The 57,671-nt window shown below is 59.9% G+C and carries 45 protein-coding genes (1 of these 45 running past the window's edge); 18 read left to right on the top strand and 27 right to left on the bottom strand.

All coding sequences use genetic code 11. The features are described 5' to 3' along the window. Positions 1-249: the 5' portion of an NYN domain-containing protein gene (locus PQQ86_RS15960; RefSeq protein ID WP_408268474.1), read on the bottom strand. Its footprint begins 1,188 nt before the window's first position; 249 of the gene's 1,437 nt are visible here — the first part of the coding sequence; the start codon lies at positions 247-249; its stop codon lies beyond the left edge, outside the window. 155 nt (positions 250-404) lie between these two features. Further along, positions 405-1,061 (bottom strand): ATP-dependent Clp endopeptidase proteolytic subunit ClpP, encoded by a 657-nt coding sequence (gene clpP / locus PQQ86_RS15955; protein ID WP_408268471.1) that lies wholly within the window; start codon positions 1,059-1,061, stop codon positions 405-407. A 203-nt stretch (positions 1,062-1,264) separates the two neighbouring features. Between clpP and PQQ86_RS15950 the strand changes: the two genes are divergently transcribed. Then, a complete protein-coding gene (locus PQQ86_RS15950) occupies positions 1,265-2,239 on the top strand; it encodes a sigma-70 family RNA polymerase sigma factor (protein WP_408268468.1) in 975 nt (324 codons plus the stop codon). On the opposite strand, the gene PQQ86_RS15945 is transcribed toward PQQ86_RS15950, so the two are convergent. From PQQ86_RS15945 to PQQ86_RS15935, 3 genes are all read right to left on the bottom strand, one after another. Beyond that, a complete protein-coding gene (locus PQQ86_RS15945; RefSeq protein WP_408270314.1) occupies positions 2,195-3,469 on the bottom strand; it encodes an EAL domain-containing protein in 1,275 nt (424 codons plus the stop codon). The two genes, PQQ86_RS15950 and PQQ86_RS15945, sit on opposite strands and share 45 nt — an antisense overlap. Before the next feature lie 271 nt (positions 3,470-3,740). Then, complete coding sequence (gene mdtD, locus PQQ86_RS15940; RefSeq protein WP_408268465.1) at positions 3,741-5,201, bottom strand: multidrug transporter subunit MdtD; 1,461 nt, start codon at positions 5,199-5,201, stop codon at positions 3,741-3,743. Between the two features lie 105 nt (positions 5,202-5,306). Continuing rightward, positions 5,307-6,725 carry an aminotransferase-like domain-containing protein gene (locus tag PQQ86_RS15935; protein WP_408268463.1) on the bottom strand — a complete coding sequence of 473 codons (1,419 nt, stop codon included), beginning with the start codon at positions 6,723-6,725 and terminating at the stop codon, positions 5,307-5,309. 214 nt (positions 6,726-6,939) lie between these two features. On the opposite strand from PQQ86_RS15935, the gene PQQ86_RS15930 reads away from it, so the two are divergent. Further along, entirely contained in the window at positions 6,940-7,245 is a 306-nt protein-coding gene (locus PQQ86_RS15930; protein ID WP_408268462.1) for a DUF2917 domain-containing protein, read from the top strand. Between the two features lie 105 nt (positions 7,246-7,350). On the opposite strand, the gene PQQ86_RS15925 is transcribed toward PQQ86_RS15930, so the two are convergent. Beyond that, on the bottom strand, positions 7,351-8,586 hold the full coding sequence (locus tag PQQ86_RS15925; protein ID WP_408268461.1) for a citrate/2-methylcitrate synthase: 1,236 nt from the start codon (positions 8,584-8,586) through the stop codon (positions 7,351-7,353). Between the two features lie 134 nt (positions 8,587-8,720). Between PQQ86_RS15925 and PQQ86_RS15920 the strand changes: the two genes are divergently transcribed. Next, entirely contained in the window at positions 8,721-10,112 is a 1,392-nt protein-coding gene (locus tag PQQ86_RS15920) for a CoA transferase (protein ID WP_408270311.1), read from the top strand. A 36-nt stretch (positions 10,113-10,148) separates the two neighbouring features. On the opposite strand, the gene PQQ86_RS15915 is transcribed toward PQQ86_RS15920, so the two are convergent. Further along, a complete protein-coding gene (locus PQQ86_RS15915) occupies positions 10,149-10,895 on the bottom strand; it encodes a GntR family transcriptional regulator (protein ID WP_093635740.1) in 747 nt (248 codons plus the stop codon). Between the two features lie 204 nt (positions 10,896-11,099). Between PQQ86_RS15915 and PQQ86_RS15910 the strand changes: the two genes are divergently transcribed. Further along, on the top strand, positions 11,100-11,945 hold the full coding sequence (locus PQQ86_RS15910) for an aldo/keto reductase (protein ID WP_408268458.1): 846 nt from the start codon (positions 11,100-11,102) through the stop codon (positions 11,943-11,945). A gap of 82 nt (positions 11,946-12,027) precedes the next feature. On the opposite strand, the gene PQQ86_RS15905 is transcribed toward PQQ86_RS15910, so the two are convergent. The 12 genes from PQQ86_RS15905 to PQQ86_RS15850 form a co-directional block, all read right to left on the bottom strand. Next, the gene (locus PQQ86_RS15905; RefSeq protein ID WP_408268457.1) at positions 12,028-12,510 is read right to left on the bottom strand and encodes a hypothetical protein; all 483 of its coding nucleotides are present in this window, start codon (positions 12,508-12,510) and stop codon (positions 12,028-12,030) included. A gap of 269 nt (positions 12,511-12,779) precedes the next feature. After that, positions 12,780-13,514 carry a hypothetical protein gene (locus tag PQQ86_RS15900; protein ID WP_408268454.1) on the bottom strand — a complete coding sequence of 245 codons (735 nt, stop codon included), beginning with the start codon at positions 13,512-13,514 and terminating at the stop codon, positions 12,780-12,782. 795 nt (positions 13,515-14,309) lie between these two features. After that, complete coding sequence (locus tag PQQ86_RS15895) at positions 14,310-16,481, bottom strand: ABC transporter ATP-binding protein (RefSeq protein ID WP_408268453.1); 2,172 nt, start codon at positions 16,479-16,481, stop codon at positions 14,310-14,312. Next, positions 16,478-17,356, bottom strand: a complete 879-nt coding sequence (locus tag PQQ86_RS15890) for an ABC transporter permease (RefSeq protein ID WP_154565861.1) — start codon at positions 17,354-17,356, stop codon at positions 16,478-16,480. Before PQQ86_RS15890 ends, PQQ86_RS15895 begins: the two co-directional genes overlap by 4 nt. Further along, positions 17,353-18,363 carry an ABC transporter permease gene (locus tag PQQ86_RS15885; RefSeq protein WP_408268449.1) on the bottom strand — a complete coding sequence of 337 codons (1,011 nt, stop codon included), beginning with the start codon at positions 18,361-18,363 and terminating at the stop codon, positions 17,353-17,355. The genes PQQ86_RS15890 and PQQ86_RS15885 overlap by 4 nt, the downstream gene beginning before the upstream one ends. A 77-nt stretch (positions 18,364-18,440) precedes the next feature. After that, positions 18,441-20,105 (bottom strand): ABC transporter substrate-binding protein, encoded by a 1,665-nt coding sequence (locus tag PQQ86_RS15880; protein WP_408268446.1) that lies wholly within the window; start codon positions 20,103-20,105, stop codon positions 18,441-18,443. 333 nt (positions 20,106-20,438) lie between these two features. Next, a complete protein-coding gene (locus PQQ86_RS15875; RefSeq protein ID WP_408268444.1) occupies positions 20,439-21,458 on the bottom strand; it encodes a HoxN/HupN/NixA family nickel/cobalt transporter in 1,020 nt (339 codons plus the stop codon). Positions 21,459-21,476: 18 nt separating this feature from the next. Then, complete coding sequence (locus PQQ86_RS15870) at positions 21,477-21,992, bottom strand: cupin domain-containing protein (RefSeq protein WP_097390236.1); 516 nt, start codon at positions 21,990-21,992, stop codon at positions 21,477-21,479. 203 nt (positions 21,993-22,195) lie between these two features. Next, a complete protein-coding gene (gene fusA, locus PQQ86_RS15865) occupies positions 22,196-24,301 on the bottom strand; it encodes an elongation factor G (protein WP_408268441.1) in 2,106 nt (701 codons plus the stop codon). 314 nt (positions 24,302-24,615) lie between these two features. After that, the gene (locus PQQ86_RS15860; protein WP_168435940.1) at positions 24,616-25,122 is read right to left on the bottom strand and encodes a DUF192 domain-containing protein; all 507 of its coding nucleotides are present in this window, start codon (positions 25,120-25,122) and stop codon (positions 24,616-24,618) included. A gap of 145 nt (positions 25,123-25,267) precedes the next feature. Then, positions 25,268-25,465 (bottom strand): hypothetical protein, encoded by a 198-nt coding sequence (locus PQQ86_RS15855; protein WP_074282411.1) that lies wholly within the window; start codon positions 25,463-25,465, stop codon positions 25,268-25,270. 465 nt (positions 25,466-25,930) lie between these two features. Continuing rightward, positions 25,931-26,500: a pseudouridine synthase gene (locus tag PQQ86_RS15850; protein ID WP_408268438.1), complete on the bottom strand. Its 570-nt coding sequence runs from the start codon at positions 26,498-26,500 to the stop codon at positions 25,931-25,933. A gap of 329 nt (positions 26,501-26,829) precedes the next feature. On the opposite strand from PQQ86_RS15850, the gene icd reads away from it, so the two are divergent. From icd to PQQ86_RS15820, 6 genes are all read left to right on the top strand, one after another. Next, positions 26,830-28,086, top strand: a complete 1,257-nt coding sequence (gene icd / locus PQQ86_RS15845; RefSeq protein WP_408268437.1) for an NADP-dependent isocitrate dehydrogenase — start codon at positions 26,830-26,832, stop codon at positions 28,084-28,086. 177 nt (positions 28,087-28,263) lie between these two features. Then, entirely contained in the window at positions 28,264-29,520 is a 1,257-nt protein-coding gene (locus tag PQQ86_RS15840) for a tyrosine-type recombinase/integrase (protein WP_408268434.1), read from the top strand. Between the two features lie 149 nt (positions 29,521-29,669). After that, positions 29,670-30,506 carry a DNA adenine methylase gene (locus PQQ86_RS15835; protein WP_408268432.1) on the top strand — a complete coding sequence of 279 codons (837 nt, stop codon included), beginning with the start codon at positions 29,670-29,672 and terminating at the stop codon, positions 30,504-30,506. Between the two features lie 65 nt (positions 30,507-30,571). Next, a complete protein-coding gene (locus PQQ86_RS15830; RefSeq protein WP_408268429.1) occupies positions 30,572-31,243 on the top strand; it encodes an HIT family protein in 672 nt (223 codons plus the stop codon). A 15-nt stretch (positions 31,244-31,258) separates the two neighbouring features. Then, the gene (locus PQQ86_RS15825) at positions 31,259-31,957 is read left to right on the top strand and encodes a hypothetical protein (protein ID WP_408268427.1); all 699 of its coding nucleotides are present in this window, start codon (positions 31,259-31,261) and stop codon (positions 31,955-31,957) included. After that, positions 31,944-34,595, top strand: a complete 2,652-nt coding sequence (locus tag PQQ86_RS15820) for a nucleoside triphosphate pyrophosphohydrolase (protein ID WP_408268426.1) — start codon at positions 31,944-31,946, stop codon at positions 34,593-34,595. The genes PQQ86_RS15825 and PQQ86_RS15820 overlap by 14 nt, the downstream gene beginning before the upstream one ends. Positions 34,596-34,604: 9 nt before the next feature. Here the strand turns inward: PQQ86_RS15820 and PQQ86_RS15815 are convergent, their stop codons facing one another. After that, the gene (locus tag PQQ86_RS15815; RefSeq protein WP_408268423.1) at positions 34,605-35,294 is read right to left on the bottom strand and encodes an AbiV family abortive infection protein; all 690 of its coding nucleotides are present in this window, start codon (positions 35,292-35,294) and stop codon (positions 34,605-34,607) included. Between the two features lie 301 nt (positions 35,295-35,595). Then, complete coding sequence (locus tag PQQ86_RS15810; RefSeq protein ID WP_408268420.1) at positions 35,596-36,195, bottom strand: recombinase family protein; 600 nt, start codon at positions 36,193-36,195, stop codon at positions 35,596-35,598. Between the two features lie 443 nt (positions 36,196-36,638). On the opposite strand from PQQ86_RS15810, the gene PQQ86_RS15805 reads away from it, so the two are divergent. Continuing rightward, entirely contained in the window at positions 36,639-40,268 is a 3,630-nt protein-coding gene (locus tag PQQ86_RS15805; protein ID WP_408268417.1) for an SIR2 family protein, read from the top strand. A 558-nt stretch (positions 40,269-40,826) separates the two neighbouring features. On the opposite strand, the gene PQQ86_RS15800 is transcribed toward PQQ86_RS15805, so the two are convergent. Both PQQ86_RS15800 and PQQ86_RS15795 read right to left on the bottom strand, forming a co-directional pair. After that, a complete protein-coding gene (locus tag PQQ86_RS15800) occupies positions 40,827-41,549 on the bottom strand; it encodes a restriction endonuclease (protein WP_408268414.1) in 723 nt (240 codons plus the stop codon). 184 nt (positions 41,550-41,733) lie between these two features. Continuing rightward, on the bottom strand, positions 41,734-42,087 hold the full coding sequence (locus PQQ86_RS15795; RefSeq protein ID WP_408268411.1) for a hypothetical protein: 354 nt from the start codon (positions 42,085-42,087) through the stop codon (positions 41,734-41,736). Positions 42,088-42,542: 455 nt separating this feature from the next. Here PQQ86_RS15795 and PQQ86_RS15790 point away from each other — a divergent pair, with 455 nt between their 5' ends. The 3 genes from PQQ86_RS15790 (at position 42,543) to PQQ86_RS15780 (ending at position 46,515) form a co-directional block, all read left to right on the top strand. Next, positions 42,543-44,129, top strand: coding sequence for a recombinase family protein (locus PQQ86_RS15790; protein WP_408268408.1), 1,587 nt, complete (start codon positions 42,543-42,545; stop codon positions 44,127-44,129). Positions 44,130-44,451: 322 nt separating this feature from the next. Then, a complete protein-coding gene (locus tag PQQ86_RS15785) occupies positions 44,452-45,036 on the top strand; it encodes a plasmid partitioning protein RepB C-terminal domain-containing protein (RefSeq protein WP_408268405.1) in 585 nt (194 codons plus the stop codon). A 429-nt stretch (positions 45,037-45,465) separates the two neighbouring features. Next, a complete protein-coding gene (locus PQQ86_RS15780) occupies positions 45,466-46,515 on the top strand; it encodes a winged helix-turn-helix domain-containing protein (protein WP_408268402.1) in 1,050 nt (349 codons plus the stop codon). Between the two features lie 455 nt (positions 46,516-46,970). Here PQQ86_RS15780 and PQQ86_RS15775 read toward each other — a convergent pair whose 3' ends face one another. From PQQ86_RS15775 to PQQ86_RS15765, 3 genes are read right to left on the bottom strand one after another with little or no spacing between them, the layout of a single operon-like run. Beyond that, positions 46,971-48,065: an adenosine deaminase family protein gene (locus PQQ86_RS15775; protein WP_408268399.1), complete on the bottom strand. Its 1,095-nt coding sequence runs from the start codon at positions 48,063-48,065 to the stop codon at positions 46,971-46,973. 46 nt (positions 48,066-48,111) lie between these two features. Continuing rightward, on the bottom strand, positions 48,112-49,416 hold the full coding sequence (locus PQQ86_RS15770) for an MFS transporter (protein ID WP_408268395.1): 1,305 nt from the start codon (positions 49,414-49,416) through the stop codon (positions 48,112-48,114). Positions 49,417-49,476: 60 nt separating this feature from the next. Next, on the bottom strand, positions 49,477-50,553 hold the full coding sequence (locus PQQ86_RS15765) for a porin (protein ID WP_408268392.1): 1,077 nt from the start codon (positions 50,551-50,553) through the stop codon (positions 49,477-49,479). A gap of 129 nt (positions 50,554-50,682) precedes the next feature. Between PQQ86_RS15765 and PQQ86_RS15760 the strand changes: the two genes are divergently transcribed. Together PQQ86_RS15760 and PQQ86_RS15755 are read left to right on the top strand one after the other, a co-directional pair. Beyond that, positions 50,683-51,636 (top strand): LysR family transcriptional regulator, encoded by a 954-nt coding sequence (locus tag PQQ86_RS15760; RefSeq protein ID WP_408268389.1) that lies wholly within the window; start codon positions 50,683-50,685, stop codon positions 51,634-51,636. Between the two features lie 237 nt (positions 51,637-51,873). Beyond that, complete coding sequence (locus PQQ86_RS15755) at positions 51,874-53,325, top strand: IS1182 family transposase (protein ID WP_093647944.1); 1,452 nt, start codon at positions 51,874-51,876, stop codon at positions 53,323-53,325. 386 nt (positions 53,326-53,711) lie between these two features. Here the strand turns inward: PQQ86_RS15755 and PQQ86_RS15750 are convergent, their stop codons facing one another. Beyond that, on the bottom strand, positions 53,712-55,151 hold the full coding sequence (locus PQQ86_RS15750; protein ID WP_171928456.1) for an IS1182 family transposase: 1,440 nt from the start codon (positions 55,149-55,151) through the stop codon (positions 53,712-53,714). 414 nt (positions 55,152-55,565) lie between these two features. Between PQQ86_RS15750 and PQQ86_RS15745 the strand changes: the two genes are divergently transcribed. Together PQQ86_RS15745 and PQQ86_RS15740 are read left to right on the top strand one after the other, a co-directional pair. Then, the gene (locus PQQ86_RS15745; protein ID WP_408268384.1) at positions 55,566-56,087 is read left to right on the top strand and encodes a hypothetical protein; all 522 of its coding nucleotides are present in this window, start codon (positions 55,566-55,568) and stop codon (positions 56,085-56,087) included. A gap of 51 nt (positions 56,088-56,138) precedes the next feature. After that, the gene (locus tag PQQ86_RS15740; protein ID WP_408268381.1) at positions 56,139-57,314 is read left to right on the top strand and encodes an HNH endonuclease; all 1,176 of its coding nucleotides are present in this window, start codon (positions 56,139-56,141) and stop codon (positions 57,312-57,314) included. Positions 57,315-57,671: the final 357 nt, after the last annotated feature.

The following is a 57,671-nucleotide window of genomic DNA, read 5'->3' as shown; positions in this document are numbered from 1 at the left end:
CTTGCCCGATTGGCGCACGTGCGGAATCTCGATCAACTCGAAATTGGCCTCGTGCATCGCGCCTTTGAAACTCTTGTAGCGGTCCCAGTCGCAATACGCTTTCTTCACGACAATGCTGCCCTTGAGCAGCAGACGTTCGAGCACCAGCTTGATGTCGAACTTGTCGTACTTCGCGTCGCGCACGCCGAGCGCAACGTTTTCGAAGTCGCAGAATAGCGCCATGCTGACGGTTTCGTTGGATGACGCCATGAATATCTCCATTGAAGCGATCGTCAAATTCGACGAATCGCGACCATGATAGCGATTCCAGCGGAGGTGATCAGCTTTTGTGTTTCCGGCGCACCGATAGGGCCGGCAAAAGCCGTCCGGGGCGAGGACGTTTCTGGCGGTGCGGCCTTGCCGCGCTACATGTCACGGTGACGAGTCGAATCGCCTGGATCGCCAAGCGCTGCCCGTGTTTCCAGCACCTCGTCGACGAGGCCGTACTCCTTCGCGCCTTGGGCCGACATGAAGTTGTCACGGTCGGTGTCGCGCACGATCTCCTCGATGCTGCGCCCGGTGCGCTCGGCCATCATCGCGTTGAGACGTTCGCGCTGGTAGAGCACCTCTTTCGCCTGGATCTCGACATCTGCAGCGGTGCCCTGGCTGCCGCCCGACGGCTGGTGAATCATGATGCGCGCGTTCGGCAGCGCATACCGTTTGCCGCGCTGGCCGGCGGTCAGCAAAAACGTGCCCATGCTGGCGGCAAAGCCGGTGCACAAGGTCGACACCTCGGGCTTGATGAACTGCATCGTGTCGTAGATGGCGAGGCCGTCATACACCGAGCCGCCCGGCGAATTGATGTAAAAAGAAATATCCTTGTCGGGATTCTCGGATTCCAGAAACAGCAATTGAGCGACGATCACACTGGCCGACTGTTCGTTCACCGGACCGACCAGAAAGACGATGCGCTCGCGCAGCAGGCGCGAATAGATGTCATAGGCGCGCTCGCCGCGGCCGGACTGTTCGATCACGGTGGGCACGAGGCCGAGGCCGGTGATGGACGGATAGCTGGAATGCATGTTTGCCTCGTTTCAGGTGGCGCGTTGCCGGTAGCCCCGGGAGCGGTGGCCGATTCGAACAACCACGCACCCATTGCGCTGGTTGTTGCTCGTATGACGAGGGGAAGGGTGGCGGCGTGACAGGAATATTTTTTCGTTGGGCTGTCACATCGGCGGGAGCCCGAGCGTCAAGGTAAAAAGGATGTAGATCAGGAGGTCCAGGCATGACGGAACAAGGAATCGACAAGGCATCCAGCTTCGAGGCCGTGCGTGCCCGCCTGCTCGCGCTGGCGTACCGCATGCTCGGCAGCCGCGCCGAAGCGGAAGACGTGGTGCAGGACGTTTGGCTCAAGTGGCATTTCGCCGATACGCAAGAGGTGCAGACACCGGCCGCCTGGCTCACTACGATCACCACGCGCGCGGCTATCGACCGGCTTCGTCACGTGCAGCGCGAACGCGCGTCGCAGGCCGCCGGCTGGCTGCCGGAGCCCTGGCTCGACGAGGTGGCGCCGTCGGCGGAGGAACTGGCCTTGCGCGCGGCGGAGATGTCGTACGGCGTGATGCTCCTGCTCGAACGTCTGAAGCCGGATGAGCGGGCGGCATTCGTGTTGCATGAAGCGTTCGATTGCGACTACGCGGAGATTGCGAAAATCCTCGACCGTACGCCGGCCAGTTGCCGGCAGATCGTCCATCGGGCCAAGGGGCGTTTGCAGCGTGCGGGCGCGCCGCTGGAGCGGTCGGATCCCGCCGCGCATGCACGGATCGTGGAACGCTTGCGCACCGCGCTGGAGACGCAGGATCGGGCGGGCTTGTTACGGCTCTTTAGCGATGCGCCGGAAGTCGTCAGCGACGCGTCGGTGTGTACACAGGAACTGGTGCCAGTGGCCTGGATGGAGACGGTGACAGCGCTCGCGCATCAGGCGAGCCATGCAGAGGTGGTGTCAGTCGAAGGCGCAATGTGTATTGCGTTGCTCTTCGAAGGCGAGGTTGTCGGGGTAATCGACGTGTCCACGCAAAGTCTGGCGGACGGGTCGACGAAGATTGTCGCGTTGCGCGCCGTCACCAGCGCGGCGCGTTTGCAGGCAGCCAACCGCTTGCTGGGCCGCGCGGCCGTCATGAAGCTGCTCGCGCGGATCCAGCGGAACGCCCTTGCCTCAATTACGATGCGCGGCGACTTCCCAGTTGATGTCGACGCATAGCACCTGAGTGCCGTGCGGCGTATGCGCGGCGATCGAGGCCGTCACGCACAGGTGAGCTTCGTTGATCGACAGGTAGGGCGGTGTGAGGTGCACCTGGCCGGGCATGCGCATGGCCTGAATGAAGTACGGCCGGCGTTCCCAGCTCGCGCCTTCCGAATGTAGCAATGGTCGGAAGCGCTTGGCGCGTTGCGAAGCGCGCCCCGCCGGCAGCACGTTGTCGCCGATCTGCCGGCCCGAACCGTCGAGTACGAAACAGCGCGCCGTCTCGCCGAGCGTGAGCAGCGTCGCGGTCGCCTGGGTCACCGATTCCCCGGCCACGAGTTGGGCCGCCGCCGTTTCCAGCGCCGTGACATAGGGCGCGAGCCGCGCGGACTGTGCGCGTTCGCGCGCGGCAACCCGTTCGCGTAGCGCCGCGGAGAGCGAGTCCATCAGGCCGGCCGCCGCTTGCGGTTTCACCGGCTCGACGCTCGGGCCCGCGAAGTATGCGCCCTGCACGAAGTCGACGTTGCATTCGAGTGCGATCAGCGCATCGCGCTCGGTGCTCAGGCCGCCCATCAGCACCAGTTGGCCGGATTCGTGCAGCAGGGAAACGAGGCCCGGCAGCACGCGTTCGATATGCGAGTGTTCGCTCGCTTGCGCGAGAATGCAGCGGTCGAGCGTGACGATGTCCGGACGCAGATTCCACACGCGGTCGATGTTCGAATGCTTGGCGCCAAAGCCGTCCAGCGCAATCAGGAAGCCGGACTTGCGCAGCGCGTCGATGATGTCGGCGAAGCGCGTGGTTTCACCGCCGGCCTGTTCGGATACTTCCAGCACCACCCGTTGCGGCGGCAGGCCCAGCGCCTTGAGGCCGGCGAGCAGTGCGTCGCCGTAACTGGTGTCCATCAGCGCCGCCGGGTGCAGGCTCAGGAAAAGCCATTCGTCGTGGCTGTCGAATGCGTTGAAGTTGCCCAGATGCAGCGATTCGGCGAGCCGTCCGAGCTCCAGCAGGTCGCCGCGCCGCGCCGCCTGCGTGAAAACCTCGTGCGAGGGCACCTGCAGCGCATGTTCGTCGTGTGCACGGAGGGAAGCGTGATAACCGATCGCGCGCCGGTGCGATACCGAAAAAACCGGCTGGAACACGCTGAAAACGGTGTAGCCGCCGTACAGGACGGTGCGCCGGGAGCCTTCGTCGCCGGCCATCGGGCGCGGCGGCTGGAAGCCGGGAGGATCGAGTTCGATCATGCTCATCATGTCAGTCGTGTGGAGGTGGCGGCGCGCTTGCATGCTCGACATGAGTGGGCACGCGCAAAATGTGAGTTTACAGGATAGGCGAGCAAGAACTATGCGCGTGCGGAAACACTCTGTGCGCGCCCGCTTACCGCTGTCGGTACGGCGATTGTGCGCCAGCGCGGGCGCGAAGGCGATGATTCGCACTTCGGTGGTGCGGCCCGCGCCCCGTTGCGGGTCGGCGGCGGGGCGCGGCGGGTAGCGGCAACGTCACCGCAGCCTGGCGCAAAACTCAGGTCCGCTCCGAAGGATCGGTCTTTTTCGCCGGCGTCCGGATGTCCGGCGACAGTTGCGCGAAGATCCACGACGAGCCGGCGGTGATGATGCCGACGCACAGGAACGTCGCATGGAACGCGGGCAGCGAGTTGACGGCCGTCACGCGCGGCAGGAGGCCGGTGAAGGTCGCGAGCAAGGCGCCGGCGACCGTCACGCCGAGGCTCATCGACAGCATCTGCACGAGTGAAAACAGGCTGTTGCCGCTGCTTGCGCCGCCGGTGCCGAGATCCTTGAGCGTCAGCGTGTTCATCGCGGTGAACTGCATCGAGTTGACCGCGCCGAAGAATGCCAGTTGCAGGAGCCGCAACCACAGCGGCTGGCTGGCTGAAGTGAGCGCGAAGCTCGCCATGGTCAGCCCCACCAGCACCGTATTGACGATCAGCACGCGCCGGTAGCTGTATTTGACGATCAGTGTGGTGACGAGGCGCTTGGCCGCCATGCCCGCAGCCGCCACCGGCAGCATCATCATGCCGGCTTCGAAGGCGCTATAGCCGAGACTCACCTGCAGGAGCAGAGGAATCAGATACGGCATCGCGCCGCTGCCAATCCGCGCGAACAGATTGCCGAGCAGGCCGACGCTGAAGGTGTGAATCTTGAACAGATCGAGCGGGAAGATTGGTGCGGGCTCGCGTACGGCATGCAAACCATAGGCGACGAAGCAGGCGAGGCTCAGGATCAGCAGCACCAGCACGGTGGCGTGCTGGATGCCAAATTCCGTGCGGCCGTCGAGCGCGAATGAGATCGCCACCATGCCGAAAATCAGTAGTAGATAGCCCTTCAGATCGAACTTGCCGGTGTGCTCGTTGCGGCTATCCGGCATGAAGATGAATGTGGCGACGCAACCCACGATCCCCACTGGCACGTTGATCAGAAAGATCCAGTGCCACGAAGCGATTTTCACGAGCCAGCCGCCGAGCGTCGGGCCGATCAGCGGTCCGATCAGTCCTGGAATCGCCACGAACGACAAAGCCGGCAAATAGCGCTCCGCCGGAAAGGTACGCAGCACTGCGAGCCGCCCGACCGGCAGCAGCATCGCGCCGCCCACGCCTTGCACAATGCGATAGATTACCAGTTGATTCAGGGTATGCGCGTTGGCGCACAGCAGCGAGCCGACCGCGAACACGAGGATCGCGCTGAAGAACACGCGCCGCGTGCCGAGTTTGTCGGCGAGCCAGCCGGACACCGGGATCATCACCGCCATCGTCAGCGAGTACGCGATCACCACCGATTGCATACGCAACGGCAACTCGCCGAGGCTCGTCGCCATCGCGGGGAGCGCGGTGTTGACGATCGTGGAGTCGAGTGTCTGCATGAAGAAGCCGGTGGCGACGAGCCACAGCATCACGGTGAGCGAGCGAGCCGATGGGCCAGAAGTGGCGGTGGGGGCGGAGGCGGGCAGGGTCGGCGGCGTGGACATGGAGGGCGGCTAGGCGCGCAGGGACGGGCTGGGACTCGCTATTCTAGGGAAAAGCGTGGCCCGGCGCAGCGGATATACGCCCAGCGCGAAGACAAGATGACGAGGTCAGTCCGAGGGAGGCAACGCCACAGCGGCTCGGAAAAATGCCTGCGCACGCGGGTCATTGCCGAACGCGGCGTGGATCCTGGTCCACGGGCTCACTTCCATGTTCGGCCGGAAATAGCTGCCTGGCGCCACGGTTACGCCGAGCGGTGCGCCGCATGCCACCAGCCGTTCGGCGTTGCCGACGTGCGGCACACGCGCCCATACGAATTTGCCGCCGACAGGTTTTTCGAATAGCTCCCAGCCGGCGTCTTCGAGTGTCTGGATGGTCGAGCCGAGTGCGTCGCGCATGCGGCGGCGCAGCCGTTCCAGATACTTGCGGTATGCACCGCGTTCCAGCAACGACGCGGCGACCGCCTCGGCAAAGCGCGAACCGCCGATGCTCGTCAGCATCTTGATGTCAACCAGATCCTTGATGATCGCGTGGCTCGCGACCACGCAGCCGATCCGCAACGACGACGACAGCGTCTTCGACAAGCCGCCCACGTAAATCACGTGTTCGAGCTGGTCGAGGGTGGCGAGACGGTCGGTGACGTCGGACTGGAAGTCGGCATAGATGTCGTCTTCAATGATCGTGAAACCGTGTTCGCGCGCCAGTTGCAGCAGCCGGAATGCCACCGGCGGCGCGACCGTGGTGCCGGTCGGATTGTGGAATACCGTGTTGATGAACATCAGCTTCGGCCGCTGCACTTGCAACTGCGCCTGCAGCACATCGAGATCGGGGCCGTTGCGGGTGCGCGGTATGCCAATCAGCTTCACGCCGTGCAGCTTCAGCAGACCGTTCAGGTTGTAGTAGCCGGGGTCCTCCACGAATATGGTGTCGCCGGCTTTGAGCATGTAGCGCATCAGCAGATCGAGCGCCTGGCTCGCGCCATTGGTGATCAGAATCTGCGAGGCGTCCGCCTGAATCCCCAGTTGAGCAATACGGCCCTGCAGATGTTCACGCAAGGTCAGATTGCCGAGCGGGAGCGCGTAATCGACCATGCTCGCGCTGTCGGTGCGCGACACATGGCGGATCGCCTGCGCGAGGCTCTCCGTGTCGCGCCACGCATCGGGAATGAAGCCGCTGCCGAGCTTGAGCGTCTCACTTTGGTAGTTGAATTGCTGGAGAATGTGCCCCGATTCGTCTTCGGCGCGGCGCGGGTCCGAGGTGCCCTGGCAATGGGTGCTTGGCGGCTGGCGGTCGGCGACATAGAAGCCCGAGCCATGACGCGAGTCGACGTAGCCGAGAGACACCAGCCGATCATAAGCCTCGATCACCGGAAAACGGCTTACACCATAGTCGGCGGCGAACTGGCGGATCGACGGCAGCTTGGAGCCGGGGTGAGCGGTGCGCGAGCGAATCCAGGCGGTGACGCCCGTGACGATCTGCTCGGTGAGCGGTACGCCGTTGTCCCGATCGAGTTGGATTTCGAGTTTCATGCGGTGCATTTCCTTCGCCGGGCAGCTGGGGCGCCGGAGCGCCGAGCCGTCGGTGCGGCGCGCGCTGCACGTGTCTATGAAGCGCGATTGCCGTCAACTGTCCGTTTTTTCGACTGAACAGTTCCGATGAAAGTGTTCGGAACTGTGCATGGGTATCTGATGATCGCACGTCAATAATCAATACAACAGGAAAGTTCTTTGAAGGAGAACAGCGATGCGTGAAGTCCGGATTTTCGAAATGGAACATGACGAGCCCGCGGCGGCCTGGCGTGTCGCGCGTCCGTCGGTCTTCAAGGTGATCTCGGGTGAGATCTGGTTGACTGTCGAAGGCGAAAACGGCGATCACTGGCTGGCAACGGGGCAATCGATCGAGTTGCCGCGCGGTGCGATGGCGTGGGTCAGCGCAGGGCGGGCCGGTGCGCGTTTCGCGCTGGCTAGCGGGTCGGAGCGCGCTGTAACGCGGCCGTTGAGCGGTTCGCCGATGTTGAACTGGCTGCCGCGCTGGTTGGGCGTGGCGTGACGGGGAGCGGTGGCTGCTGCAGTTGCTGTATTCGTTGTAACCGCTGCGGCTGATACGGGTATGGATGTGCACCGCGTCTGTTTCGCGGCCGGTCAAGGCCGTGCCTCATCCGGTCGCCTCAACCTCCCCGATATAGCGCGCGCGTGGCCGGATCAACCGGCCGTCGCGCGTCTGTTCCATTGCATGGGCGATCCAGCCGACCACCCGGCCCACCGCGAACAGCGTGAACGCGGCGCCGGCCGGCAGGCCGAACACCCGTTCGATGGCCACAAGTGCAAAGTCGACAGTCGGCTCCGCGCCGGTCGTGTCGCACACCGTGCGCGCGATCGCCTGGACTTCGCCTAGCGGCGAACGGGCCGGCGCGCAGTCGGCGAGCATCTCAAGCAGCAGACGCGCGCGCGGATCACCGTCCGGATAAAGCGGATGACCGAAGCCCGACAGCACCGGCCCATGCGCGCCGTGCTCGTGACGGGCGAGCCGGTTCGCCAGATAGCGGTCGAGATCGGGGGCGCGTGACGCTTCATCGAGCAGCGCGGCAATCCGTACCGTTTCGCCACCATGCCGCGGGCCGGCCAATGCGGCCAGACCGCCGGCCACGGCGCCGAACAGATGCGTCCCGGTCGACGTGATGCAACGAACCGTGAAGGTCGACGCATTCAGTTCATGATCCGCGCAGGCCACCAACGCCGCGCGCAGCAACCCCGATTGCTGACGGTTGCGTATGTTCCACGCCGAAGCCAACTGCTTGTGCAGCGGTTCGTTCGACGGCGCCGCCGAGACCATCGCGGCGGCCAGCAAACGCATGACCGCGCAGGCGGTATCGAGTTGCGCGTCGCGGCCGAGTGCCCATATCCGCGGCATTTGCGCGGCGGCGGCCGGCAGCAGCACGAGCGCGCGGTCGAGCGGCGTGCTGTCGCTCCAGAGCTTGAGCCACGCGGCCCACTGCGCGGCGGCGAAGGGGACGGCCGGTGCATCGGCGATACGCCTCGCACTGCATTCCCACAACAACGCCGCGACATCTTCCAGGGATGCCGTGCGCGCCAGTTCCATGGCGTCGTGCCCGCGATACAGCAGGCGGCCGTCGGCTACCAGCGTGATCGACGATTCGAGCACCGGCACGCCCCAGTCCAGCACCTTTTGCGCGACCTTGCCGGCGCGCTTGCCGTCTTCCTTGCGTCGGGCGAGCCGCCGTACTTCGCCAGCGTCGTAGAGCCGGTGCTTGCCTTGCGCATCCGGCGATGAGCTCAGCATGCCGCGGCTGACATACGCATACAGCGTAGGCAGGCTGATGCCGAGCGTGGCGGCGGCTTCGGCGGCGGTCAGGGAATGGGAAGGCGGCATGGAAACGCGTAGAAACCGAAGAAATCAATATATATTGATTATCATAATCAAGATTGATTGAAGCAAGGCGAAATTCTAGACTCGGTTCACTTTCTTCCTGTTCCAACTCGAATGAGATGAACGACATGAGCACCATGACGCCTGAACTCGCACTCAAACATATCTGGATGACCGCGCAATGCGACCCGGTTGCGTTGCGCTCCGTCTCGCTTCCCGGCACCGATCCAGGCTTGCCGTCGGTCTATCGGGTCGGCGCGTTGGCGCAGGCGACCATCGCCGCGAGCGGCCTGGCGGCTGCCGAATACCATCGCTTGCGCACGGGGCGCCGGCAACACGTCACCGTGGAGATGCGGCGCGCGCTGGCTTCGTTTCGCAGCGAGCGCTATCTGCGCATCGACGAGGGTCCGCCGCCCGCTTTGCGCGATCCGGTGATGGGCTTCTACGCGACGCGCGACGGCCGCTGGATTCAACTGCACACAAACTTTCCGCATCATCTCGAAGGCGTGCTGAAGGTGCTCGACTGCGCGAACGATCGCGCGGCGGTGGCGGAGGCGATTCGCGGCTGGGATGGCGCGACACTTGACCAGACGCTCGCGGATGCCGGTTTGTGCGCGGCATTGATTCGCACGCCCGACGAGTGGGCCGCGCTCGATCAGGCGAAAGCGATTGCGGCGTTGCCGTTGTTCGAGATCGAGCGCATCGGCGATGCACCAGTCGAGCCGCCGCGCGAGGCAGGCGCGGAGCGGCCGCTGGCGGGCGTGCGGGTGCTGGATTTGTCGCGGATCATTGCCGGGCCGGTGGCGGGGCGCGCGCTCGCGCAGCATGGCGCCGAGGTCTTGATGGTCAACGGTCCGCACTTGCCGAACATTGCGCCACTGGTGATCGACAACGGTCGCGGCAAGCGCTCGGCTGTGATCGATTTGCGCGATGCAACTGGCCGGGAAACGTTAATTGGCCTTGTTAGCGACGCGGATGTGTTTCTGCAGGCGTATCGGCCCGGGGCGCTCACAGCGCGCGGGTTTGGTCCCGAGGAATTGGCGCAAGTGCGGCCGGGGATCGTCTATGTCTCGGTTTGCGCTTATGGGCACACGGGACCTTGGGCCGGGCGGCGCGGCTTCGATAGCCTGGTGCAGTCCGCGAGTGGGATTGCTTTTACCGAGCGCGAGGCGGCAGGATGGGATGAGCCGAAGCATCTGCCTTGTCAGGCGTTGGATCACGCGACCGGATATCTGGCTGCTTTCGGCGCAATGGCCGCATTGGCGCGGCGAGCCACCGAAGGCGGCAGCTGGCACGTGAGGGTGTCGCTCGCGCAGACCGGGCGGTGGTTGCAATCCTTCGGATTGCTTCCCGACGGCTGGAAGGCGCCCGACGTTTCGATCGACGATGTGCGGGATTGTTTGGGAACCGTGCAGTCGGAGTTCGGGCGAGTGCTAGGCGTTCTGCCGGCTGAGCGTCTTGAGGAGACGCCTGCGCGCTTTGACTTGCCGCCGGCTCGGATAGGGGCGCATGAGGCGAAATGGGCGTAACAGCGTTGCGATTGCCCCGAAGGACAAACACCGCGCTTACTTCCTCAACTCCGCCACGAAATCATAGTAATCGTTCCGGCAGTAGGTATCGGTCAGTTCGATCGCCCGTTGATCCGCCGTGTACCCGACGCGCGTGATCAGCAACAGCGCCTCGTTAGGGGCAATGCTCATTTGCTGCGCGATCTCGTCGTTCGCGTTCACCGCGCGAAAATGCTGCAGCGCGCGGACAATCGTCAATCCGCGATTTTCCAGGTACGTGTACAACGAATCGCCAATTGCCTGAGGATCGGGAATCACCGCGGCAGGGAAGGTGGAGTTCTCCACCGCCATCACGATGCCGTCGGCGAGGCGCAAGCGGCGCAGCCGGGTTACCGCCGCCGCCGGTGACAAGCCCAGTTGAATCACCTCATCGCGGTTAGCCGGCGAAATTTCTCGCGACAACCATTTCGAACTCGGCGTAAAACCGCGTCGCCGCAGCATTTCGCTGAAACTCGACAGACGCGATAGCGGATCTTCATAGCGCGGCGTGATGAAACTGCCCGCGCCTTGAGTGCGGCGGATCAATCCCTGTTCGACCAGGAGGGCAATGGCTTTGCGCGAGGTGATCCGCGATACGCCGAGCGCTTCGGACAGTACGCGCTCGGAGGGCAGTGCCTCGCCCGCGTTCCAACGGTTTTCGTGAATCGCACTGCCGAGCTTGCGAGCGAGTTGCAGATACAGCGGCGTGTCGTTTTCCGGGTCCGGGCGCAGGTCGCGCCAGCGGTCTTCCGAGGCAGAGGTCATGGGGCTCACGCAAGAAGGGCAAGCGGCAATTCTAAGACATCGGCGCGCTCCGTTATAGCGGGCTTTTGCCTGGTGCCCGATCCGGTGCTCGTGCAACCGCTAAACTCGTCCCCATGATTTCCGTATCATGCGCCGTGGATTCGCCCGCGCCGCCGCATGGACATGGACGCGTTGCCCTATGTTTAGCCACTTCGAGGAGAAAGCATGACGACCGATATCGCAAGCGTGAGCCTGCCCGACGGCGAGCGTATTCCGAAACTGGGGCAGGGCACCTGGGAGATGGGTGAACAGCCGGCGCGGCGCGCCTCGGAACTCGCGGCGCTGCGCTGCGGCATCGAACTGGGCATGACGTTGATCGACACGGCGGAAATGTACGGCGACGGCGCCACCGAATCGCTTCTTGGTGAAGCGCTGGCGGGGCTGCGCGATCAGGTCTTTCTCGTGAGCAAGGTGTATCCGCATAACGCCAGCCGGCGCGGCGTGATCGCAGCCTGCGAGCAGAGCCTCAAGCGCCTGAAAACCGATCGACTCGATCTGTATCTGCTGCACTGGCGCGGCTCGGTGCCGCTCGCGGAAACCGTCCAGGCATTCGAGGCATTACGCAGCGCGGGCAAGATTCGCCACTGGGGCGTCAGCAACTTCGACACCGACGATATGGAAGAGCTCGTCGCCACACCGGGCGGCGAGGCGTGCGCGACCAATCAGATTCTCTACAACGTTGCGCGCCGTGGACCGGAATTCGACCTCTTGCCGTGGCTCGCCGCGCGCAACATGCCGGGGATGGCGTACAGTCCGGTCGATCACGCACGCCTGCCGAAACGCTCGCCGCTCGACGATATCGCCGACGCACGCGGCGTCTCGGTGTTTCAGGTGGCGCTTGCGTGGGTCCTGCAAAAGCCCGGCGTGTTCGCCATTCCGAAAGCGGGCAGCGTCGAGCATGTGCGCGACAACCATCGGGCGTCACAACTGAAACTCGACGCGCATGAACTCGCTGCCATCGACACTTACTTCAAACCGCCACGCAGCAAGCGGCCACTCGAAATGCTGTGAGCGCGGTAGCGGCCGTTAGCGGATTGCAGCCAGCCATGGTGCCGGCGCGCTTGTGGCGCTGCGGCTCGCTGCGCCGGCGTCATTAATTGCAACTGTGGTGCATGTGCACGGAACCCAGAACGGCGACTTCAGCGGGCGTGTGCTTGAGCGAATCTTCGTTGACCTGGGCGGCGTCGGCAACGAATTCGTCGACGATCGACGACACCTGCGTATTGCGCAAACACAGCGACACACGCTGCGTTTCGTTGGGCGGCAGCGACGCGCGCTGACCCAGGAACAGCACGCCGTACTGATAGCCGTGGATGATGCCGCGGATCGCGCCGACGCATTGACCTTGCGCGACGTTATCGTTTTTCAGCTTGCAGGTTTGCGCGAGCGAATAGGCAGAGAAGGTGGGATCGACCGACGGAGCGGCTTGCGACAGGGTTTGCGGCTGCGGCTGGGGCGATGTGGCCGGTGTTTGCGCCGCAGTTTGCGCATTAGCGAGCGATGCGAGGCCCAGAGCGGCGACCATCAGCAGGCCGGTGGCCGTGCGCGCCATGGAGTGGGGGACGTTTCGTTGCATGTTGTGGTGCCCTCATATCGAACGTTGAATCTGATATGAGGCAATCGCTTCGGTTTGGTTCCGGTCACGCACGACACGATCGATTGTTTTGGTTTTAAACGTGTGCAAGAGCAGGAACTGCCTGTCAGCATTTCGCGGCGGTGCGTGCCGTTTTGCCGGACCGCCTGCAGGTGCTGCCGACTTCGACCGGCTTCGGGCGGTGATGCTCGACCGGGGGATCGAGACATCACCGCCGCTGCCGGGGGACTGCGAACGGCATACGCATGTCGTTAGCGACGGGTAGGGCGCGGGGGCCCCCTACCCGGGAAACAGGGGCTGTCAGTGCCCGTTTCCTCCGCCGCCATTGCCACCACCATTGCCGCCACCACCCTTGCCTCCGTGACCGCCGCCGGAGCCTCCGCCAAAGCCGCCGCCGAACCCGCCACCGAAGCCTCCGCCAAAACCACCACCGGGGCCGCCTTTTCCACCGCCGAACCCGCCGCCGGGGCCGCCACCGCAACCGCAGCCGCCGCTCCCGCTACCACCGCCGCTGCTACCACCGCCGCTGCTACCACCGCCGCTGCTACCACCGCCGCTGCTACCACCGCCGCTGCTACCACCGCCGCTGCTACCACCGCCGCTGCTACCACCGCCGCTGCTACCACCGCCGCTGCTACCACCGCCGCTGCTACCACCGCCGCTGCTACCACCGCCGCTGCTACCACCGCCGCTGCTACCACCGCCGCTGCTACCACCGCCGCTGCTACCACCGCCGCTGCTACCACCGCCGCTGCTACCACCGCCGCTGCTACCACCGCCGCTGCTACCACCGCCGCTGCTACCACCGCCGCTGCTACCACCGCCGCTGCTACCACCGCCGCTGCTACCACCACCGCTGCTGCCACCACCGCTGCTGCCACCACCGCTGCTACCACCGCCGCTGCTTCCACCGCCGTTACCCTTGCCGCCGCCACTGCCCGAACCAGCTGCGCCGCCGGCGCCATTGCCGCTCGCAGCCGCGCCACCGCTGCCTGCGCTCGCGGCGCCGTTGCTGCCTCGATGCTGCGCGCACCCTCCAATACTGGTGCTTGTGCAGTCGCGCGGGCTGAACACAATGGCCGCGTCGTCCGCAGCGGTCGGTTCACCAGGCGCGGTGCCAGTCGCCGCTGCGCCCGCCGCCGACCCATCGTCCTGCGAGATTTGCGTCGCTGCGTGCGCGCCGCTCGCAGGCAGCGGTGCATCGGCAACCGTCATAAACTTGGGGACCGCATCCGTCGACGCCGAGTACGCGACCTGGGTGATCAGCAAAGCCACGCCCGCCGCGATTGCCGTACTCCGTAAGACCCCGAAGTAGTACTGATTGAATTTTCTGGTTTTCATCACGTCTCTCCCGAGGGGACGCCGACACCTCGCTGCCGCCATCTCCCACGCTGAATCGCCGACGCCGGGCCTGTCTGAACGCGAGCCTCGCCGCCCCCCGAGTCTGTTTTGCGGATGCAAGTCAAACACCATCACTGTCTTCCCGGCGCCGTAGCCGGGTTGCTGACAAACGCTTGCGTGCGTTTCAGCCGATACCGTCCGAACGCGCTGCGTCACGTATCGCGTCTTGCCATTGCGATTCGTCCAAGCGGCGCTTCCAGCTCTCTTCCGATCTCTTCTGGATTCGAATGTCTGGACAGTACTTAGCGATATCCATGCCACGGTCCGCAAAGCCTTGCGGCGACGGACGTCGAATAGGGGTGTGCGATGGCCGCGAGGAAAAAACGCAGGAAAATGTTTCGATGATGAAACGCGTGGCCGGAAAGCCGCCTTATTGCGCTTTATTCGTTGCGCGCGGCGTTTTCCGGCGCGTTTTCCGAGCCGCTGCCGGAGACCTTGCCGGCGTTGTCGCGCGCGGCGGATTGCAGTACACGCAAGTCGTCGACGGGGATATGGCAGCGGATGCGATGCGCGGACGGCTGACCAGCGTCACCGCTGCCGGCTTCGAGGAAGGGCGGGTCTTGCTGCTCGCAGATGACCCCGAGTTTGCGCGGGCAGCGCGTATGGAACACGCAACCGGAAGGCGGCGATGCGGCGCTCGGCAGATCACCGGACAGTCGTATGCGGGCGGTGTTGTCGTGGGCATCGAGTGTCGGCACCGAAGACAGAAGCGCTTCGGTGTAGGGATGGTGCGGTCCGCCGAAGACGGCGGCTGCCGGTCCGATCTCCAGAAGCCGGCCGAGATACAGCACCGCGATGCGATCCGACAGATAGCGCACCACGTGCAGATCATGCGAGATGAACACGTAGCTCACGCCACGCTCGCGTTGCAGATCGGCGAGCAGGTTGAGGATCGCGGCCTGCACGGAGACGTCGAGCGCGGACGTGGGTTCGTCGCAAACCACCACGCGTGGCTCACCGGCAAACGCGCGCGCGATCGCCACGCGCTGCTTGAGCCCGCCGGACAACTGACGCGTGCGCGAGCCGAGATAGCGTTCGGGTAAGCGCACCGCCGCTGTCAACGTAGCGAGCCGTTCGTCGATTGCGGCGCCGCGCAGCGCGGTGAGGCGCGACAACGCACGACCGATCAGCCGCTTCACCGAATGCGCGCGATTGAGCGCCGAGTCCGGATTCTGGAACACGATCTGCAGCGACTTGACCTGCTCGTCGTTGCGTCGCGTGACGCGCGCGGCGAGGGGCGTGCCATCGAGTTCGAGCACGCTGCCCGCATCCGGTGTGAGCAGGCCGAGCATCAATTTCGCGAGCGTCGTCTTGCCGCTGCCAGATTCGCCGACGAGGCCGAGTGTTTCGCCACTGGCGAGATCGATCGAGACGTTGTCGACTGCGCGCAGCGGAGTGCCGGATACGTGGAATGTTTTCGAGAGTTTTTCCGCGCGCAGCACGACAGCAGGGCGCGCGCCGTCACGCAACGCACCGTCATGCTGGGGCAATACATCCGCAGCCGCGCGCGGCAATTCGATTGCGCGTTCGTGGTAATGACAGCGTGACATCTGATCGCCGTGTGCGGCACTCACGCGATAGGGCGGCGGTGCTTCATGGCGGCAGCGGTCGTCGGCGAGACGGCAGCGGTCGGCGTAAATGCAGCCTTGCGTGACCGAGCCTGGCAATGGCAAATTGCCCGCGATGGTATCGAGCCGCTCGGTGTCCTTGCTGCGTCCCGTGGTCGGCAAACAGCGCAGCAGTCCAACTGTATAGGGATGACGTGGCCGCGCGAACACGTCCTGGGTGGCGCCTTCCTCGACCAGCTTGCCTGCGTACAGCACGCCGACGCGCTCGCACATCCGGCCGATCACCGCGAGGTTATGGCTGATGAACAGCACCGCAGTGCCGAGTTCTTCGCGCAGTTGCGCCACGAGATCGAGCACTTCGGCTTCGACGGTGGCGTCGAGTCCGGTGGTCGGTTCGTCGAGAATCAGCAAGGCCGGGTTCGAGGCGAGCGCCATGGCGATCACCACGCGCTGCTGCATGCCGCCCGACAACTGATGCGGATAGCTGTCCATCACGCGCTCGGGTGAAGCAATGCGCACACGTTGCAATATCTCGACCGTGCGCTGCACTGCTTCGTCAGGAGAGACGCCGGCGGCTTCGAAGGCTTCCGTGACTTGCCGTGCGATCGTCAGTGATGGATTCAACGCGCGCCCGGGATCCTGATAGACCATCGAAATCGCGTTCGCGCGCATCGTGCGTAAAGCGTCGGCGTCGAGCTTCTGCACGTCCTGGCCGGCGATGATGATCTTGCCGGCCTTCACCTTGCCGTTACGCGGCAGATAGCGCAGCGCCGCCATCGCGACTGTCGATTTACCGCAGCCCGATTCGCCGACGAGGCCGTATGCTTCGCCGCGCCGCACGCGAAACGATACGTCCTGCAGTACTTCACGATCACGTCCGCGCATCCGGTATGTGACCGTCAGGCCGACGACGGTCAGCGCATCCGTGCGATCGCTCTTCGAGACGTCGAAGGCGGGGAAGGAGGCGGGCGGCGGGCCGTTCATCGGTCGAGCACTCCTTGCACGCTATCGGCGATCAGATTTACGCCAACCACGAGAGAAGCGATGGCGCCGGCCGCGAACACCACGGTCCACCATGCGCCACCCGCCATCAGCGTGTAGGACTCGGACAACGCGAGGCCCCAATCGGCGGAAGGCGGCTGAATGCCGAAGCCGAGAAACGACAGCGTAGCGACCGCGAAAATGGCATACCCGAGCCGCACGGTCGCCTCGACGATGATCGGCGGCAGCACGTTCGGCAGAATCTCCGCGAACATGATGTACGGCGCGCGTTCGCCGCGCAGTTGCGCAGCGGCGACGTAGTCCAGATGCCGTTCGGCGAACACGGCAGCGCGTACCGTACGCGCGGTGATCGGCGTGAAGGTAATGCCGATCACTAAGATCACGGTGAAGTTCGATGCACCGACCGCGGCCAGCGCGAGCAATGCGACGATCACCAGCGGCAGCGCGAGTACAGCGTCGATCGCGCGGCCGACTACGTTGTCGACCCAGCCCTCGAAGTAGCCGACGATCAAGCCGAGGGCCGTTCCCGCGACCGTGCCGAGCAGGGTCGCCAAAGGCGCGATGGTCAGAATGTCGCGCGCACCGACAATGACTCGAGAGAACACGTCACGGCCGAGCTGATCGGTGCCGAACCAATGCGTGCCATCCGGCGGCGTGAGCGAGTTGAGCGGATCGGACGCATACGGGTCGATCCGCACGATCCATTGCCCGGCGATCGCACAGACGACCCACCATCCAACGATCAACACGCCGACCACAAACGTGGGCGAGCGCAGCAGCACGCGCAACTGGTCGAAGCGCGGTTCAGTAGCCGGGCGTGGCGCAGGCGGCGCGGCCGGCGGAACGATGGTGCTCATTCGGCGCTCCTCACTCGCAGTCGCGGATTGAGCAGGATATGCAGTGCATCGGCGACGAGGTTGGCGACGGTGTAGACCACGCCGATCGTCAGCACGCCCGCTTCGAGCATTGGAAAATCCTTGGCCTTGGCGGCGTTGTAGATCAGCGAGCCGATACCTTGATAGTGGAACAGCGTCTCGACCACCACGAGGCCGCCGATCATGTAGCCGAGCTGCGTGGCGGCGACGGTGATGGTCGGCAGCAGCGCGTTGCGCAACACATGCCGCCAGATCACGGTACGGCGCGGCAAGCCTTTGAGGATCGCGGTGCGGGTGTAGTCCGCGTCGAGCGCTTCGACTGTGCCCGCGCGCGCCATTCGCGCGATGTAGCCGAAGAAGACCAACACCAGCGGTAGCACCGGCAGAATCAGATACCGCAGTTGCTCGAGCGCGCTCGCTTCGGGAGGATATGACGCTTCGATCGGCAACCAGCGCAGCCACACGCCGAACACCAGAATCAGCACGATCGACGAGACGAACTCCGGCACCACGGTCGCCGACAAACCGGCGATGCTGATGGTGCGATCGAGCCAGCGTCCCGCGTGCATGGCCGACCACACACCGCCCGCAATGCCGAGCGGCACAACGACGATAAACGCCAGCAGACCGAGCTTGGCCGAATGCGCCAGGGCGTCGGCGATAAATGGCGCAACCGGTTCACGATACGCATAGGAGAGTCCCATGTTGCCGCGCACGAAATGCGAGATCCACTCGACGTATTGCGTCATGAGCGGCCGGTCCGCGCCGAGCTGATGATTGAGCGCGGCGACCGCGCGCGCATCGGCGAGCGGCCCGAGCACCGCGCGGCCGATATCGCCAGGCAGCAACTGGCCGCCCGCGAACACGATCACGGAGAGCAGCCACAGCGTAATCAACGACAAACCGACCCGCGTCGCCAGAAATCGCGCGACACGGCCGGCGTTGCCGTTGGGGGCTGGAGAGGCGGAAGGGGTCACCGTGGTCGACATTGTGATCTCCTGCCGAAGAAGTGCCGCGCGCTCATGCTTTCAACGGTTTTTGTGTTCACCGGCTTTCGCGTTCAACATCACGCGCTCAGCACCGCGCGGTCGAAATAGAGTTGCGCGAGCGCCGTGAAGCGCACGCCGTTCACACCCTTGCGCATCGCGATCAGTTGATCGTAAAAGAACGGAATGATCACGGGCGTCTCATCGAGCAGCAACGTCTGGATCTGTCCGGAGATTTTCTTCTGCGTGCCCAGGTCGACTGCTGCGACGAACTGCGCAACCAGTTGATCGTACTGAGGGTTCTTGAAGTGAGCGGCGTTCCACGTGCCGGTGCTGGTAAGCGGCGCGTTCAGAAACACGTTCGGCACGCCGCGATGACCGTAATCGGTAATGCCGAGCGGCGAGTCGAGCCAATCCGATTTGCCCGGTGTGCCCGCGCCGTAGTACAGCGCCTGACTCTCCACCTTCAGATTGATGCGCACGCCGATCGCTTTCGCTGCGTTCTGCACGACCACCGCGAGATCGGGAATCTCCATGTACTTCTCGGTAGTCAGCGTGACGTCGAAACCGTTCGGCACGCCTGCTTGTGCAAGCAGTTGCTTCGCTTTCGCAATGTCGATCTTGCGTTGCGCGACGCCCGCATCGGATGACGGAAACACCGGTGCGAACGGGCTATCGTTACCGATCTGCGCGCGGCCTTTGAACAGACCCCGCACCAGCACGTCGCGATCGAGCGACAACGCCAGCGCCTGGCGCACGCGCTTGTCCTTGAAGAGCGGATTGTCGTTGCGCATATGAATCTGGCGATGCGCACTCGACTTCACGCCGATTGCCTTGTAGTCCGGATTGTTCAGAATGCCGGCGCCGCCCTGCACGGTGAAGGTGCCCATCACGTCAGCCTGATGGCCTTGCAAGGCGAGCATTTGCGCCTGTTCGTCGGCGTAGAACGAGAACTGTACGCGTTGCGGTAACGCCTTGTCGCCCCAGTAGTCCGGATTGCGCACGAACGAGGCGCCGACCTTTGCCTGATACTTTTCGAGCTTGAACGGACCGGTGCCGATGAAACTCTTTTCATAACCACCCGCATAGTTCGCGGGTAGGATCACGGCGTTGAAATTGTCGGAGGAAACGTAGTACGGGAAGTTGCCGTTCGGTGCATCGAGATGGAAGGCGACCGTGTGCTCGTCGACGACCTTCGCACCGCCTTTCGACAGCACGCCCTTGAGCACCGAGAGCGCCGCCGAACCGCTCGCCGGATCGGCGAGGCGATCGAAAGTGGCGGCGACGTCTTTGGCGGTGAACGCCTGGCCGTCGTGGAATTTGACGTTCGGGCGCAGCGCGAAGGTCCACACGTCCCCCTTATCGTTCGCCTTCCACGACAAGGCAAGCGCCGGCTTCAGCACGAGCTTTTCGCCGTCGTCGTCGATCAGGAATTCGCCGGTCTGGTTCAGCAGCGCGAGGCTCGCGGCATCGTTCACGGTGAGCGGATCGACCGCGCCGGCCGGCGTCAGATGGGCCACGCGGATCGTCTGGTTAGACGGGCTCGGCGTGCCTTGCGCGCGGGCTCGCGGCGCATTCAGCACGCCGCCGCCAGCCAGTGACAAACCGATCACGCTCGCATAGCGCAGCAGATCGCGGCGCGTGATGCGGCCGGCGATGAATTCGTCGATGGCGTGGTTGCCATAGGCGTCGGCGGTGCGGCGGGCTAGGTCGAGTTCGGGAAATCGGTCCGCGGGAGTCTTCATCGATGGAGTGTCCAGTCCGTTCTGCTGCCGGTTCTGAAGGGCCGCGCCGGATGCGCGCGACAAGGCGACTTATTGCAATGACGAAAAGCTGCAGTGCGCTGCAGTGCTGAAAAGTGGTTTCAGTGTAAGCGATTGCCCGCTGGTTCGGCGCGCTTGCAGCGCGGTCCGGTCGCCGTTTGGCGTATAAAAGGGCCGGCGTGTGTCATCACGACAACGCTCGGCGGGCCGTCTCGCACGGCCTGCGCAAAGCGCAGGATGCCGCAGCGCGGGAATTGCCGTTGCGCCGTCGTCGCCGTGGAAACCTTACCGATCCTCTGCGTAGGCAAGCTGGATTTACCGCGCGACGGTGTCGGCGCGGCGCCAGCGATGGAACAGTACCGAGCCGATCCAGCACGCCATGAAGGTTGCGACGATGCCGTAGCCCAGCGCGCCGAAGTGCTCGTTAAGACTCGCCACTGCATCCCAAACACCGCCGTTCAGACCAAGTTTGTCCGATAGCAGTCCCAACGCTTCGACGCCGCCAATGACGATCGCCACCACCGCCGAAACGAACGTGATGCTCGCGTTGTAGTAGAGCTTGCGCTTCGGATCGTCCATGGCCCAGCCGTAGGCGTGGACCATCAGCACGTTGTCGGTCGAATCGACCAGCGTCATGCCCGCGGTGAAGAGCGCCGGGAACACGAGGATTGAATACAGCGGCAGACCTTTGCCGGCTTCGGAGGCGGCAATCGCCAGCAGGCCGATCTCGGTCGCGGTGTCGAAGCCGAGGCCGAACAGCACGCCGACCGGGTACATGTGCCAGCTTTTCGTTACGAGCCGGAACATCGGCCGCAATGCGCGCGACAGCAGACCGACGGGCGCGATGCTTGCCGTCGTTTCAGCAGCGAGTTCGCCGCCGCGTTGGACGTGGCGATAGCGGCGCCACACGTCGCGCAGAATCACGAGGTTCACGCACGCCAGCACCAGCAGAAACACCGCCGACACAACCGTGCCGATCGGACCACCGACCGCCTTGAAGGTCTCGAAGCGGCCGTGCAGCGAGTGCGCAGTCCACGCAATGCCGATCGTTGCCATGATCACGATCGTCGAATGGCCCAGCGAAAACGCCAGGCCGACGCCGAGCGGCTGCTTGCCCGCCTGCATCAGCTTGCGCGTGACGGCATCGATCGCTGCGATGTGGTCTGCATCCACTGCGTGGCGCAGACCGAAGCCATAGGCGAGCAGCGCGGTGCCGAGCAGCAGCGGATAGTGACGAAACGCGATTAGCGCCCACGCCCATGCGCCGAGATTAGCGGCGATCAATACGGCGTACAGCGTGATGAGGCGAGGGCGCAGCGAGGCGGTCGGCGTCATGAGGTACGTGAAAGAGGTTTAGTGATCGTGCGGATGCTTGTGAATCGGATCGACCCAGAAGACCGTTTCTGGCGCTTCCACCGCGTCGATGTTCAGATTCACCACCACCGCTTCATTGTCGCTGCGAACCAGCACGCATTCGAGCGGATCGTCGGTGCTTGCGTTGATTTCCTGATGCGGCACGTAGGGCGGCACGAAGATGAAGTCGCCCGGGCCCGCTTCGGCCGTGAACTCGAGATGCTCGCCCCAGCGCATGCGTGCCTGGCCTCGCACCACGTAGATCACGCTTTCGAGTGCACCGTGATGATGCGCGCCGGTTTTCGCGTTCGGATGGATCGTTACCGTGCCGGCCCAGATTTTCTGCGCGCCGACGCGTGCCGCGTTGATCGCCGCCGCGCGATTCATGCCCGGCGTTTGCGCGGTATTGCTGTCGAGCTGGTCGCCCTTGATGACCTTGACGCCGTGCTCGCGCCAGTCGATCGGCGCCGATGGTTGCTCGTCCTTGTAATGCGGGTGTTCGTGATCCTGGCTCATGGTGTGTCTCCTCGGGGGCGTTGGTCCGGGCGGTCGGCACGGCGCCGTTTGGCATTTTTGCACGTTCAAAAACGTGTGTGTTGCCGGCTGCCCCAGGCGGGGTCGTGGACGAAAAAAAGCCCATCCACCGAGGACGGGCCTTTTGCTGTTTGCCTTCGTTGCATTGCGGGTTGCAGCACATAGCGTGTTGCAACCCGCGGTGCTTACTTGTGCTTCGCGTTGATCACGGCTTCCGCGACGTTGTTCGGCGTTTCAGCGTAGTGCTTGAACTCCATCGTGTACGTCGCGCGGCCTTGCGTTGCCGAACGCAGCGACGTCGAATAGCCGAACATCTCCGCGAGCGGCACTTCGGCACGCACCAGCTTACCGCCACCGCCGGCAATGTCTTCCATGCCTTGCACCATGCCGCGACGGCTCGACAGATCGCCCATCACGTTGCCCATGAAGTCTTCCGGCGTTTCCACTTCGACCGCCATCATCGGTTCGAGCAGCACCGGCCTGGCCTTGCGCATCGCGTCCTTGAACGCCATCGAACCGGCCATGCGGAACGCGTTTTCGTTCGAGTCGACGTCGTGGTACGAACCGAAGGTCAGCGTCACCTTCACGTCGACCACCGGATAGCCCGCCAGCACGCCGGCCTTCAGTGTTTCCTGAATGCCCTTGTCGACTGCCGGAATGTATTCACGCGGAATCACGCCGCCCTTGATCGCGTCGACGAATTCGTAGCCCTTGCCTTGCGCCGACGGTTCGAGCGTGATCACCGCATGGCCGTACTGGCCGCGGCCGCCCGACTGCTTGACGAACTTACCTTCGACGTCTTCGACCTTGTTGCGCACCGTTTCGCGGTAAGCCACCTGCGGCTTGCCGACGGTCGCCTCGACGCCAAACTCGCGCTTCATCCGGTCGACCAGAATTTCCAGGTGCAATTCGCCCATCCCGGAGATGATAGTCTGGCCGGATTCTTCATCCGTCTGCACGCGGAACGAGGGGTCTTCCTGCGCCAGACGATTGAGCGCGATGCCCATTTTTTCCTGGTCGACCTTGGTCTTCGGCTCGACGGCCTGCGAAATCACCGGCTCCGGGAAGATCATCTTTTCAAGGATGATCACGTGTTGCGGATCGCACAGCGTGTCGCCCGTGGTCGCTTCTTTCAGGCCGACTGCCGCGGCAATGTCGCCGCAGTAGACTTCCTTGATTTCCTTGCGCTCGTTCGCATGCATCTGCAGGATCCGGCCAAGGCGTTCCTTCTTTTCCTTGGTCGCGTTGTAGACGGTATCGCCCGAATTCACCACGCCCGAATACACGCGGAAGAAAATCAGCTGGCCCACGAACGGGTCGGTCATGATCTTGAAGGCGAGCGCGGAGAACGGATCGTCATCTTTCGGATGCCGCTCGATTTCGTTGTCGTGCTCGTCGTGACCGGTAATCGCGGGGATGTCGAGCGGCGACGGCAGATAGTCGATCACCGCGTCGAGCATGGCCTGCACGCCCTTGTTCTTGAACGCGCTGCCGCACAGCATCGGCACGATCTCGTTGGCGATTGTGCGCACACGAATGCCGTGCTTGATTTCCTCTTCGGTTAGCGTTCCGCCATGCAGATATTTGTCGAGCAACTCCTCGCTCGCTTCAGCGGCGGCCTCGACCATCTTGTCGTGCCATTCCTTCGCGGTGTCCGCGAGTTCCGCCGGAATGTCCCGATACTCGAACTTGATCCCCTGGTTCTCTTCGTCCCAGTAGATCGCCTTCATCTTGACGAGGTCGACCACGCCCTGGAAGTGATCTTCCGCACCGACCGGAATCTGGATCGGCACCGCGACGCCCTTCAGGCGATCGCCGATCTGCCGCTGCACACGGAAGAAGTCCGCGCCGACGCGGTCCATCTTGTTGACGAACGCAATGCGCGGCACCTTGTACTTGTTCGCCTGACGCCACACGGTTTCGGATTGCGGCTGTACACCGCCGACCGAGTCGTACACCATGCAGGCGCCGTCGAGCACGCGCATCGAGCGCTCAACTTCAATCGTGAAGTCGACGTGACCCGGGGTGTCGATGATGTTGATCCGGTGTTCCGGATAGTTGCCGGCCATACCCTTCCAGAAAGCAGTGGTGGCAGCCGATGTGATCGTGATGCCGCGCTCCTGCTCCTGTTCCATCCAGTCCATCGTCGCAGCACCGTCGTGAACCTCGCCGATCTTGTGGGTCACGCCTGTGTAGAACAGGATGCGTTCAGTGGTGGTGGTTTTGCCGGCGTCGATGTGAGCGCTAATGCCGATATTCCGGTAGCGCTCGATGGGAGTCTTGCGGGGCACGTGAACCTCCTTGAAATGGCGCGCCTGAAACGCTTGCCGGGCGGCAGTCTGTGCTGCCCGGGGAGCCTTGGATGCTGCTTTGCCAAGAATACAAGGATAGCGCGTCGGCCTGTCTTTTGCAGGAATCTTGCCAGCCGCGTGTGAAGGCCTGCTGGTATGGGCTCGCGCGACGGCGCCGAGCCTCTGATGCGTGGTGCCGTGCATGGCCCGCTCCGCGCTGAACGCAAAAAGCCGGTGCCTCGCGAAAGGCACCGGCTTTTTCTGAAAAGCGGCCGCTGAAGAATCGGCAGGGCGTCGTTATGGTCGATGCGCTTTTATTGCGCGGCCGGCAAGCCCTGGATTTTCATGCCCGGTTTGATGCCTTTCGACGAGAACCAGCCCTTGCTCATTTCCAACGCGTACACGCCGTTGTTCTTCGGGCAGTGATTGTTGGTGGTCTCGGCCTGCATTTCGTCAATGTCGGTGACCGTGCCGTCGGCGCGAATGAAAGCGATCGACAGCGGGATCAACGTGTTCTTCATCCAGAAGCAATGCACGGCGTTTTCATTGAAGACGAACAGCATGCCTTCATTCGGCGCGAGGGTCGTGCGATACATCAGACCTTGTTCGCGATCGGCGTCGTTGGCGGCGACGGCTGCGTCGATCACGAACATGCCCGCGGTCAGCTTCGCGCGCGGAAAGTCGCCGGGCTGCTTCGCACCGGCCGGCATCTGTTGCGCATGAGCGGGGGCAGCGGTGGTCGCTGCGAACGACATTGCGGCGAGCGGCAGTGCAACGGCAACAGCGAAACGCGCAATCAACGAGCGCATGGGAAATCGCACGGCATGACTCCTTGCTGGAATTTAACTCGCGAATGTTACGCGAGCGCGTCAAAAACAAAAAGGCAGATCGCCTTGCGGTGATCTGCCTTTCAACGCCGTAAGAACGGCAATGAAGCTAGTTCTTGACTGCGTTTTTACAACAAACTTACTCCGAAGCGCCCGAAGCTGCAGCTGCTGCTGCTGCCTTCTTGTGCGACTTCTTGTGTGCTGCCTTCTTCGTGGTCTTCTTTGCCGACGAAGCTGCTGCTGCCGGAGCTGCCGATGCTGCCACCGGTGCCGAAGCTTGTGCGAATGCTGCCGTTGCGAAGAGGCCAGCGACCAGAGCGGCGATCAGTTTGTTCATTTTGTAAATCCTCAGCTTGAGTTAATTAACCAAATGACCCGGTTATATGTAGAGTCATGTCGGTAAACGTGCCATCCACCTTTCGGTTGACAGCCGCATCGACATTTTTTTCGACGCGTCTGCTTAGCGCTCAGACTCCCCGTACTCACCGCGAGTGCGGCGTGTGCAAAGGCCCTTAAGGCTGAATGCCGGATAGCTTCGGGCGGCATCTGCGTCGAATAACGCGTGAGCTCGCGCACCGGTTGACGTGAATTTTGTGGAAAATTTATATGCCAACGTGCTGAAGCAAATGAATAGCTGCGCAACGATCGTGAACGCAATTGTTTCACGCGTTTTTCACATTGGTTTCACGCGCTAATTTGTTTGCGGATACAACGAGTTAGCTTTTTCGCCGCGGGTCAAAATATCGGTTCGATGCGGGTTCAGTCCCGGTTCGCTGCAGACATGGCACGCAGGCAAACGCGTTCAGACGATCCCTTCCCATGGCGCCTTCAGCGGCAATTCGACACTCTCTCCCGGCTGCAGTCCGAGCGAAAAAATATCGAGTGCGCCGATACCGGCACGCACGAGACGCAACGTCGGGAAACCCACCGCCGCGGTCATGCGACGCACCTGGCGGTTCTTGCCTTCGGTGATCGACAATTCGATCCACGTGGTCGGAATCGCGGCGCGGTAGCGAATCGGCGGCGTGCGGGGCCACAGCGAATCGGCCGGTTCGACGTATTCGGCGCGGCAGGGCCGCGTCACATAATCGCCGAGATCGACACCGCGTGCGAGCTTCTCCAACGTGACATCATCGACTGCGCCTTCCACCTGTGCCCAATAACGTTTGACAAGTTTGTGACGCGGCTCGGCGATGCGCGCTTGCAGCGCGCCGTCGTCGGTGAGGAGGAGCAGCCCTTCGCTATCGGAGTCGAGCCGGCCCGCCGGATAGATGCCGGGCACTTTGACCCAGTCGGCCAGAGACGCCCGCGTTTCGTGCGGCGAAAACTGACAGATGGTGCCGAACGGTTTGTTCAGGGCGAGGAGTCGCATGGAGGAATCGATGAAGGTCGAGCGGCGGCGGGAGCGTGCCGCGAAGGCCAGGAGGGGCGCTGGCTCGGTAGTAAATGGCGGAATAATAATGCATAATGAGCCGCGGCGAGTCTTATGTCTTATATAAGACATAAGAGTGTGCCTCTTACTGATTTTGATTTTCGACAAGGTTGGAAAACCCCGAGCCGCATGCGGCCTCGTTGCCGCGTCGGCGTGGGCTAGAATAGGCGACCAGGCCGCTCGCAGGCGTCCGGCATTGCGTAGCGAGGAGCACCCAGTTTCCGCAGTCTCCCATCAGCTTTCAGCACAGCCTTCACTGGAGTCCGATCATGCCGTACCAGCACATCAAGGTTCCGACCGGTGGTGACAAGATCACCGTCAACGCAGATTTCTCGCTCAACATTTCCGACCAGCCGATCATTCCGTATATCGAAGGCGACGGAACGGGCCTCGACATCACGCCGGTGATGTTGAAAGTCGTGGATGCCGCAGTAGAAAAAGCCTATGCGGGCAAGAAGAAAATTCACTGGATGGAAATCTACGCCGGCGAAAAGTCGACCAAGGTGTACGGCCCGGACGTGTGGCTGCCGGAAGAAACGCTGCAGGTGCTGAAGGAATACGTCGTCTCGATCAAGGGGCCGCTCACCACGCCGGTCGGCGGCGGTATCCGTTCGCTGAACGTTGCGCTGCGTCAGGAACTCGATCTGTATGTCTGCCTGCGCCCGGTGCAGTACTTCAAGGGCGTGCCTTCTCCGGTGCGTGAACCTGAGAAGATCGACATGGTGATCTTCCGTGAGAACTCGGAAGACATCTATGCCGGCATCGAATGGCCCGCCGGGTCGGAAGACGCCAGGAAGGTCATCAAGTTCCTGCGCGAAGAAATGGGTGTGAAGAAGATCCGCTTCCCGGAAACCTCGGGGATCGGTGTCAAGCCGGTGTCGCGCGAAGGCACGGAGCGCCTGGTGCGCAAGGCGATCCAGTATGCGATCGACAACGAGCGCCGCTCGGTCACGCTGGTGCATAAGGGCAACATCATGAAGTTCACCGAAGGCGCGTTCCGCGACTACGGTTATGCGCTGGCGCAGAAGGAATTCGCCGCGGAGCTGATCGACGGCGGTCCGTGGATGAAGATCAAGAACCCGAAAACGGGTGGCGACATCGTGGTGAAAGACGTGATCGCCGACGCGTTTCTGCAGCAGATCCTGCTGCGTCCGGCGGAATACGACGTGATCGCCACGCTGAACCTGAACGGCGACTACATTTCAGACGCGCTGGCCGCGCAAGTCGGCGGTATCGGGATTGCGCCGGGGGCGAACATGTCGGATTCGGTCGCGATGTTCGAAGCCACGCACGGCACTGCGCCGAAGTACGCCGGCAAAGACTACGTGAACCCGGGTTCGGAAATTCTTTCGGCTGAAATGATGCTGCGTCACATGGGCTGGACCGAAGCGGCCGATCTCATCATCAAGTCGATGGAAAAGTCGATTCTGCAAAAGCGGGTCACCTATGACTTCGCGCGCTTGATGGAAGGCGCGACGCAGGTGTCCTGCTCGGGCTTTGGCCAGGTATTGATCGAAAACATGTAAGCTCGTCCAGCGTGTACCGGCGAAATCCGGTAAACCCCGGTGTACACTATGTGTCGCCGGGGTTTTTGTTTTTCTGTGTCCGGCGTGATTTGAGGAAATCCGAGATTTAGTGAGGGAAAATTTGAGGGGACTGAGGGTAGATTTTCCCTCGCTACCCTCATTTGTGAGGGGCCGGGAATGAGCAGGAAAAGACACTTCAACTACACATTGACGCCGACGCGCCTGAATAACGCCAAGCCGAAGGAAAAGTCGTACAAGCTGACAGACGGCGGTGGCCTATTCGTACAGATCATGCCCGGCGGTTCAAAGACTTGGTGCTATCAGTACTCGCTGGCTGGGAAGCGCCGGGAGGTAACGATCGGCCGGTACCCCGAAATTGGGGTGAAGGATGCACGCGACCGGCACAGCGAATATCGCGCAATGGTGGAGCAGGGCATTGATCCTGCGGCACAGAAGCGAGCAGATGAAGCGGAGCGGAAAGCGAGGGAGCTATTGAGGGCGGACGAAGGCCAGTTCAAAGCGTTTTCCCTCAAGTGGATCGACGAGCGTCTATCTGGCAAGTCGGAAGGATATCGAAAGCAAATCCGATCCCGCCTGGACCGATTCGTTTGGCCTTTCATTGGGCGCAAGGCCCTTGAGGACGTGAAGGCGTCTGACGTGCTGTCGATCATCGAGAGAGTCCGCGCGACGCCGAGCACAGCCGAGGGGGTGCGCGTCATCATCCAGCAGGTTTATAACTACGCGATCCAGAAGTTGTTGGTTGAAAATAACCCTGCATTGCCCTTGCGGGGCGTGATCGAGGTTCCTAAGGCCGAACATCATCGGCATCTGAGCGAGTCGGAGTTGGGCGCGTTCTGGCGTGCTGTGTGTAAGCAAGGAGCGCATCCATCCACCACGGCGGCGGCGAAGCTGTTGATGTATAGCATGTGCCGAAAAGCGGAAGTGCTGCGTGCGAAGTGGGCTGAGATTGACGTGGACAAGGCCCAATGGGACATTCCGGCTGAGCGGATGAAGTCGCGCCGTCTTCACCGAGTTTATCTCTCGCAGCAGGCGCTGGACGTTCTGAACGTACAGCGCGCGCTCACCGGCCGGGGCGAGTATGTGTTTCCATCTGCGTTCCGCAGCAACGTGCCGATGGCTGACGCGACGTTGAACCATCTGTTTAAGCGGATGGATTTCGGCGTACCAGAGTTCTCGCCGCACGGCACGCGCGGGACCGCAGCGACGCTGTTGCGTGAACACGGTTTCAGCCGGGACGTAGTGGAATTGCTGCTTGCGCACACCGAGAGAAGCCAAACTGCGGCAAGCTATCACCATCACGAATTGGAAGCCGATCGGCGGCGCGCACTGCAATATCTTGCTGACGAAATCGACCGTCAGGCGGTCATCTCGGTGGCGAACAAAGTCGTGAGTATCGCCGGCAAGGCAGCCTAGAAGCACCTCGCTGCATAGGATGTACACGAACCAAAACTCAGCTCGCGTGACCTATTTGCCGGGCCGCAGGTCGCCGCAGAGACTTAAGGTACACTCGGGTCGCATATTTGTATAGACGACATGAACAGAAACGAGAACCCAACAAACGAATGAAGACGGCATCGCCTCTTAGGTATCCTGGTGGGAAGTGGAGGGTCGCTCCCTTCTTCGGTCGTCTACTCGATGCGAACAGACTAGATGGGATTGATTATGCGGAACCGTATGCTGGCGGGGCATCGCTCGCGTTGAGCTTGCTAATGCAAGGCCGAGTCGGTTCGATACACTTGAACGATCTTGATGTCGCGATCTACTCGTTCTGGCACGCCGTCCTGGAAGACAACCAGCGATTCGTGGACCAACTAGCGCTTGTTGAGGTTACGCCGGACGAGTGGGCTCGACAGCGTCAGATATACATGCTCGGATCGCGTGCCGATACCTTTGCTCTGGGCTTTGCTACTTTTTTCTTGAATCGAACCAACCATTCCGGGATTATGAATGGTGGCATGATCGGAGGCAAAGCGCAGGCTGGCGAATGGCGGCTCGACGCCAGGTTCAATCGGCATGACCTGATGGCGCGCGTTGCCCGCGTGGGTCAACTCCGGTCTAGAATCCATATATCGAACCTCGATGCGCTAAAATTTTTAGCCAATCTAGGGCGGAGGCGGCGCGAAAAACTGATCTATCTCGATCCGCCGTATTTCAAGAAAGGTCCCGATTTATACTTGAACGCTTACAGCGCGGCAGACCATGCGAAGGTTAGACTCGCCGTCGGCCAAATTAAGGCACCTTGGGTCGTGTCATACGATGAGGTTCCCGAAATCCGATCGCTTTACCGAGGCGTCAAAGCGCGAAGCTTCGATTTGCTGCACAACGCAAGAACCAGTCGGACGGGGCGTGAGGTGCTGTTCTTTTCGGATTTGTTGCGCGTGCCTCGGTCGGTTAGCTGATAGCGATGCAACGCATCAGTAGGCCGCGAGTAGTAAAATCAGAATGTGTATAAGTGGAGGTCGCTATGACAGGCAACCGGATTGATTCGCCAGCGCTGGAGTGTCGGTTTTGCCGCATTGGCGCGGGGAAGACTCACGCCGGTTACGATCGGGTGCTGATGGAGTCTGACGACTACTTCGCGATTCCGTCTATCGGCGGGTTCGTGGAGGGCTGGACGCTTGTCTGCGCGAAGCGCCATACCCTCAATCTGTCACAAGACTACCGCGAAGCGGCTTTTCAAGAATTTGCGCGGGAAGTCGCGGAGGTTATATCGTCAGCTTACGGAGACGTCGTTGTATTTGAGCACGGCGTCAGCACGTCTGGTTCGCTCACCGGTTGCGGTACAGATCACGCGCATTTGCATTTGGTGCCCTTTCGCGGCTCCTTTGTGCAGCAGGTCCTTGCAAATGACGGCAAGCGAGCTTGGGTTCGTACACCGGCGCGCGATCTTGAGCGAGCAATTGACGGTCGCGAATACCTGCTGATGGCGGACACGGCGGATGAGCTTTCGGCGTCGGTTCATGTCTCCATCGTCGATCAGCCGCAATCACAATTTTTCCGAAAGATTTTGGCGGCCGGTATGGGAGTGGGGGGGCAATTCGACTATCGCCTTTTTCCGTTTACTGACAGCGCTGAACGAACTGCCGCCCGGTTAGGCGCTTTGGCCGGCGAGCGCCTCACAACAGCTGCGATTTAAGGTTGGCGCGCAGACATGACATCTGAACGGGCGAGCGGGGCGGAACCGATATTAGTAGATGCTGCATCTTTAGTGTCGTCCGCGCCGGACGACACCGTGTCCTCAACTGATACCGCTCCAGCCGATGACGCCGCGTTGCTCGCCGTTCCGGGAGTAATTCCCCACGACGAAGCGGATGGACGAACCGTTCATGATTGGCAGTCACGGTACCCCCCGGACGCGCGACGTCAGATAGGTTGGGAAGGTGCCGCGGTGGCCGCCATTTCTATCGGCTCGCTGCTGATGATTTTCTTGGTATGGAGCGGTCTTTTTGCGGATTGGACGGCATGTGCTGTTTGCAGTCGGCCAGTGTTTGCGCGTTATGGCTATTTCTTTTTGGGGGGCGTTCTTGGCGGAACGCTGTTTGGGATCAAATATTTGTATCACGTAGTCGCTAAAGGATTTTGGAATCAGGACCGTCGGCTGTGGCGTCTCCTGTCACCGCTGCTCGCGGGGTCACTGGCCTTCATTGTGGGCGCGCTCACGGACGCAGGATTTTTGGGCCTAACCATAAACGCGAACAAGGCATCTGCGTTTGTTTCGCTGGGTTTCATCACTGGCTACTTCGGCGATAAGGCTCTGGCTAAAATGACCGAGATGGCGGATGTAATTTTTGGTACACGAGAAGCATCGAAATCGAACGCCACTGCAACGAAGGGCGATGGCCAAAAATAAGAGCACACCGCAACGCTCAAGAGACGCTGCGCCATCACCAAAGAACCCGCTCAACATTGTCACGACTGACGGCCTGCGATTACTTGAACCCGACGATATCACGCACTCGGAAGTAGGCTGGAAAGCCTTTGGGTTGAGCACGTTGCCGGCGGAATGGGTTCCACCATATTTTGTTATCTCTGGCAATTGCCTAACGGGAGCGCACGACCAAGCGACCGAGGACAGTATTGTTCTAGCGATACGAACGGCGCTTTCGACAGTCGATCTGGCTGAGCACGCGTCGGTCTTTATCAGATCGAGCGGCGTGGCCGAAACACTCGACGCTCGAGGGCAGTTGGATTCTCTTGAATGTCCAGCGCGAGATACATGGCTTCGTGCGAAAGAGCTTATGGGAAGGCTCACGGAAACGGCGAAGGCAAAGGGGGACTCTGGCGCGATACATCTTGTTGTGCAGAAGAGCGTTGTCGTCGCAGAAAAGGGACACATGTCTAACGAGCGCCGTCTCAGCTACGAACCGCGAGATTGGGTCGCGGAGTTCGAACCAGTGAACGGCGAGGTTGGGCGGACGGAGCCCGTGGCTGTAAGGACATGGCGCAGTGGGAAGGCGCTGAACACAGCGCGGTTGATTTGTGATGCTCGGCCGGCGATTGGGATTGTCTTGAAGCGTGTCGGCAGTTGGTCGATGCAATTTTCCTCGCGCATGCATTTCGAATGGGTATGGGATGGCCGGGTTGTCTGGCTTGTTCAGGCCGATCGCGCAGCCGTAAGCGGTGGTATCGATCCGCGATCTGTTATCCCGAGGCACATACCTCAAATCAATACCGACCGGCTCCGCGCGTTTCGGCCCGTAAATGAGCAGGACTTTGCAACCTATGGGAAGCTTCGCAACGCAAAGTTATATGCTGATCTCGGTTATCGCATGCCGCCGTTTTACATTCTGAACGAACCTGCGGTTATTAGCGCGCTGCTAAGTGGGATAGTAACGGATGACCTCGCGGCCGACCTTGGCTTTCTGACGCAGCGGCCCTTCATCATTCGCACTGATGGGACGGACATCCCCGCAACGAAGCGAGAGATGTTACCTAGGAGCGATGAGTTGCGCTCGCTAGCAGATGCGAAAGGTTGGCTGACAACCACCTTCGCGCGGTTCGTGCTGGAGTCGGACCTCCAAGGTGCGGGGTTGTGTCTAATCGCACACCACTTTATTCCGTCGGTTGCCTCTGCTTGGGCGCGAGCTGAGCCCGGAAATCCTATCGTTCGAATCGAGTCATTGTGGGGAAATCCTGAGGGGCTCTATTGGCATTCGCACGATACATTTGAAGTCGACACAGGTGGCCGAAGCATTCAGGTTAGCGAAATCGGTGGTGACCTGCATTATGGTTTGCGCGAGAGATTGCGGTTCAAGGGCACTTTTATTGCGGCTGACGAGGCTGGGCGGTGGATCCCGCAAGTTACGGATTCTGCGCACGATTGGTCGCGTAGCATTACGCGGACCCAGTGGATATTTGAGATTGCGCAAACCACGCGCCGGATCGCTGAACGCCGCGAAGAAGCAATATGCGTGATGTGGTTTGTGGATAACCACCAAGATGCAACGTCACATCGTGTGCTGCCGTGGTTCCACAGTTCGTCCTCCATTAGTGGAGGTCCAAAGGCTGCGCCTCGAAGAAAACGGGTTTCTGCGCACGAGGTCGTTATTCGGCATCGCGAAGACTGGGAACAACTGAAAAAATCGGCCGATGCCGGCGAAAGTATCGAACGGGTAGTCATGGCACCGGTCGACGCCGAACTAATCCGAAACGCAAGTTTCGCTTCCGAGTTGGCGCAACTTGCGAGGAAAATTGGTTTCGTGGTGGAATTGTCCGGTGGCATTCTGTCACACGCCTATTACATGTTGAGTCGCGAGGGGTGCAGTGTCGAATGTGTGGATTTGTTTGGGACGGGCGAGGAGGTCGTTGAGTTTCACAAACTGGTTAGGGACGGAATTCCGGACTTGATTCGCGAGCGCGGGGAGCGGGTCGAGTCGATTGCGCTGAAAGGGGATGCGCTTGTTAGCGCCTTGCGGCAAAAGCTTGTCGAAGAGGCTTTCGAGGCATTGGATGCTCGCACAGGTGACGACCTGATGGGCGAACTCGCTGACGTCCAGGAAGTGTTACTAGCGCTCGCTGCTGCGCTAAACATTGATCATGCGAGCTTGGAGCAGGAACGGCTTAAAAAGCGAAAGAAAAGGGGCGGTTTTGACGCGGGCCTTATGTTGTTAAAGACGGCGACGCCGCAGTCTATTGCCAGGTTACCTGGTGAGCGGCGCACGTCCGACGGCGACCTTGCGATGGAAGATAGCTTGAACCAATCTGCGCCCGTCATTTCCGAGCCTATGGCTCTGCCACCTAAAACACCGTATCGGCGTCCTGACTTGCGCAACGTCGAAGGGGGTATGGAAAAGCTGTTTACTTTCAAGACTGATATCGAGTCATTGAATGATCATCAGCAACGACTTACGTTTGATATGCCAGTTCCGAAGGCAGGCAACAACTCGTTTGTGCTGACGGTGGAATTGGATCGCGTTAAGGCTGCTGTTCGCGGGAAAATTAGTCTTCAGCTTGGGCCGACGCAGTTGGAGTTGCCCTTCCAGCAATGAGCTGACCGATCAGTGCGCTTTCTTGGGAACGCCCCAGTGTTTGTTCAATTCGGTCAAGACTTCTTCTTTGCTTATCCCGGCGTCCCGAATGCGGGAAAGTATTGTCACCAGAACCTCTAGCCCTGTTGCCTGCTCAGAAACAGTTGGCGGTTTGCGAAGAGTCGTCACGATATCAGTAACCGTTTCGCCAAGCGTCCCGGCGACCCGCAGCGCCTGCGTTGCGACACCGGATAGAACGGGAAAAGGAATTCCAAAGTCAATTTCGCTCGGACTTCGGAATTCACCATCTGGACCAATATCTACGTATAGGGATGCATTCCTCGGCTGAAGACTGGCCATGAAAAGCGTTTCCGAAGCGGCTATAAGGTCTTGGTCGACGGTATGGTCCTCCAGTTGGAGATTGGCCAGTTGCACGCTTAGCTGGGTAATTTTGGAGTCGTGACTACGAAATCGACGCCAGAACCGTTTCCAGTCCGGTGCATTCGCTTGAACAATTCGCTTCCCAGCCAGTTGCAGTACAAAAAACTTTGCGAGTTCCTCACATGCCGTATGTGCAAGTGTGTAGGCTCGCGCATGACGACCTTTGTCGGCCAGCAATGCGGCATCGGTGAGAAGTTCCGAAGCGTTCCCCCGGCATTTCTGCATCCCGAATGCAACTTGTACGAGAGTCAGTTCCAGATGTTTTACTGTTGATCTCATCAGAGGCGGTGACTGATAGGTCGAATGTTTTTCTTTGTGCTGCGATTTTATGGGAACAACTCAACACCGATGTGGATTCTTCGCCCGACTGCCGTGCGAAGGCGTAGCCGCAACGCGAGCAGTCTGCTATGCGACTGAGAACGCGATGTCAGTTTGTGCGATTCGACATGCATCTTCTCGCTTCTGGTGGTAACCAATCGTCCGATAGATTGCCACGCCGTTGGCACCCCCGAACGCGGTAAACAACTGCGGCTGGGCTTGTTGATTACCGGCTGCATTGATTTCCGTGGTCGACTACCAGTTAGGATGACATGTCCTCGGCGCACGCCCGCTTGACCGTAGCTGTGCCGACGCCGAACTTCTCAGCAGTCACCCGGATACTTGCGCCGCGTTCCGCCCGCCATGCCTTGATTGCAGCGTAGTCATGTGATCGTGTACGCCCCTTGTATTTTCCTTCCGCCTTCGCGATCGCCACGCCGCGTCGCTGCATTTCGGCGCGGTTCAGATAATCGGCTTCGCCCTGCGCGGCCATGAACGCCAGTACTGCATCGCGCGTTGCTTTCTCGATGGCGTCTTTGGCCTTTCCATCAAAGACCATCCCGTTGAGCGTGCATTCGACCCGCACACCCAGTTCCATCAGTCGGCGCATGGTGGCGTGTAACTCGTCGTAACGGCGGCTGATCCGGTCGAGCCAGCGCACGATGAGAATGCCGCCGTGCCGCAGATCGTGCTCGGCTTTGCGCCACTGTTCCCGCGCGTCAGGAGCAACGTGGTAGCCGCTGACGCCCTCATCAATGAAAACATCCTTGTCCTGCACGCCGTGGGCTCTGGCGTCGCCGTACTGACTCGCGGACGACTGGCCGTCCGTGGTGGAAATCCGCCCGTAATAGAGTTTGCGCATGGTTTTTATGGATCATTTGAATTGATGGATCAATTATATCATGGCTCAAATATCCGGTTGATCCTGTTGATCCAGCGCGATATGCCCCGGCGCATAGTCCGTTACGGTGTACCCAAACGATCCATATTTTCTGTGGCCCATATTTATGGCCGCGTGACTTCGCTGTCGGTTTCAGACTCTCGCCGTTTGCAGTAGGCTAACGAGTCGAATATCAGATTCTGTGATCCGCTTTTTCCCCAATCCACTGGAGACTAAAACTGAGGTTCTTTCCTGACGGCCCAGCCATCCCTAATGAGCTGGTAAGCCTCCGAGATAAGGGAGAGGTTGTATTTTTTTGTGGCGCTGGCGTATCCATGCCAGTTGGATTGCCTAGTTTCTTCAAGCTTACGAAACGCGTCATTAAGCGTCTTGGAGTCTCGCCATCGTCAAAGGTGGGAGAATTGATGGTACGCGCAATCGCTCAGAACGATCCTGACCTGGCTCCGCCACTGGATCAAGTTTTTGGGCTTTTGCAAAGAGAGTATTCTCGGTCAAGGGTAGAGCGGGAGGTCAACCGAGAGCTGAAGAACCCAATTGGGGCAAATCCCGTCAATCATGAAGCTGTTCTACGCCTATCGGTCGACGCTTCCGGCAGTCCATTCATCGTCACAACGAATTTTGATTTGATGTTCGAGCGGGCGAATAGGCAATTGCAGCAATGGACACCCCCGCTCTTGCCTAGCATGACTACCGGTGAGGCGCCGACCGGCATCGTTTATCTTCATGGTCGTTTGCAGCATCAACGCGACGACGGTCAGAATCTAGTCCTTGGTTCTGGTGATTTCGGTCGAGCGTATCTAGCGGACGGTTGGGCGACTGTTTTTATGCGCGAACTACTCGAGCAACGCGTCGTTGTTCTGTTGGGCTATTCGGCGAGTGATCCGCCGATTCGCTATCTGCTCGAAGGTCTGTCTGCGAGCAATTCTCCGCGATTGCGCACCATCTACGCATTCGATCGCGGGGAACCCGACGAAGTACGCGCAAAATGGCATGAACTAGGCATAGTCGGCATAGCGTTCCACCAGTTCACTGACTTGTGGGCAACGCTTGAAGCTTGGGCGTCGCGAGCAGCTGACAAGGACTCTTGGACCTCGAGTGTCATATCGTATGCACAGATGTCGCCGCGCAAGTTGTTGCCATATCAAAGGGGACAAGTTGTCGCGCTAGTGGAAACGCAGGATGGGGCAAGAGCATTTGCCGATGCTGAGCCGCCTCCAGTGGCAGAGTGGCTTTGCGTTTTCGACAGACTTTCCAGATACCGTCCTCCTGAAAAAAACGGATGGGGGAGCGATGTCGAAGAGATCGACCCACACGTAGAGTACGGATTGGATGACGATCCGCCACGCCCTCCTTTGAATGAAAATGGCAGGTCTACGGACATTGGTGCGAAAGACCTTATTGGATCGCTGCCCACCGACGAGGACGGACGCAGTTACATGCGCCTGGCTGGCATGCGGTCCGTTTCAAGCAAGATAGACTCCAAGCGTCTCTGGTGGTTTGTCCGATGGTTTGAGCGGGTGGCGGAACAACCGGCCGCCGTGTGGTGGGTAGCTCGGCAAAATAACCTGCACCCCGCGGTCTTGGACGCTGTAGACCGAAGACTGAACGGTCGTAGCCCGGGCATTTTGCCGCTTAAAGGCGAAGCCAGGCGCGTTTGGGCTCTTTTGGCGGAATCGTTTGCTGAGTTACCCGACGACATCGGGGAATTTGCATGGTACACCCTTGTTGAGAGAATTCGCATCGAAGGCTGGTCATCGTCCGTGCTGCGTAAGTTTGCCAAAATCGCTCAGCCTCGATTGGCAATTGGAAAATCTATGTTACGTGCGCCCGTGCCTCCGTCAATAGATGAGTCGGCGGAGGTTGGCAATCTCGTGCAATTCGAAGTTACTACTGCGCAGCGACATGGTGTCGACATCAACGTACCAGACAACATGGTACGTCCTGTCTTCCAGATCATCCGTCAAGCACTGGTTAATTCGATAGGTTTACTAAGTGAGACTGTGCGGAAATCCAGGTTCTTTCGGCTTCCCGCAATCGAACCCGATTCGCGACCAGGAGTGCGCATCCATCATCGTGAGGGGATTGAAGCCGATTTTTTTTGGGCGGTCGAATTGTTTGAGCGCCTCTGCAAGCTATCTCCCAGCGACGCTCGAGAAGAGTTGGGCGCATGGCCCAAATCTGATGATTTTATTTTTGACAAACTAAAATTGCACTTTTGGAGAAATGACTCCGTATTTGACGGTGAGAACGTCGGCGTCGGAATTCTCGATCTTTCCGACGATACATTCTGGAACACATATCTCCGACGGGAGTTACTGATTTTGCTTAGGTCTCGGTGGACGGACCTTCGCACTTCAGTCAGAAGAAGTATCGAGCGCAGGATTATTCAGGGGCCGCAACCATATGAAGGCGAATCGCCGGATGATTTCGCGTCGAGAATCACATACAGCGCGGGTACTTCGTTAGGGTGGCTTGAGCAGAACGGCTGCACATTATCACAATCTGCTTTAAAGTTTCTAAAGGCGACGCGAAAGAAGCCGGATTGGAGCGGAGAAGCGGAGGCGACCGCTGATCACGACTACGACGGTCGGAGTGGCTGGATTGCGCGTAAGACGGACCCGCAAAATCTGATGCAACTGCCGATAAGCGAAATAGTTGCGCGTGCACTTGAGTTGTCGAAGCACGATCGGTTCGAATTTGTTGAGCACGCGCCGTTTGCCGGGCTTGTCCGCGAGCGACCAGCGCGCGCTCTCCGCGCGCTTTCCTCCCGCGCAAATGGCGAAGTTCGAGCACCGTTTTTGTGGCGACAACTACTTTCGAACTGGCCTGATTCGACCTCAAAAAGAACGCTTTTGGTTTGTGCATGCAAGATCGCCGATGCGCCTGATGATTTGTTTTTTGAACTTCGCTTTGATATCAGCGGCTGGTTCGAAAAACATCTGCCTTCGATATTCCTTCAGAAGCCAGACCTCTTTTGGTCCGTGTGGGATAAGATATTTCAAAGAATCGTCGTGATTGGAGAAAACGCTACGGAGAGCGCCCTCCACGAAGACAGAAATAAGAACGCGACGAAGTCGTTTTCGCGGTCGATTGATTTCGCCATCAATGCCCCAGTCGGGCATATGGTAGAGGCAGCATTCGCGATATTAACCAAGACGAACTACGAGAGAGACGAAGGACTTGATCCGGCATTGCTCGATCGGCTTGATCGAACTCTTACAGCGCCGGGAGATGGAGCGCGTCATGCGGCAACTCTAATCGGTCGCCGTTTGAACTTTTTGTACCATGTGGACGGCAGATGGGTGAAGAACCGACTAGCTCCGTTCTTTTCCCGACAGAATGCACTATCGGATGCTATTTGGGCAGGTGTGCTCTGGAGTGAGCAAGTGCCGCATCCCGGGACACTTTTCCGCTTGCTGAAGGTCGATTTCCTGAAACTCTTCTCCGAGCCATACGGTCCTGCATCAGACGCAGGGCTGGAAAACAATGCGGCACGTATGCTGATTGTTGCAAGGTTTTGGAGATTGGAGGACCGTCGATATGTCACCAATGAGGAATGTCGCCGCATTTTGCAGACGATCGGCGAGTCGGGTAGGCATGCGGCACTCTGGATGGTCGGTCAAATCATAGAAGAGCATTCGGTATGGGAAAGGTTCGGAAAACCCTTCTTCAGTTCGGTGTGGCCGCAGGAAGTTGTATTTCAGACTAGCACATCAACGGATGCAATAATTCGAATTGCCAATCAATTGCCGGATATCTTTGATAAGGTAACAGATGCGGTAAAGGACTACCTGACGTCCATCGAACACGCAGACGTCGCGCTTTATGGTTTGCAAGAGACGAAAGGTGACAATCTCTCGCTTGCTATGAGATGGCCCAAACATGTTCTTTTCATGCTGGATAAAATTGTTGAGACGACGCCGAACTATCCTCCCTTAGGGTTGCAGGGATTGCTTGATGAGATCGCGATGGCTGCCCCAACGCTGAGAACCACGAAATCGTGGAGGAGGTTGCACGACATAGTGTCAAGGTAGTGCTGGCACGTTATGCAGACATCGACTACAAAATCCGGTGCTATGGCGAGACGAAAATCCGATGTGTCGTCGATGAAAGCTTTGAAGCGTTCAACGACACCGACAGGCCATCCTGCGAAGTTCATTTCTAAATGGCTTGTAGAGGTCGTATATATTCACTGTGCCGAATCGTATCGAGAGTGACCTCAGCATCATACAGGCCGGGGAAGCGTCGGCCCCCGCTTGCGAACACTCTCTGTGGGCAATATCGTCCCCCGCTGCGTGGCCTCTGCGGACACCCACAGGGGGCCAGTGTGGGAAGCGCTACGGAACGGATATCGGTCGGCGGAGTCTGACGGAGGGCAACTGGTCGCGTCTGGTCCATCGCCGTCGGGCACTATGCGGCCCGGTTGCGGTCATCCGCTGCACGCCCGCTAAGCGGACACTCAATTCCCAGGTAGCTTCGCTTCCGATCGTTGGCGATGGTCCTTGGTTGATCTCTGCGGCAGACGAAAGGTTGAGCAGGGCACGCATTTACTGTCATGTTCCCTCCCTGTACCAAGGCGGAGCCTCCCTGCTTCATTGGGCGCCAGTCGCATCAGCGGGCGTCGCGCCATGTTTCCACGCTGCATCACAGCTTGCCAGCCGGCTCTCTAGGTCGGCGATCAGCGGTTCAAGATAGGCCAACACTTCTTCGGGGCTGGAAAGCACCAGCGGGGTCTTCAGATATTGAAACCGCACCAGGTCGGTGATCGGGTAAACGCCTCGGATAGCCTTTCCCATAACTTCATCTGCGGTGTGCAAAACAAAGAACGCTGAATAGCCGTCGCCCACCTCCTGGCGAAGGCCGTGGTCGATCCGTACACTCTTGGGGATGTCCCAGTACCGCTCTCTTGATGCCTCAATACGCTCCAGCAGCTCTCGAAAGCGCAGGTTGTAGACGTCTTTTTGAGCCGACTGCATGACATTGGCTAAGGAGGTCACCACGACATTTGTGAGCTGCGCGGCTTCAATAGCGCCGCTTTGGAAGCCGACTTCGCAGAGCAGAATTCCTCGATCTGCGCCGATCTCCTGGACGATGCTCCGCAGCCCCATAACATGCAGCTTCGACACCTTGCTCTTCCAATGTTTACATTCGATCGCCCACGTGATGTCGAATCCGACATGGTGCATCTTCACAAGCACGTCGATGTCATGTTGTGTCCTGACGCCATGCACCGTGACATTGGTTTGAGCGTCTAGGCCTAGGCTTTTAAAGAACGCCGCCGTTTCTTCCTGATATTCGTACCAATCAACTGCCATAGCCTCCCCCGTGCAACAGTTTAAGAGCCGGCTATCGTACTGGACTTCCATTTGACGAGGAAATGTGCCGCAGAGTTTTTTGCGACCGCCCGCCAAGTGACAACGTCCGCCATTCCAATTCGACGAGCGCGACACCCTCGTCAGCATCGATAGCTACACGGTCGAAGGCCGAGTGACTACCAGGTCATGCATCCCCGCTCAGCACGGCCACGCAAGCTGAGTAGATTCCACGCACAACAGGCGATCGATAGTCCAGTCTCCAGCCGTCGGTGAACAGTTTTGCCAGGTATTCCGTGTCGGCTAAACCCGACGGACCTGTCAAGTCGCGCGCGATCTTTTCTGACAGAGTGCCAAGTTGCACCCGCTCTGACCAGTCGGCCTTCGCGCCGTTTCCGGCAAGCCAGATGCGGGTCGACTCGACGAGGTGATCTGTGCGTAGCCAATCACCGCTGCGCGCCCTGGCGACAAGCTGCGCTATTGCAAGATAACAGAGCAGTTCGGCGCGTGCTTCCTTGTCCAATCCGGTAGGTTCGATCATTAGTTGTTCCGCATCCGGCCAGCATTGTGTCGTGCTGCTTTAGCTGCAGCGTGAAGACCTGGCGAAGAGTCCCGGATCTCACATAGTTGCCCGTAAGCGCCGTTCGTCTGGGCGACGTCCAGCATATTGACATAGACGATGAGCGTACGCCGACACCCGTCCTCGATAACAGTCGCCGCACGAAGGCGAACCCCGGTGCATTTGTTCGCCTTGGCTTCGTTCAATGAAACCTCCGTGCAGGATTGGAGCTGCGACCGGGCTTTAAGCGTTCGTAGCCCTGCGAATTGCCGGCCCCAGGTAATTCCACGCATAGCGTTGCCGCGAATGTTTCCGATGCCGGACTGGAGCGGGCGCAGGGCAATAACGTCGATCGCCTCTCGCGGCAAGCGTCATCGCCGATCTTGACTTCGTGGCAAAAAACACTAGCACTGAAGCTTACCGCCAGTCGAGCCTCCATGTCCCCCGCCCGGAAGCCTTCTACGCATCCGTCTGCGCCGCCTCGGGCCGCGCAGTACATTCGCATGTCCACGGATCACCAGGAGTACTCTCCGTTCTTCCAGCGCGAAGCGATTGCCCGGTATGCAGCCACACACAACATACGGATCGTGCGGGACTACGAAGACGCGGGCATCAGCGGTCTCACATTGCGTGACCGGCCAGCACTGATCCAACTGCTGCTCGATGTGGAAAATCCCGCTCGCAGGTTTTCCAGCGTCCTGGTGTACGACGTCAGCCGCTGGGGACGTTTCCAGGATGTCGATGAGAGCGCCTTCTATGAGTACACATGCCGCCGCGCCGGCGTGAACATTATTTATGTCGCTGAGCCTTTTGAGAACGACGGCAGTCCACTCTCATCGGTGTTGAAAGCGATGAAGCGGGCGATGGCCGGTGAATTCAGTCGTGAGATGTCGCGCAAGATATTTCTTGGCCACTGTCTGAACGTCCAGCGCGGATTTCACACTGCGGGGCCTGTGGGTTACGGTCTGCGCCGCGTGCTCGTCAACGCCCGTAGGGAAATCCGACAACCACTTGGCTGCCACGAATACAAGAACGTGCAGACCGACCGTGTCATCGTTGTTCCGGATACCTCGGGTGAGGCGGCTATCGTCCGTAAGATGTTCGAGTGGTATGCGACGCAACGGGTCACGGCGACTGGCATAGCGCGACGCCTGAACGACTTTGGGATCGTCAACGGGGGCGGGCGCCCCTGGCAGGGGCAGCACGTCATGCAGATCCTGCGCAATGAGAAATACATCGGTACCAATGTGTACAGTCGCACGACATCCAAACTCGATAGTCCCTGGCGACAGGTCCCCAATGACGAGTGGATAAGGGTACCGGGGGCGTTCGCCGCTGTGGTTGACAGGCGGCTCTTTGCGGCGGTTCAGGCAAGGCTCGCACATAGCCGGCGCGGACCGACGCGTGAAGAAATCATTGATGGCATGCGCAAGGTCATAAGCCGCACGGGGAAAATCAATCAGAAGTTACTGAGACACTACCGCAGCGCGCCCTCGGCGGAGCAGGTGGCGCGCGAGTTTGGCAGTCTCAACGAAGCGTATAAAGCCATCGGCTATGCGCCGAACCTCGATCCCGAGCGCTCCGAAAACCGATGTGTCGAACGCCGTATGGAACGACACGTCGTGGACAGTGTTACTGCAATGCTGTGCGAACTCGGACACGACGTTCGGTATGAAAAGCACACCACCACGCTGTGCGTAGACGGCGCGCTACGAATGCAACTGGTCGTGCGCCGTCCGTGGATGATCCAGGGGCATCTGCCTTACTGGACCGCACGTTGGCCGGACTGCTTCGCGATTGATTTTCTGGTTTATGGTCGTATCGAACGCGCGGTCACAGAACTGCTAGATTTTCATATCCTGCCGCGCGGCAGTCTCCGTGCAGGCGAATACACCGTGGTGTTCCGTCATGGCCTGTCCCATTTTGAAGCGTACCGACGTCTCGATCTGAAAGCACTGCTCGTGCTAGCGGACAATGTTTCGCTCGAAGTGTTGCCGGTAGTCTCCAGTTCGGCCCCGAGGTAGATGCCATGGCACGCGCGATTCCAATTGGCCTGAATCTGGCTGTCCCGGCAGACGACCAGGGTCAGGCCTCGTTAAGCGACGACCGGTGTCCCGCGAACCGGAAGTCAACGCCCGAAGCCCGGGCGCGAAAGGTCTTCATGCTCGAACGCGCGCGGCAGCAGACTCTTCTTGGACGGATGGAATCCGTCCGGGCGGAAATGGCCGTTCTGGAAAACGTACTGCGGGAGCTATTGTCCGATCCCGCGTTTGTGGCGCTGCTAAGACGTCAGGGGTTCGTTACGATGCCACGACTGCTTCGAGATCGCCTGAGCGGGAGGAATTCATGACCACCGCCCGTCCTGCCAGATTCGTCGCCCGGGCCGCGGAAACCTCCACAGGGCGGGTGGCACCGGCAGGCATCTGTCTGGAGGCACTCGCACTGCTGGCTGGATACCGCTTGCCGGACCGCACCGTGGCAGCGCTCAGGCGGATGGTCACAGTGCGTCAGCTGGCCGCAGTGTTGGTGATGGTCGGCGCGAACAACTGTTCGAGCGATCTGGCGCGCGCGTTACTTGCAGCCACTCCTGCATCGCAACGCGCCGACGATCCGCGTGGCCGGCAGTCTGACCGCCATCGCGCAAGGCTGCTTTCCGGGATGGAAAAGGGTCTTACGCAGATGCAGGAGACGGTGCAGTCCCTGACGCCGGGCTATCACGATGACCTTTGCTGTCTCGCCTTGGCCGCGAGCTTCGTCAGGGGCTGGATGCGTGATGACGTCGTCACAGCGTGGCTACAGTCCCGCACTCCGGGCGCCGCCGTGACACTTGGGTACCTTGTATCAGCTTCGGAGAGAGCTACTGCACCGAAGCGGCGGATGAAATTGCCATATGCACCCGCTACTCAGGCAGCTCATCGCAAGCGGCGCTGAACTGAATCCGGCGTGCAGGCTTTGGAAAAATCGTTCGCTGCGGTTTGTACTACAGGCAGAGGTGCTTGCAAAGTGGGAGGCTTCACATATCTGAAGACGGTTCGTTTCCACTTCAGCCGAAATGGGCTGGTCAAATCAATCGGACGAAGATTTTCGAGCTACCGCAGTCGGCCACGAACAGACACCCGCCTAACGATATCGAACGACCGAGAAACATTCGGCAAACAGCCATTCGAAAAATCCGGCGGTAAGGTGAGTTTGAGGCGCAGTTGGCCCGACGCCGTACTTTCCACAATATTTCAGCAAGCTTTCGACTGTATATCTGGCTGTCGGGATTTCAAGTCGACCTTCGCGAAATTTGTATTGAGTCGTGTATAAATACGGAGACCGCAATACGACATAACAACCGATTCATTTGTGCGCAGGACGATGGGCAAACCGATAGACTATATTCCTCTCGCAGAACGTAGGGCTCTTGCCGCCAAGCTTCTGTTGAACGGTGACGGTATTAGCGAAGTGTCCAGGAAGGCTCGGCTGAGCCTTCCGACCGCGAGCAAATACAAGGATCTGGTTGAACGGGGCGGGGCCGACGCCCTTGTTCGCCTTCGCATCCACGGTGGTCCCTCGCGACTGGACGATGCTTCGCAAAGCTGGCTCGTTAGCGCAATCAAGCACTCGCCTGGACTTCACGGCTATCCTGGACCGACCTGGACGATAAGCCAACTGAGCGAATTGATCTTTCGGCGTTTCGGCATCCGGTTTTCAGCTTCGCACGTTGGCTACCTTGTTCGTAGTTATGGCCTCGCATACCGTCTCACCTATTCAACGTCAGAAAAGGCGTCACCGGCTACTGCTGAGAAATCGCAGAGCGACGTCTATGCCGCCCGCCGAAAGGTCGCCGCGAAAATGTTGCTGAACGGGGACAGTGTCGAGCACGTCTCGAAAGCGCTCAACATCAGCGTGCGCACCGTTGCAAAATACAGATCAATGGTAGTAGCTGATGGCGTTGAGGCCGTTGAACAGATCAAGTCATCCGGGCGCAAGGCTACGCTTGGCCCCGAAGCTCTTGAGTGGTTACGGATGACATTGGAGGGTAGCCCCATGGCTCACGGCTACGAAACCGAACTCTGGCGAAACGGGGATGTTCAGAAACTGATCAAGGAAAAGTTCGGCGTTTACCATTCCGCTGGACACGTCAGAACTGTCGTCGGGAAGCTTGGAATGGATCACCGGATGCGATCGCCAAAGCAGCGCACGGACAAGAAGCCTTCCGCGATGAATGACGAAACGCTGGCATGGGTTGCCGCGACGCTCAGACAGTCGCCTCGAGCGCGCGGCATAGAGTCTGATCACTGGACCAACGCACGTTTGCGTACCGTGCTTCATCAGCGGGCAGGCGTCGATTATTCTCGCGGATATATCTGGGAAATTGCCGCCCGTGCCGGTGTAGCTGACCTTCTTACAAGGCGCAGGGGCTGACCAATTCATTGTGGCGCCGACCACGATCGCCCGCCTTGCTAGCCATCTGTTTTAGCGCGAATTCCCGCCCGTCGAAGCTTTACGATGAGCAGCAGTAGTGGGTCGCACTGAGACAAATAACCACCGCCCCACGACGTTGGCCATCGACCTTCACCGAACTTCCGTAGCCGACCCGCTTGAGCCGCACAGAGAGAACTTGCGAACGTCCGTTCCAGGGCACGAAATGAGACGACCATGGATGCCGCTTCGAGTTAGCCCGGCAAACTGACGCGAACAACAAGGGTGCCATGGGCAATGTCCGCGTCCGCGTTCGCGTTCGTCGACCATGCCTTCGCAGCCCGATCCTTCAGGAGCGGAAGTCCTGACGTCGTTTGCCGGGGCTCCAGCAAGCCCCGGCTGATGATTACCGCCCTTCTTTGTGACGCTGCCCCCGGGCAGCTCATACGGTTGCAGCGCTATGCCCGCTCATCCAGAAGCAATTCGGCGGCCAGCTCCTGGAATTCCACATCAAATTCGGCTCGCATGCGTCGTTTTTCCGCCTCGTCGGCCCAGCAGGCATCTATACCGTTGAGCATCAACTCACGCGCAACATCGGAGCCCCAGTTCAACATGTCGAAGAGTTGCACCCAAGCATCGGCGAGGTCGCAGCCATACAGCCACGGATCGTCGGTGCTGATCGTCAACCGCAACCCGGCATCACGCATCGCCGCAATCGTGAGGGCGCGCCGCTTGCGAAATGCCGGCACGGCAGTCGGCACGCAGGTGCAGAACGTCACGCCTCTTTCCCGCGCGAAGTCTATGGTTTCGGCGTCGGCGAGAATGTTGTAGCCGTGATCGAGACGGTCGCATTTCAATTCGTCGACGCATACGCGCACGTTATGGGGCGGCGCCGCCCACAGCGGCTGGTTCGACTCGCAAACGTGCGCGGTCCGCTTCAGGCCATGTTCGCGGGCGAGCCGATAGGCCGGTTCGAACGTCCCCGGCAGACCCTTGCCTTCAGCGAAGTCCATGCCGATGCCGGCGACGTAGCGCGACGGGTACCGGATCACATCCTTGACCATCTGCAGTGCAAGCCGGGGCGGCTTCTCGCGATCGATTGACGGGATCACCAGCGATGTGACGCCGAGGCGCTCGCGTGCCCGCTCGATGCCGTCGGTCAGGCCGTCGATCATCTGTTCATAAGACACGCCAAGCGCCTGAAACACCGTCGGATTGAAGAACATTTCGACGTGCCGGGCATTGCTGCGCGTCACCGAATCGTCGAGCGCCTCGTAGGCAATCCGCGAGAAATCCGCCTCATCGGTCACGCAATACGCGAGCGCACGCAACACCGCGAGCGACTGTTCGAAGTCGGTGGTCTGATACAACCTATCCGCATCGTAGGTCGGTAGCTCGACCACGTTCTTGATCGCGAGCTCGATGACGGTTTGGGGCCGCACTGCGCCGAGTAGATGGAAATGAAGCTCGGTTTTCGGAATGCGGCGCAGGAGCTGGTGGAACGGCGTGCTGGAGCGGCCAGTTGGCGCTGCAACAGATGTATCAATCAGCATGTGGGTATTCTCCCGGGTAGTCTCGTGTTAGGTTCCGCACAATGTTTCAGATGGCGACGGGCCGCTCACGGCGCGGCTCACGTGTTTCGATCGGCCGGTTGACGCAGAACAGATAGCAGCCTGCAGACAGCACCGCCAGCGCCGCACTGACCAGCAGCGCGTCGACGAATGAGTGAGTCGTATCGACGATCCATCCGGTCACAAAGGGCGCGAATGCTGCCCCGATGCTCGCGCCGAAGTTCTGAATGCTGCCGAGCGAGGCGACCAGATGCCGCGGCGCCGCAACGCTGACGAGCCCCCACACCGATCCGCCCGCGAGGTTCAGGCAAAGCATTGCTGCGCTGATATAGGCAACGGCGGCGACGGCGCTGTCGGTGAACGCGGCGGGCACCGTGAACGCCGCCGCGCCGAGCAGGCCCGCGCACAACGGAATCTTGCGGCTGACAATCGCGCTCGTGCCATGGCGCATCAGCCAGTCCGCGACGACACCGGAACAGAGCATGCCGACGGTACCGAACAGGTACGGCACTGCTGCGGCCCAGCCGCTGTGCGCAATGCTCAGGTGCCGCTCGCGTTGCAGATAGTTCGGCAGCCACGCGAGATGCAGGTAGACCATGTATAGGATGCCCATGAAGCCGAACATCATCGCCCAGGTGGTGCGCTGTCGGAACAGGCCGATCCATTCGTCGAAGGTCAGCTTGCACGGCGATTCCTTCAGCGTGTCGCCGGCGTCGAGATATGCGTTCTCCGCGGCGGACAGCTTTTCGTCGTCACGGTTGCGGTAGAGCAGATACCACACGAGCGCGACCGGAATGCCGATCGCCCCCATGATGACGAACATCGTGCGCCAGCCGAACGACAGGAGCAGCAGCGTCTGCAATGGGGGCGCCAGCATCGAACCGAGCGTCGTCGATGCGAGAATCAGACCGATCGGCAGCCCGCGCCGGTGCACCGGGAACCATTCGCTAACCACTTTCGATCCCGACGGATACTGCGGCGACTCACCGAGTGCAAGCAGAGCGCGCACCACGAACAGCCCGCCGACCGAGGAGACGAAGCCGCCGGCGATCTGTGCGACCGACCAGACCAGCAGGCCGGCCGCCAGCACCTTGCGTGTGCCAAAACGGTCCAGCACGCCACCGATCGGCAGCAGCGCGAACGCCAGTACCCATGAGAAGCTCGAGAGCAGCAAGCCCATCTTCGTCGCCGACAATCCAAGCTCCGTGGCGACGCGCACGTTGGCGATTCCGAGCGAGCTGCGGTCGAGATAGTTGATGATGCCGGCGACGAGCAATAGCGACACCGATGTCCACTGCATGCGCCGTATGCGCGCGTTTTCTGTCGTGTTCATGCGAGTTCCGATGGCTGGAAGCTGGAAGGCGAGTTGCACTAATATGCTCGTTGATTGACGCTAGAACTTGTGTCGTATGCCGATGCTGGCGACCGATTGCGCGTCGGTGCTCGACGGCGCGAGCGGAAACAGCACGGCGTGAACACCGGCGCTTGAGCGCATCGAATTCAGGTGCAAGTAGACATCGGTTCGTATCGACAGGAAGTAATCCGCCACCAGCCCCACCTGCTGCCAGTGATCGCCCTGCAACTTTGTATACGCGTAGTCTGCACTCAGGCGCAATGCGGGACCGAGCCGGTACGTGAGGCCGGTTTCGGCGGTACGCAATATCGCCGATTGACTGGCGCGCCGAAAGTCGACGAAGGTCGCGACGGTCCGGACGTCGAGGGCGCCAAAGCTATAGCTCATGCCGACACCGCCCGTGCCGTAGCGGTCGATTGCGGCGCCCGTTAGCGATGCGCCGAATACCGGCGTGCCGAGGTCGAACGCCGGCATGAAGTTGCGAATTTGCGTGTACGCCGCCCCCAGCTGAAAAGCGCCGCGGCGGTAGCCGGCGCCAAAGCTCATGGCGCTGTTGCGCGAAAGGCTGCCAGGCTGGTTGCCGAATGAATACAGTCCGCCAAATTGCAGGCCGCCGATGTCCGGCGACATGTACTTGACCGCGTTGTCAACGCGTTCGCCTCCGAGGCGGTCATAATCGCCAAGGTGAAACGCGTAGACATCCGAACTCACGCAGCCGTTCGACATGGGGCACAAAAAATCGAGTACGAAGTCGTATTGCCGGCCAAGGGTCAGCGAGCCGGCGCGCGGATGGCTCAAGCCCACATATGCTTGCCGGCCGAACTCCAGGCCGCCCTGGCCGAGCGCTCCATTGTTGATGGTAAAGCCATTCTCCAGCCGGAAGATCGCCTTGTAGCCGCCGCCCAGATCCTCCTCGCCGAGCATGCCCCAGCGGTCGGACTGCGCATCGCCTGAAAGCTGCATGAAGGTGCGCCCGCCCTTCTGGTTGCTGACATAGGCGAGTGAGTCGTCAAGCAACCCGTACAGCGTCACGGTGCTCTGCGCGTGACACGGTAGTGCGCACAGTGCAGCAATTGCAGCCGTTCCCCCTCCCATCCAGCGGCGTGTGTTGAACATTTTTGTCTCCAATATGATTTGGCGGACCCGCTCGTTGTCGAGTGCGCAATGGGAAGGTAGGCAGGACAAATTTCCTGAGCCAATCCCTTTTGTTTATGTCTTTATTAATTCGCTTAATGGGCTCTGCCGATGAGTGCAAGCAATGCCAGTTCAAAGCACGTCCGCCCGCTTCCGGCGCTTTCCTTGCGGCAGTTGCAGTACTTCGTTACAGTGGCGCGCACGGGCAGCTTCACAGAGACGGCTGAACGGGTCGCGGTTACACAGCCCGCGCTGAGCACCGCGATTCGTCAGATGGAAATCCTGCTCGGCGGCCCCCTGTTTGATCGGGCCACGCATCCCGTCACGCTGACTGATCTCGGACGCGACATCCTGCCGCTTGCGGAACATCTGCTTGAGACCGCCGACACGACGTTTTCATCGATGAAGGACAACGCGCGTCTGCGACAGGAAATCGTTCGACTGAGTCTGCTGCCCGCTTCAGCCGGGCGCGTGATCCCGGTGCTCCAGTCGGTCGCGCTGTCGATGCCCAAGATCCGCTACGAGGTCCGCGATGTGATTCATCCCAATCTGGCCAACGACGTGCTGAGCGGCGCATCCGACATCGGCATTGGCGTGCCGTGCGACGACCCGCGGCTGATGGAAAAGCCGCTGTTCACCGATACGCTCGCGGTCGTAATGCGCGCGGACGATCCGCTTGCCGGGCAAACCAGCATCCCATGGTCGCTTTTGAACGGGCGCAGTCTCGCGATGTTTCAACGCGGCGACATCGCCGATTGGCTCGGCAAGCTGGCCGAAGCGCAAAAGGTTCCACCCGTGGTGGTGGCGTATCGGGCCGAGTATGTGGAAACGCTTTGGGAACTTGTTCGTGCACGCATGGCGCTGTCGGTTCTGCCGCTGATGTACGAGGACTTGCTGTTCGATCCGCAGTTGACTTTCCGACCGCTCGTCGAGCCGGTGATCACGCGTTGCGTTGTCGCGCTGCGACGCGTGCCGCTAGTGCAGAGCGCGGCAGTCGATGCGTGTTTCGAAGCGCTGTGCGCGGCGCTCTCTGGCCGTGCTTCATGTTCTCAAGAGATTAAGTAGGAAGCGCAGGCGCCGAAGCGCTTGTCACGCGAGGACCTGGATGGGCTCTGACTCGCGCGCCATGACTCGCTAGAAGAGCATTCAAGAGTAAAGTGAAATCCGTTTCGGTGACCGTCTTATGTCCCACCCTGAGCGGACCGTCGCGAGTTTTCTTCGAACGACTGAAACTGGCCGAGGCCGTGTAAAAACGCGCGTGATCACCTAGACTAAATCAACCCGCTGAAACAAGAGGCGCAGATGGGGCGATTTGTCGAAGGTGCGGAACGCAGTCAGACGACACTCCTGCCGGAGTGTCTCGATGACTTTATCGCTGAAGATAATCCTGTGCGGATTGTCGACGCCTTCGTCGAAGAACTCGAACTGGCATCCCTCGGATTCGAAGGCACCACGCCGGCAAGCACCGGGCGACCTTCTTACCACCCGGCCGTGCTGCTCAAGATCTATATCTACGGCTATCTCAATCGCGTGCAGTCTAGCCGACGCCTGGAGCGGGAGTGCCAGCGCAATGTCGAATTGATGTGGCTGACCGGCCGGCTTGCGCCAGACTTCAAGACGATTGCCGAGTTCAGGCGGAACAATGGTGAGGGCATTCGCAACGTGTGCCGTCGCTTCGTGATGATATGCCGGGAGCTGAAGCTGTTTACACAAGCGGTCGTAGCCATCGACGGTAGCAAGTTCAAGGCGGTCAACAGCCGCGACAACAACTTCACGCCCAACAAGATTGCACGACGTCAGGAGCAGATCGAGCAAAGCATCCAGCGTTATCTGGACGCACTGGAGACCGCCGATCGCACTCAACCAGCCGAGGTAGAAGCGAAGACTGAACGCCTACGGGAGAAGATTGAGACGCTGCGTGAACAGATGCGCGATCTGGATCGCGCAGCGGAGCTTCTAAACGACCTGCCGGAAAAGCAGGTCTCGCTGACCGATCCCGACTCACGCTCAATGGTCTCTCAAGCCAAGGGTACGGGCGTGGTTGGCTATAACGTTCAGGTCGCCGTCGACGCCCGGCACCATCTCATCGTTACCCACGAAGTCACGAATGTCGGCAACGACCGGACGCAGTTGAGCCCAATGGCCAAAGCGGCGCGCGACGCGATGGGCAAGAAGAAAATCAAGGCACTGGCAGACCGTGGATACTTCAGCGCACCAGAGATCAAGGCATGCGACGACGCGGGCATTACGGCATTGGTGCCCAAATCACAAACCTCCGGTGCAAAGGCTGACGGTCGCTTCGACCGGGCCGACTTCATTTACATCGCCAGAGACGACCAGTATCTGTGTCCGGCAGGGCAACGCGCGATATACCGCTACACCTCGTTGGAGAGTGCCAATCTGCTGAAACTGCGGACCTACTGGAGCACTGCCTGCCCACACTGTCCGCTCAGAAAGCAGTGCACGCCGGCGCCGTATCGGCGCATTCGCCGATGGGAACACGAAGCGGTACTCGACAGAATGCAACGCAGACTGGATCGTCAGCTTGACGCGATGACAATACGGCGACGAACGGTCGAACACGTGTTTGGCACGCTGAAGCACTGGATGGGCTCAACCCACTTCCAGATGCGCAGGCTTGGGAACGTTTCGACTGAAATGAGCTTGCATGTGCTGGCGTACAACCTCAAACGCGTCATGAAGATCCTCGGATTTGCAAAGACACTGCGAGCGATGAAGCTCGCAGGCGCGTAATCTCACGCCTGCCTTTGCTTGTTGGCGTGGCGCAATCAGTTCAGTCGTAGACAACAGGAAGACAGGAAGCTGCGAAGGCGCGGCCTCACCAGTCGCTCGACAGACCGCCGGCTCACGCGTTTTTACACGGCCTCGGCCGAACACGGTCCGACGCAGACCTCGATCGATCGCTGATTGCAGCGGATATGCGAAAGGCATACATCGACCCAGGTTGTGTAAAAACGCGGCGCGGGCGCCCCGACGATTTTCCCCACGAGCCAATACGGCCGTCGTCGGCCTCGTTGAGCCGGTCTTACGGATATCGGGTCTTTGATGATGTTGAGAGAAGCAGAGGTGCCTGGGCGCCTTGATGCGCGCCGGCCAGCGGACCTGATGCAAGTTGGTCCTCAGGCCCGCATCTTTTGCATCATCGACCGAGTGCCGAGGATCGCCATGACGCGCCTGAGGTTGTACGCCAGCACATGAAGGCTCATCTCAGTGCTGACATGCTCGCGGGTTTTCATCAGGAAGTGCGCCGCGCCCATCCAGAACTTCAGCGTGCCAAATGGATGCTCGACGGTCTGACGGCGTATGCGCATCATGTCCGGCTTCTGGTCAAGCCGTTGCTGCATCGCTTCAACGACGGCCTCATGCTCCCAGCGCTTTATGCGGCGAGCCTGTTTGCCGGATGTGCACTGTTTCCTGATGTCGCAGGTAGTACAGGCCGAGCTCGAATAGCAATGCAGCGTCATGCCATGTTCGATGTTTGTGAAACGCCAGTTGAGCCGCTGCTGGGCAGGGCAAATGTACTCGTCATCTTTGGCAACGTAGATAAAATCCTGCTTGCCGAAGTAACCGTCAGCGACCTTGCCTGAAGTCAGCGGTTTAGGAACGAAGGCCGTAATGCCCACCTCGTGGCACTGCAGGATTTCCTCGCTCTTGAAGTAGCCCCTGTCCGCAACAACGGTCAGTTCGGTGATGCCGGTGGCCGCCCGCGCCTGGGCGGCCATGTTCGACAACTGGCTGCGATCGTTGCCGACGTTCGTGACCTCGTGCGCCACGATCAGATGATGCGCGTCATCAACGGCTGTCTGAACGTTGTAGCCGACCATGCCGGTTCCCCGACCGCTCGTTGCCATTGAGCGTGCGTCTGGATCAGTCAGCGAGATCTGCCCATCTGGCGAGTCGCGCAATCGCTGCTCCATAATCTTGAGGTCCTGCATCTGCTGTTTGAGCTTGCTGATCTTGTCGCTGATGCGACTCGTCTTCGCTTCAGTAACATCGGATTGAGTCCGGTCTGCCGTCTCCATTACGGAAAGATATCGCGCGATGCTCTCATCGATCTGCTGCAGGCGCGCCTGAACCTTCCCGCTCGTAAAGTTGCGATCACGATTGTTGACGGCTTTGAACTTGCTGCCGTCGATGGCCACTATCGATTTTGAGAAGAGGTCCAGGTTACGGCATAGCACGATGAACTGGCTGCACACATTGCGAATCGCTTTGCCGTTGTTACGACGGAAATCAGCGATGGTCTTGAAGTCCGGCGAAAGGCGGCCTGTTAGCCACATGAGCTCAACATTGCGTTGAGTCTCACGTTCCAGACGCCGACTCGATTGAATCCGATTTAGATAGCCGTAGACGTAAATCTTGAGCAACACGGATGGATGATATGAGGGGCGTCCCGTCATCGCGGGAGCGGTTCCGTCAAAGCCGAGATCATGAAGATCAAGCTCATCGACAAAGACGTCGACTACGCGCACTGGATTGTCGTCGGACACATAGTCCTCGAGATACTCGGGCAGCAAAACAGCTTGCTTACGGTCTTCGCCTTCAACGAATCGCTTCATATGACCGCCCGACCTGAATGCGTTACTTCAGTTTAGGCGATCAGCATGCGTTTTCACACAAGCTGGACCCACAAGGGACCCCTGCGACTTTATACATAGCGGCCGTTCGTGAGCCACGGTCGAAGCATGTAATCTATCGTCACGATTACCGAGCGCGATGCATAATCGCGAAGTGGATTGACTTCGGTAACGAGTAGCCGTCACCCAGAGTCACAGCACGCTGCAACGAGTGGTCGGCGAGAGTTGATCCGCCAACCAGCTCCGGTTCTAACTGAAGGGAGCAGGGTCAATGGGGCATGTTGGGGGTCGCGGTGCGCATGGACTTCAGATTTGCCGCGCTCTATGAGTCTGCGATAAAACTGCTCTTTGATGTGGTTGAAATTAATTATCGGACTTTTTGCTGAGAAAAGTAAAATGTACAAAGGAAATATTGCCTTAAAATCGAGTTTCTCGATATTGATAGGATCTGTTATCAGCGCTCGCGCAGGCATAGAAAAAAAGCTCATTCTGGAGATTGGTGATGGGAAAGCCCCAGTTGGCTTTCAGCGTGTCAGGGAGGCCGACCCAAAGTCTTACGAACTCTTGGTTCTTCTTCGAGACGCCCGGCATATCGCGGCACACGATGAGATTGATAATTATCAAGCGGAGTTTCGTGCTCTACTTGAAGCCTGCGAAAAATTTGTTCATGAAGTTAATGGAACATGGCCAAATGGCTGGAAGAATTGTCTGAGTGAAAAAGGGTTTTTCTTTGCGAGCAGGGATTATTCTGCGTTCGAAAGGGCAGTCGAAATTCTTTTCCACGAGGTCGCAAAAAAGTTCGACATAAAACTGGAGTCGATCGCAGCTCTCGATGGTTTCTACCCGCCGGGTGTCCCGAGCCTGACGCAGAGAGTTGAGCAGTTGGTGTTGACGCGCGATCCCCACGATTTCCTCTAGGCTATTACGGAACAAAGAGCACGATTTTTAACTGAACAATTCCAATCAAGTATGCAGCCAGCTATCTTTGAATGCTTGTATTGCGCGCAACAGTTTCACACCGAAGATTCGAGTCTCGAACATGCAATTCCTCAATTCATGGGAGGGGCATACGCGCCGTCTCAGTTTATGCTTGAAAATGCTTGCAGGGACTGTAACAACAAGCTCGGGCTATTCGTGGACGCGTCATATGCGAAATCGTGGTTTGTGACGAATGGCATGACGGTCGCTGCTGGGAAACTATATAGGGGGCTGGGCGATTCACCGCTACCTCTCGTTTGCATCGGGAAGACCGCGATATCAGGATTGGTTGTCCCACCGGATCACGTGGCGGAGCATTGGATAGGTCCGTCCGGAGAAACGATCGTCTGGGTACGATACGAAGACGAGCGCACGTTCTGGTACTCCGGCGGAAATCCAACCGACCGGAAGCGAAAACCATCGGCTGCTTATTTGTTCCTGACCAGCCAAGATTCGACACGTTGGCAAATGGGCATCGCAAGCTTTTTGGATGCTTTCAAGAGCAAGAAAATTCGCAAAATTCTCGGTACACCGGTCGCTGGGTTGGCTAGCAACAGCGCGTGGCCCGGATTCGATGTCGCTGATGCGCAAGAGATATCTTCCGTTGCAGCTATCCGTGCGGCACTAGCCGCCGGGACGCTTCTAGCCAAAATCAGATTTAACGGAAAGTTTGACCAGAGGTTCATCGCAAAAATGTCGCTCGCAGTCGGGTATTCACTCTTCGGTGAGCCTTATCTCGCCACAGAGCACGCTCATGAAGCTCGCAAGGGCTGTTGGCCATCAGCAAACAACCAATCGAAGTTGCGCGGGGCCGCAAGTCTTGTCCATCAAGCGGATCCCCGTTTTTCCCAATTGATGGGTTACCCGGGAGGTGTGGCACTCTGCGTCACGTGGGTTAGATCTGGTTACGTCCTGAACGTAACGATCGATGAAAAGCTACCCTTCACCGTGGAACTTGCTCCTTCGAGCCTGACCAGCGCTTGGGTAGACCGTGAGGGCGGATACGTACTGCTGCTTTTTCCGCAATTAAGGAAAGCGTTGGAGTTGACTTTGCCCGAACTGATTGCTCATTCGACTGGCGTCGCCCAAAACATGGAATTGGATAAACTCGACGCGATCAGGTCTCAGGCAAGCTCGTTCATGGGTCAATTAGGCCCGGTGCAATGACTCTATCGCGTCATCGCAAGTTGCTTAGACGGCGCTACTCAGGCACGCCCGCACAAGCAAGTAAGCCAACCATTTTTCTGCTTAACCGCGTCCGGAGTTGATCATTTCGGGGGCGCCCAAAAGACCATACAGTGGAAAGGTGTGTCGTCGCGTCCACTCGTTCCAGAACGCTCTCGAGCTCAGCAATATGTTGGCAACGGTCGCTCATCGAAGTCATCGGCGGACAGCTTGCGCGCGCAACCAGCTTGCGGCTCATGCCGCGCGATGACTTCCGGACCAGCCCGGCGCGAAGGCCTTTCCTGAGTCGCAGAGCGCTCATGCCGAAGCAGCGCAGCAGTGTCCGGCACAGGTTTCGGA

The organism is Paraburkholderia sediminicola (genome assembly GCF_046026675.1).
In the GTDB taxonomy this organism is placed as follows: domain Bacteria; phylum Pseudomonadota; class Gammaproteobacteria; order Burkholderiales; family Burkholderiaceae; genus Paraburkholderia; species Paraburkholderia sediminicola_F.
This window is presented reverse-complemented; position numbering and strand designations above follow the sequence as displayed.

What these genes read in the sequence shown, in the direction of transcription:
- PQQ86_RS15750 (WP_171928456.1), bottom strand. Translation starts at nt 55,151, where the DNA reads ATGAAGCGATTCGTTGAAGGCGAAGACCGTAAGCAAGCTGTTTTGCTG.
- PQQ86_RS15855 (WP_074282411.1), bottom strand. Translation starts at nt 25,465, where the DNA reads ATGAACAAACTGATCGCCGCTCTGGTCGCTGGCCTCTTCGCAACGGCA.
- PQQ86_RS15920 (WP_408270311.1), top strand. Translation starts at nt 8,721, where the DNA reads ATGACGCCTGAACTCGCACTCAAACATATCTGGATGACCGCGCAATGC.
- PQQ86_RS15935 (WP_408268463.1), bottom strand. Translation starts at nt 6,725, where the DNA reads ATGAAACTCGAAATCCAACTCGATCGGGACAACGGCGTACCGCTCACC.
- PQQ86_RS15800 (WP_408268414.1), bottom strand. Translation starts at nt 41,549, where the DNA reads ATGGCAGTTGATTGGTACGAATATCAGGAAGAAACGGCGGCGTTCTTT.
- PQQ86_RS15775 (WP_408268399.1), bottom strand. Translation starts at nt 48,065, where the DNA reads ATGCTGATTGATACATCTGTTGCAGCGCCAACTGGCCGCTCCAGCACG.
- PQQ86_RS15765 (WP_408268392.1), bottom strand. Translation starts at nt 50,553, where the DNA reads ATGTTCAACACACGCCGCTGGATGGGAGGGGGAACGGCTGCAATTGCT.
- PQQ86_RS15925 (WP_408268461.1), bottom strand. Translation starts at nt 8,586, where the DNA reads ATGCCGCCTTCCCATTCCCTGACCGCCGCCGAAGCCGCCGCCACGCTC.
- PQQ86_RS15895 (WP_408268453.1), bottom strand. Translation starts at nt 16,481, where the DNA reads ATGAACGGCCCGCCGCCCGCCTCCTTCCCCGCCTTCGACGTCTCGAAG.
- PQQ86_RS15815 (WP_408268423.1), bottom strand. Translation starts at nt 35,294, where the DNA reads ATGAGATCAACAGTAAAACATCTGGAACTGACTCTCGTACAAGTTGCA.
- PQQ86_RS15770 (WP_408268395.1), bottom strand. Translation starts at nt 49,416, where the DNA reads ATGAACACGACAGAAAACGCGCGCATACGGCGCATGCAGTGGACATCG.
- PQQ86_RS15915 (WP_093635740.1), bottom strand. Translation starts at nt 10,895, where the DNA reads ATGACCTCTGCCTCGGAAGACCGCTGGCGCGACCTGCGCCCGGACCCG.
- PQQ86_RS15790 (WP_408268408.1), top strand. Translation starts at nt 42,543, where the DNA reads ATGTCCCCCGCCCGGAAGCCTTCTACGCATCCGTCTGCGCCGCCTCGG.
- PQQ86_RS15760 (WP_408268389.1), top strand. Translation starts at nt 50,683, where the DNA reads ATGAGTGCAAGCAATGCCAGTTCAAAGCACGTCCGCCCGCTTCCGGCG.
- PQQ86_RS15795 (WP_408268411.1), bottom strand. Translation starts at nt 42,087, where the DNA reads ATGATCGAACCTACCGGATTGGACAAGGAAGCACGCGCCGAACTGCTC.
- PQQ86_RS15835 (WP_408268432.1), top strand. Translation starts at nt 29,670, where the DNA reads ATGAAGACGGCATCGCCTCTTAGGTATCCTGGTGGGAAGTGGAGGGTC.
- PQQ86_RS15880 (WP_408268446.1), bottom strand. Translation starts at nt 20,105, where the DNA reads ATGAAGACTCCCGCGGACCGATTTCCCGAACTCGACCTAGCCCGCCGC.
- PQQ86_RS15755 (WP_093647944.1), top strand. Translation starts at nt 51,874, where the DNA reads ATGGGGCGATTTGTCGAAGGTGCGGAACGCAGTCAGACGACACTCCTG.
- PQQ86_RS15850 (WP_408268438.1), bottom strand. Translation starts at nt 26,500, where the DNA reads ATGCGACTCCTCGCCCTGAACAAACCGTTCGGCACCATCTGTCAGTTT.
- clpP (WP_408268471.1), bottom strand. Translation starts at nt 1,061, where the DNA reads ATGCATTCCAGCTATCCGTCCATCACCGGCCTCGGCCTCGTGCCCACC.
- PQQ86_RS15890 (WP_154565861.1), bottom strand. Translation starts at nt 17,356, where the DNA reads ATGAGCACCATCGTTCCGCCGGCCGCGCCGCCTGCGCCACGCCCGGCT.
- PQQ86_RS15805 (WP_408268417.1), top strand. Translation starts at nt 36,639, where the DNA reads ATGGTACGCGCAATCGCTCAGAACGATCCTGACCTGGCTCCGCCACTG.
- PQQ86_RS15930 (WP_408268462.1), top strand. Translation starts at nt 6,940, where the DNA reads ATGCGTGAAGTCCGGATTTTCGAAATGGAACATGACGAGCCCGCGGCG.
- PQQ86_RS15810 (WP_408268420.1), bottom strand. Translation starts at nt 36,195, where the DNA reads ATGCGCAAACTCTATTACGGGCGGATTTCCACCACGGACGGCCAGTCG.
- icd (WP_408268437.1), top strand. Translation starts at nt 26,830, where the DNA reads ATGCCGTACCAGCACATCAAGGTTCCGACCGGTGGTGACAAGATCACC.
- PQQ86_RS15905 (WP_408268457.1), bottom strand. Translation starts at nt 12,510, where the DNA reads ATGCAACGAAACGTCCCCCACTCCATGGCGCGCACGGCCACCGGCCTG.
- PQQ86_RS15745 (WP_408268384.1), top strand. Translation starts at nt 55,566, where the DNA reads ATGTACAAAGGAAATATTGCCTTAAAATCGAGTTTCTCGATATTGATA.
- PQQ86_RS15870 (WP_097390236.1), bottom strand. Translation starts at nt 21,992, where the DNA reads ATGAGCCAGGATCACGAACACCCGCATTACAAGGACGAGCAACCATCG.
- PQQ86_RS15875 (WP_408268444.1), bottom strand. Translation starts at nt 21,458, where the DNA reads ATGACGCCGACCGCCTCGCTGCGCCCTCGCCTCATCACGCTGTACGCC.
- PQQ86_RS15780 (WP_408268402.1), top strand. Translation starts at nt 45,466, where the DNA reads ATGGGCAAACCGATAGACTATATTCCTCTCGCAGAACGTAGGGCTCTT.
- PQQ86_RS15840 (WP_408268434.1), top strand. Translation starts at nt 28,264, where the DNA reads ATGAGCAGGAAAAGACACTTCAACTACACATTGACGCCGACGCGCCTG.
- PQQ86_RS15740 (WP_408268381.1), top strand. Translation starts at nt 56,139, where the DNA reads ATGCAGCCAGCTATCTTTGAATGCTTGTATTGCGCGCAACAGTTTCAC.
- PQQ86_RS15825 (WP_408268427.1), top strand. Translation starts at nt 31,259, where the DNA reads ATGACATCTGAACGGGCGAGCGGGGCGGAACCGATATTAGTAGATGCT.
- PQQ86_RS15830 (WP_408268429.1), top strand. Translation starts at nt 30,572, where the DNA reads ATGACAGGCAACCGGATTGATTCGCCAGCGCTGGAGTGTCGGTTTTGC.
- PQQ86_RS15950 (WP_408268468.1), top strand. Translation starts at nt 1,265, where the DNA reads ATGACGGAACAAGGAATCGACAAGGCATCCAGCTTCGAGGCCGTGCGT.
- PQQ86_RS15820 (WP_408268426.1), top strand. Translation starts at nt 31,944, where the DNA reads ATGGCCAAAAATAAGAGCACACCGCAACGCTCAAGAGACGCTGCGCCA.
- mdtD (WP_408268465.1), bottom strand. Translation starts at nt 5,201, where the DNA reads ATGTCCACGCCGCCGACCCTGCCCGCCTCCGCCCCCACCGCCACTTCT.
- PQQ86_RS15945 (WP_408270314.1), bottom strand. Translation starts at nt 3,469, where the DNA reads ATGAGCATGATCGAACTCGATCCTCCCGGCTTCCAGCCGCCGCGCCCG.
- PQQ86_RS15910 (WP_408268458.1), top strand. Translation starts at nt 11,100, where the DNA reads ATGACGACCGATATCGCAAGCGTGAGCCTGCCCGACGGCGAGCGTATT.
- PQQ86_RS15785 (WP_408268405.1), top strand. Translation starts at nt 44,452, where the DNA reads ATGACCACCGCCCGTCCTGCCAGATTCGTCGCCCGGGCCGCGGAAACC.
- PQQ86_RS15885 (WP_408268449.1), bottom strand. Translation starts at nt 18,363, where the DNA reads ATGTCGACCACGGTGACCCCTTCCGCCTCTCCAGCCCCCAACGGCAAC.